The sequence below is a fragment of the Acidisoma sp. genome, assembly GCF_035492295.1.
Lineage (GTDB): Bacteria > Pseudomonadota > Alphaproteobacteria > Acetobacterales > Acetobacteraceae > Acidisoma.
In genome coordinates this window covers 1-45,886 of record NZ_DATJJK010000009.1, presented here as the reverse complement: position 1 = coordinate 45,886, position 45,886 = coordinate 1, and the positions used below count along the sequence as shown (strand labels likewise).

The following is a 45,886-nucleotide window of genomic DNA, read 5'->3' as shown; positions in this document are numbered from 1 at the left end:
GCGCCCGGGGCTGACGTCTCCCGACAGTCTCGGCGCCTATCTCACGCTCGGCCCGCGGCTCGGCTGCACGGATGCGGACCGCAACTGCATCTCCAATATCCGGCCCGAAGGCATGGATCTGACGGAGGCGGCGCGCCGCATCCTCTGGCTCACGGACCAGGCGATGACGCGGGGCCTCAGCGGCGTCTTGCTCAAGGATGACAGTGATCGGTTGCTGGCAGGAGAAACCAGCAGGGCGGCGCTTGCTGGAGGATAGGATTGTGGTTGGTGAAATTCCCCAGTATGTGCGGCAGCAGTTGGGCGAAAGTGACGGCCCTGGAGTAACGAATCTCTGCCGCATGCGGTAACTGTGCATGAAAGCGTGCGATCCTGCTGCGCGTGTGGTCCACCACACGCAGCAGGATCAGAAATCAACCTAGGATGCTCCGACCATGAAACATGCACTCGTGACAGGTGTCACCGGCCAGGACGGGGCCTATCTGTCTCAACTGCTTCTGGAAAAGGGATACGAAGTCTACGGTCTTCTGCGGCGCTCCGCATCCGCTGATGTTGTCGATAGCCGGCTGCGCTGGCTCGGTATCGCGGGGCAAGTCCGCGTGATTGATGGAGACATTCTCGATCTCGCGTCGGTTTTGCGCATCATGCGTGATGTCAAGCCGGACGAGGTCTATAATCTCGGTGCCCAGAGCTTTGTCAAAACATCCTGGAATCAACCGCTTTTGACAGGACAGGTGACAGCCCTTGGCGTTGGCGTGATGCTGGAGGCCGTCAGACTGGAAAATCCGGAATGCAGGTTTTACCAGGCAAGCTCGTCCGAGATGTATGGGTTGATCCAGGAGCCGGTGCAGAGCGAGAAAACGCCATTCTATCCACGCTCTCCTTATGCGGTGGCCAAGCTATACGGCCATTGGATGACGGTGAACTATCGGGAGAGCTTCGGGATGCACGCGAGCTCAGGCATCCTATTCAATCACGAAAGTCCCCTGCGTGGGATCGAGTTCGTCACCCGAAAGGTGACCGATGGGGCCGCGCGCATCAAGCTCGGGCTCGCCACCGAACTGCGCATGGGCAACTTGGATGCTAAGCGTGACTGGGGCCACGCGCGCGATTACGTCAAGGCGATGCATCTGATGCTGCAACAGGAGACGGCGGATGATTATGTCGTCGCTACTGGCCGCACAACCTCGATACGGGACATGTGTTCGATCGCTTTCCGGCATGTTGGGCTGAATTACGAGGATTACATCAAGATCGACCCCACTTATCTTCGGCCTGCCGAAGTTGACGTTCTCCACGGCAATCCGGCCAAGGCGATGACCAAGCTTGGCTGGAAAGCCGAAACGACCCTTGAGGAGATGATATCGGAAATGGTCGAAGCCGATCTCGCCAGACATCGCGCCGGTCTTGCCTCCGCATGAGAACTCACAGTCGCCTGCTGGTCACGGGCGCTGACGGATTTGTTGGACGGCATCTGGTGCCGTTGCTGCGGAAGACCTTCCCAACGGCAACCCTGATTGCGGCAACGCGACAAGCGGATCCCGCACCTCGCGATCTCGCGGTGGATGCGTTTCTGCCGTTTGATTTGCTGCAACCAGATCAATGCAAGGCGATGATTGCAACAGCTCGGCCAGACGGGTTGGTCCATCTGGCCGCGCAAGCATCGGTTGCTTCCTCATTCAACGATCCTCTCGCCAGTTGGCGGGCAAATCTCGTCGGCACCCTTGCTTTGGCCGAGGCGGTGCTGTCGGAGGCACCGCAGTGTCGTTTTGTCCTGGCGTCGTCGGCGGAGGTCTATGGGCTGAGCTTCCGCGCCGCTGAACCGTTGGACGAAGGGGCGTTGCTGCGCCCGGCCAATCCCTATGCCGCCTCGAAGGCCGCGTGCGATATTGCGGTGGGCGAAATGGCGCTGCGCGGGCTTGATGCGATCCGGCTGCGTGCCTTCAACCACACGGGTGCAGGGCAGTCCGAGAATTTCGTCATTGCTGCCTTCGCCCGCCAGCTTGCCCGGATCGAGGCCGGCGTTCAGGACCCCGTCATGCATGTCGGCGCTCTCACGCGCTGGCGCGACTTCCTGGATGTCTCCGATGTTTGCGCAGCCTATGCTGCGGCGCTGGGCAGGGAGCTTCAGCCGGGTGCGGTTTACAACATCGCCTCAGAGACGCCTCGCTCGATCGGTGATATATTGGACACGATGATTGCGCAAAGCGTCGTGAAGCCACGTGTCGAAGTGGAAGCGGGCCGGCTCCGCCCCACCGATGTGGAGCGTGTCGTGGGCAGCTCGGCCTTGGCGCGTCGGGAACTGCACTGGGCGCCGCAGATCCCGTGGAATCAGACGGTTGCGGCCGTTTTGGAGGATTGGCGGGTTCGGATCAGGGCCTGATCAGGCTTCGGGTTACGGCGGGCAGTCCCTTGGATTTTATCGCTAGTCTATGGCTTCGCTCGGTTGCGGGCCAGAGCGCAGAGGCGCAATGAATTCGCATCCAAGTTAGAGATGACCGTTAGGCATGGCGACACACGATGCAGGCCGTAATACTTCAGCGTGGCATCGTCCGTCGTCGCCGCTGCGGGGTAGTATTCCAGGCCCCATAGCGGCCCTTTGGCAGTCCGAATGGCGGCCTCTGCTTGGTGATTGAGTTCTGTCTTCTGCCCGGGCGCGAGCAGGTTGCTGTTTGCACCCACGAAGCGGACATCCGGCGGTTCGAAGGCAGCAACATACGCCATCGGACTGCTGTCAAGCAAAATGACGAGAGAACCTGCCGGCAAGCGTGGAACCTGGACGTTGACCGCCTTGGGTCCTTGTGAAGCCCTGCCCCAATCGGGATACTTGGTCAGGCTGAGGCAAAGACCTGCCAATAGTGCTGTACCAATCCAGGGAATCCATCTCTTCGATCCCTGGGGTTGGAAGGCACGCCAGGCGACCAGAATGGTCGTTCCAGTGAGCATTTCCAGTGGCGCGAGATAGCGGAAGATCGAGAATGCCTTCTCCCAGGCGACATAGGAGACCAGGAAGAAGGCAAGCACCATCGCGACGGCAGCACGGTCCCGACCACGCGCGATGATCGTTGCAAAGGTGGCGCTTCCGAGGAGGACGACGGACGCCGCGAAGCGCGGGTCTCGCATCGGTATTTCGGTCACCTTTGGCGTGCTGCTCATCAACCAATAGAATGGGTAGAAGAGCGCTTGTAAGACGCTGTGCGGCTGGAACCGATTGTCGGTGATACTCTGAGAGAAGTAGTCCGGCGAGTGAAAAATCTGATTAAAGAAAGGGAATAACGGGCTTTGGAACTTAGTGTAGAGCATTATCCACCACGGCGCCGCGATCAGAGTGACGCTCAGAACGCCCATGGCTCCAAAGAGCAGAAATCCGCACCATTTGGCTCGCGCTGGGGCAACAGGAGTAACGAGGACGGCCGCCGCTCCTCCCAGACAAAAGGGAATGTTTGTGAGCTTAAGCCCGGTCGAAATGCCGAGCAGGAGCGCCGCAAGCGCGAGACGAAGGGCAGGACGCTGCGCCTCATGGGCGGTGAGAATGGCCAGCAGCCCCGCCAGGACGAGACTGCCGGGGATGCTTTCAGACATCGACGTCGAGAGGGTCGGCAGGCCAGCCGCACCCGTGGCACCAATCAAAGTGATAATAACCGCCAGGGGAACACGCCCTGCCATGCCTTGCGGGAGAAAACGGCAGGAGATGAGAAATGCGAGAAACGCTTCCAAAGCAGTCGGCAGGCTCATCACTGCGTTGAGCAGAGCCGGGTGCGCATTGAGGAAGTGCAGGGCTACGTAGCCGATCAGGTCGAGTTGAGGCGCTAGGTAAGTCTGAATTTGAGCGGGTGCGATATCATAGCTTAATTTGCCGTGAAGCAGCGCAAAGGGAGCATAAAGATGATAATTTCGGAGGTCCCAGTTCGCGTCAGGACCGAGCTGAGCGGCGTAGACAGCAAAGCCAATTGCTAAGATGAGGAAGACGCTCACGCTGGCTCGGCGGGAAACTGCTTTTTGCATCATGTCCGGGGTGTCTCGATCACTCATTGGCACGAGGCTAGAGGCTGAACCCACGACCTGCGCGTTCTTGCGAAGGACCAACGCTTAGCGTAAGGATTTGGTGGCATCAACCCGCGTCATTCAGCATGCGACCTAGCCAGATAATCCTGGAAATGTCTCTCCCAAGGCATTAGGCGCGGCATGTTTCATCGAGTAGTTCGAGATCACCATGGTAACTCATACCGCCGTCCTGATTCCATGTTACAATGAAGAGACAACAATCGGGAAAGTCATCAGTGACTTCCGCGCAGCGCTGCCGGATGCTGTTATTTATGTCTATGACAACAATTCGAGCGACCGCACGGTTGAGACCGCGCGTGCAGCGGGTGCTATCGTGCGGATGGAGACCCTGCAGGGCAAGGGCCACGTAGTGCGCCGCATGTTCGCCGATGTCGAGGCTGAAGTCTATGTCCTCGTCGATGGCGACGACACTTACGACGCTGCCGCCGCGCCGGCGATGGTTCTTCAGCTGATTGAGCAGCAACATGACATGGTCACGGGCACGCGCGTGACCGAAGTGAAGGAAGCTTATCGCTTCGGACACAGGTTCGGAAACAAGATGCTGACCGGAATGGTAAGGTCAGTCTTCGGAAATCGAATCACGGATATGCTTTCAGGTTACCGTGTGTTCAGCCGCCGCTTTGTCAAATCATTCCCTGCGCTTTCCGCTGGATTCGAAACCGAGACAGAGTTCACTGTCCATGCGCTCGAACTCAACATGCCAGTGAGCGAGATTGAAACCCGCTACAAAGATCGCCCGCCGGAGTCAAAGTCAAAGCTACGAACAGTGTCAGATGGCTTTCGTATCCTGGGTATGATCATTTTACTCGTAAAGGAAGAGAAGCCGCTGGCCTTCTTCAGCGTAGCGGCGGCTGTCATTGCTTTGCTTGGCACCGGCCTGTCGATTCCAGTGGTAATCGACTATGTACGCACTGGTTTGGTGCCGCGCCTGCCAACGGCTGTGCTGTCCGCGAGCTTGCTCGAGGCTGCGTTCCTCTCCCTCGTTTGTGGCCTCATTCTGGACACGGTTTCGCGGGGCAGGAAGGAAGCAAAGCGGCTCGCCTATTTATTCACGGGGGCCCCCCGCTGAGGCAGAAGATGGAAGAGCGCATCCCCTGCAGCATCTTCTGCTAAGCCAGGATTTTCCTCACACATGCCTCAAAAACCTCTGGCCCATATTCGACACGAGCACGTGTCTGTGAGGCTGTCTGCATCGCGGACCAGGTGACCTCGTCGTTATACAAGGCGATGCAGGCACGGGCGAAATCCGCAGCCGTGTCGGCGGCCCCGATCTCGATCTCCGGCTGCCAGAGGAGTTGTCTTGCCATCAGATGGGTGCCAACAACCGGCAGGCCGGCCGCAGCAGCCTCGATCACCTTCAGTGGCACACCTGCGGAGAAGTGTACGGGGGCAACGAAGACGCGCGACGCGTCGTAAAGCGGTCCAAGGTCCGAGACCGGACCCTGCAGACGCACTCCGGGTGCGTCCAGGGCGTCATGTTCCGGATGCAGCCGGCCCAAGACTGTAAGTGTGGCATTTGGCACGGATTTTCGGATCGTCGGCCAAACCTCGCGGATGAACCAGGCAATTCCCAGCCAATTGGGAGAATCGCGCTCCATCAGACGCCCGATGAAGAGGAAGCCGGCGCGGTCCCGCCAGGGGGGCGGGCTGCCGGCGCTTTCAATTGCGTGAGTTAGCACATGCACGGGCACGCCTCGGCTGCGAAAGGCCTCCGCCTCCGCCTCATTCACGCAGACGATGGCATCAACATCATTGGCAAGGGCCAGTTCTTCAGCAATCATCGCGCCAGCTTGAGCATCGGAAACAGGCACACCGTAAAATTTTGCCTTGGCAATCTCCCGGGTCGCAGCGAGAGCCTCGGAATCATAGATGATTCGGGCACCATCGAATAGATCCGGATGGTTGGCCAGAAACCCTCGGATCAACATCATGTTGTCAGGCCGGCTGATCATGATGACATCATAATAGCCCCGTCGTTCCTGCATATATTCGATGAAACGAGGCGCCGAATATTGATTGACGATCTCGACTTCCATCGCGATTTCAGCCCGGACGGTCTTCCATTCGATCTCTGATGTATAAAGTGGAAAGAGTGTGACCGACCAGCCAGCGCGCACAGCCGCCCCAAGCAGTTCGCGGGCGCGGGGATAGCCTGCGCCTCCCGCGCCCAGCGGCACTTCGTTGTCGATGACAAGCAGGCGCGGTCTTGGATAGGATGCGGCTGTCCGCGCGCTCAGGATATGGTCCTCATGAGGAGGCAGGTGCTTGCGCTGAAGAACCGCCTCATGCCGAGACTTGAACAGCGCCTGATTACGGACCATGGCGGCGGTACTCTCGCCGCTTTTGGCCTCGCTGCCAAATTCGAAGTGATCGACCACGGCCGCCGGCTCGTAGATGATCCGATAACCAGCTTCCTGCATACGCATGCAGAAATCGGTCTCTTCGTAATAGGCCGGGGCGAATGCCTCCTCCAGCCCGCCAAGCTTCGTCCATAATGCGCGTGGCGTGAGCAGGAAGGCGCCCGAGCAGTAGTCTACCTCGCGTCGGAACATGCCTTCGAAAGCCTCGGCCTCCGCCCCCCGCGCATAGCCGAGACAGCTGCCGTCTGACCAAATGATACTTCCTGCCTCCTGCAGCCGGCCAGAAGGCAGCAAAAGCCGCGCGCCAACCGCACCTATGTCGGGCGCGGATTCCAGTGTGTTCAAAGCGACAGCCAAAGTATCCGGGCGGACAAATGCATCGCTGTTGAGAAGGAGAATGGCGCGGCCGGTAGCAAGTTCCGCACCCCGATTGGAGCCTAGCAGGAAGCCCAAATTGTCTTTGGAGCGGATAACGCGGATACCGTCTGTGCGGTCGAGCAGCGCGCCGGTCTCATCGCTCGAGCCATTGTCGAAAATGATAATCTCGAGGCTCGGACCCTCTGCGGCTTGCAAGGCACGCAGACAGCGCAGCGTGAGGTGGGCCGAATTCCAGACTACGATGACGGCTGAGATATCCGGCTGCTCCACAACAGGGAACGACAGACGCTCGTCGGAGGCGAGGAAGGCCGCCAGATCGGCACGGGCTGCGGCGGTGAACTGCTCCTTGGCATCCGGAGGGGACGCCGCCTCGCGCCCGGCCTGTATGATTTCCCTGCGCTGGCGGAGCCGCTTCGCAAGCTGCAACGTAACGCTCCACCACAGAAGCTTGGCACTTCGTAGGAGGAAACGGCGGAGCCCGGGCTGCGCGGCCAGCCGCCGGCGCCAGGGGTCGGTACGCTTCCAGAACGCGGAGGTGAGGATGGTGTCAAGTTCCCGGCGAAGCTGGTCACGCTCACTGCGCAGGGCAGGAACGAGAACGGCTTGCCCCTCGAGATGGGCAATGCGCCCGTCAGTCACCCGCCGTTCGCCCTGCAGAGCGACGAGATGGCTGGCGATCTCGTCGCTGACGGCCTGTGCCTGCTGCAGGCGCCCGGCCAATTCCTGTTCCCGCGCTACAAGCATCTGCTCCTGATCGGCGAGTGCTTGCCGAAGCTCGGCTTCCTGCTGGCGAGCCGTTTCCTCGACTGTCCTCGTTGCTTGCTCGAGATCGGCGAGCGCGGTGCTCTTGAGGGCAAGGTCGTCTTCCAGATGGCGGACATACTGCGCGACTTCGTCGGCAGCTTGAGTGGCCAGATGGAGGTCCGCCTGCTTTTTGCCGCAGTCGAACTGAAGTGATGTGGCACGCCCCAACCGCGCATAGGCCTGCTGGATCGCCGCTCGCTCCGTCTCTGTCGCGTAAACCAGCGGGCGCAGTCCTTCCGGCACTTCTGGCCCGACCGCGAGCACACCAAGTCCATGACCATGCAAGAATTCAAAGGACGGATATCGGCTTTTGAGCCTGTCCCAAAGGCGCCAAACTCCGAACTCCCGCTCTCTCACATTTGTGTCATGAAACAACACGACGCCACGATCAGACAGCTTGGGCTGCCAGCTCTCGAAATCCTCGACAACATCCTCATAGCCGTGGCGCCCGTCGATATGCAGCAGATCAAGGCTGTTATCAGGGAAGTAGGGCAGGGCGTCGGAGAAGAAGCTCTTCATCAGGGTCGAGATGCCGCTGTAATGCGCCTCGTTGATCGCGGATACGCTTTGGAAGACCTCGCTGCCGTAAAAGCCAGCATGATCGTCTCCCTCCCAGCTATCCACGGCATAACAGGCGGTCGCGAGACCGAGGCGCTGCACAGTCTGGCAGACGCAGAAATAGGAAAATCCGTTATGGGTGCCGAGTTCGACGAAGTTCCGAGGCCGGATTTGGTCAATCAGCCAAAAGGCAAAGGGTCCGTGTTCATGCCACGCTGATTCGACGATATGCGCTGGCGACCAGAAAGAAGCTTGGCTCAGGCAGAGACTGTCGGCGGCGGCACCATCGCCCCGTGCCATTTCATGGCGATCGGAAAAACTGTCGTTCACGCTCATTCAGGCCCCAGCAGTTGTTGCTTGCCGTCTGGGAGGCTCTTCCGCATGGGCGGTGCGGTTGCCTCCGCCAATCGGCAAGCATCACAATGACCCTTCCCCGATTGGCGGGGTTGGGTCAAGCGTGACGCCTGCGGAGCGCGGTTGGTTAGTTGCCGGTATCAGGCTTCAGCTTGATCGAGACGCTTTGCAGGTATTCAAGACGCACGCGGTCGCCGGCCTTCAGCTTGCCGGCGAAATGCTGAAAAGCAGGGTCTCGGACCGCCATCGTCCGCTTCTCGCCGGCGGCATTGGTGAAGGTCACTGTATGAGCACGGCGGTCGATCGCGTCGATCTGGACTTCGACCGACACCGCGACGAAGCCGGCTCCGGCCGGCATTTGGCCTCGCGCGGCAAGGCGCGCCCCCGTCATGCCGGTGGGCTGTGCCAGGGGCTTGTCCGTGGGAGCCAGCGCCACCGCGATCGCCTTGCGGTAGGTAAGGTAAAGCCGGTCCCCGGACTTGATCTGGTCGAAATTCTGCATGTTTGGGCCGGCGATCAGGGTGAGCAGGCCGCCATTCGGTCCGCTCAGCAGGATCTGGCGCGTGGTCGGATCGACCGATTCGACGACGGCCACGGCCTTCGTGGTCTCGGCGACGATGGTGGGCATCGGCGCGGCGGCGTGTGCGGGCATGGCCGCGACGGCGGAAAGCCCGATGACCAGGGCGCCGACGGCGGCGAGGAGGGATTGGCGGAAAAGCATGATATCACTCGCTTCTGCTGTGTCTGAGGAATACTGCAGAAACGCAATGTTTTCCAAAAGCCCTCTTGCCGCAAGCCAAAGGTGAGCGGCCGGGCAGCGTCAGCCGGCCGGAGCTGTCACATGGCAGGCGGCGGCATGGCCCGCGGCCAGTTCGGCGAGCGGTGGCGTGACCTCCGCGCAGCGGGCGATGGCGAGCGGACAACGCTGCCGGAAACGGCAGCCTTCGCCGGGGTCGACGACGCGCGGCGGCTCTCCAGTATCGGCGGCCGAAAGGGTGATCGGTGCACGCGGATCGGGCACGGCCGAGAGCAGCAAGCGGGTATAGGGATGCGCCGGTTCCCGCAGCACGGCCTCGGTTGGTCCGGTCTCAACCGCTCGGCCGGCATACATGACGAGGATGCGATGGGCGACATAGCGCGCGCTCGCGATGTCATGAGTGATGTAGAGGAAGGAGATGCCCTCCTCGGCGCAAAGCTGCGCCATCAGGTTCAGCACACCGATGCGAATCGACACGTCGAGCATGGAGACCGGCTCGTCCGCGAGTACAAGGCTGGGCTTGTAGGAGAGTGCCTGGGCGAATCCGATGCGCTGGCGTTGCCCGCCGCTCATCTCATGTGGGTATTTCGCCAGCACCTGCCGGGCCGGAGAGAGCCCGACCGCCTCCAGCACGCGGACCGCTTCCGCCTCCCGCTCGGCAGCCGTCAAACCGGGCTGATGGAGAATGAGGCCGCGTTCCAGCACATAGCCGATGGTATGAACCGGGTTGAGCGAGGCGAAGGGGTCCTGCAGCACCATCGGTACCGCGCCGCGATAGGCGAGCAGATCGCGGCGCGCGCGGATGCTGCTGACGGGTCGGCCGCGGAACCGGATCTGCCCCGCGGTGGGTTCGTAGACTTTGGCCAGGAGCCGGGCGATCGTGCTTTTGCCACTGCCGCTTTCGCCGACCACAGCGAGGATTTCGCGCGGGCGGATGGCAAGATCGAGGTCGTCCACCGCATGCAGCTTGCGCTGGCTGAAAAGCCCGCCGATGCGAAAATGCCGGGTGAGACCGGCGGTTTCCAGAAGGGGTGCGTCCTGCGTCATGCTCATGCCGCCCTCCGGTCGAAGAGCAGGCAGCGCGATCGGGTCTCGCCGCTCGGGTAAAGGTCCGGCTCGATCTCGGCGCAGCGCGGCATGACCGCCGAGCAGCGCGGGCGGAAGCGGCAACCGCTCGGCATGGCGGTCAGGTCAGGCGGTGCGCCGGGAATGCCGCTGAGCGCGACCTTCGGCCCGTGGATGGAAGGAAAACTGTCCAATAGCCCGCGCGTATAGGGGTGCTGGGGGGCAGCGAAGAGCGGGCGCGTCGGGCCCATCTCCACGATCTTGCCGGCATACATCACGGCAAGCCGATCCGAGAAATGACCCACGAGCGACATGTCATGCGTCACGAAGATGATGGCAAAACCAAGTTTCCGCTGCAGTTCCTTGATCTGCACCATGAGCGAGCGCTGGGCGACGACGTCAAGCGCCGAGGTTGGCTCGTCCATGACGATGAGATCGGGGGAAAGGAGCAGCGCCATGGCGATCATCACACGTTGGCGCATGCCGCCCGAAAGCTGGTGCGGAAAGCTTCTGAGATGAACGGCGTCGATGCTGACCAGCGCCATGACTTCGCGGGAGCGGGCGCGAATGGCCGCACGGTCCTTCTGGCCGTGGGCACGCATCGCGTCCTCGAACTGGGCGGCCACGGTCTTGACCGGATTGAGCGCGTTCATGGCACTTTGCATGACGACCGAATAATCCCGCCAGCGGAGCGCGCGGAGCGCGGAACCGCTCAACTCCACCATGTTCCGCCCCTTGAAGATAACCGATCCACTTACGAGCTGGGCCGGCGGGCTGAGCAGCTGGGCGATGGCGAACAGCATGGTGGATTTGCCGCAGCCTGATTCGCCGACGATGCCGAGGAATTCGCCGCGCGCGAGGCTGAAGCTCACATGGTCGACCGCTCGCGCCGGTTCGGTCGATGTCGTGTATTCGACAACGAGATCGGAGACCTCGAGGATGGTCTCGCTCATGGTGCCTTTCCCTGCGCCGTAAGGCGTGCCTTCCGACGGCGGACAGGCTTCAGCACGGGATTGCTGATCTCGTCGAAGGCGTAGTTGAGGAGTGCAAAGGCGCCGCCAAGCCCGGCGATGCCGAGGCCGGGGACGACCGCCCAAAGAGGAATGCCGGATTGCAGCGCTTCGTTGTTCTGCGCCCAGTAGAGCATGGTACCCCAGCTGTTAGTATTGACGTTGCCGAGGCCGACGAACTGCAATCCGGCTGCCGTCAGGATCGCATAGACCGAGGCGCCAAGGAAATTCGCCACGAGAAGGGAGACCATATTGGGCAGAATCTCATGGGTGATGATGCGCCAGTTGCGCTCGCCACGCAGTTTCGCGGCGGTGAGGAATTCGCGATGGCGCAGCGACAGCACCTGGGCGCGCAACTGGCGCGCGCCGTAGGACCAGCCGGTGAGCACCAGCACCGCGATGATCATGAGGTTGCCACCGCCTTTTGAATAGGCGGCCAGCACGATGACGAGCGGAAAAGCGGGGATGACCAGGAAAACATCCGTGAGCATGGAGAGAAGTCCGTCCGCCATTCCGCCGAGATAGCCGGCGGTGACGCCGATCAGCGCTGAGAGCAGGGTCGAGAACAGGCCCGCGACCACGGCGATGATGAGGGATTGCCTAGCCCCCCAGACGAATTGCGCAAAAATGTCCTGGCCGTAGGAGGTGGTGCCGAGCCAGTTCTGCGCGGAAGGTCCCTGGCCCGGCATGAAGACTTCGGCATTGGGGTCGCCCGGCGCGATGAGCCCTGGGATCGCCGCCATGACGACGCAGATCGCGAGCAGGATCGCACCGACCATCGCCTTCCGGTTGCCGAGGATCGCCCGGCCGAGGCTGCGCAGCGCGCGCAGGCCGGCAGGGCTGCGGCGCGGCCGGTCGCTGGTCACGGCGCTCATGTCCGCCCCCGCGTGCGCGGGTCGAGCAGAACCGTTACCCCGTCCACCACGAGAATGGCGAGCAGGACAGCGAGGGTGAGGAAGAGAAAAAGCGCCTGCATGAGCGGGAAATCCTCATTCAGCACCGCCTGCAGCATCATGTAGCCGACGCCGGGATAGGAGAAGACGTATTCGACCAGAATGGCGCCGCTGACGACGAGACCCAGCGACATGCCGAATCCCGAGAGATTCGGCAGAATCGCGTTGCGGCCGGCATAGTCGAACATGATGCGGGCTGAGGAGACGCCCTTGGCGCGGGCCATGCGCACGTAATCCTCGTTCAGTGTCATGATCATGTTGTTACGCATGGTCAGGATCCAGCCGCCGATCGAGGTGACGACGATGGTGGCCGCGGGCAGGACGGCATGGCGGATCACGTCCCAGGCGAAACCCCAGCTCAGTGAGGCGACCGTGCCGTTGGTATAGCCGAAGCCGGTCGGCAGCCAGCCGAGCGAAATTGAAAAGATCAGGATGCTCAGCAGGCCGATCCAAAAATAGGGGAAGGCGGAAAGAATGATGAACAGTGGCGGCAGGATGCTGTCGAACAGGCCGCCGCGCCGCCAGCCGCCCACCATGCCGATCAGCGTGCCGAGAATGAAGGCGATGATGGTTGTGACGCCCACAAGGCCCAGCGTCCAGGGCAGCGCCGAGAAAACGACATGAGAGACCGTTTGCGGAAAGAAGGTCAGGGAGCGTCCGAACTGGCCGGTGAAGCTGTTGCCGAGATAGGAGAAATACTGCGCGATCAGGCTTTCGCCGGAATTAACCCCGAAGGCGACTTCCATTGCATGCAGCGAGTCGCCGTTGAGACGGCCATGGAAGCGCGCCATCATGGCCATGGCGGGATTGCCGGGCATGAGTCGTGGCAGGAAGAAATTCACCGTCATCGCCGCCCAGAGGGTGACGAGGAAGAAGCCCAATCGTCGCAGGATATAGCGCATTTACGCGTGTCTCATTTGGCCTGGGCGGATTGATGCCGGGTCAATCCGCTGTGCTGCGGCAGCAAGTTGGCGTGCAGGCGGGGCGGATCCGAGCCGCCTGCACGCCGTCAGATCACTTCTTGTGCAGGCGAAGCACGGTCATTTCCCAATCGGGGAAGGAATAGCCGGCGAAAGGCTGGGCGTACGGATCTTCCGGCGTCGGCCAGCCGGCGAATTCCTTCGTCGAATACTGGTCCCAATCGACCTGTTCGACCACGGGGATCAGCGGCACCTCATCCAGCAACACCTTCTGCAGCTTGGCGATGATGGCGTGCTGCTCCTTGTCATCCGTCGAGCTGGCGTAGTTGTCGATCAGCGTGTCGGTGTCCTTGTTGATGTAGCGCTCCCAGTTGGTGGTCGCGGCTTTGCCGATCGGCGCGGAGGAGGGGCCGTACAGCCACTGGCGGAACTCGTAATAGGGCGTCGGGCCGCCGGCCTCGTAGGCATAGGCGAGGTCGTAATCGCCATTGTAGAGTTTCGCGAAATAATCGGTGCCCGCGAGGTTGGAGATGGTCAGCTTGATGCCGACCGCCTTGAAGAGCTGGGCGACCACCTGCAGGGAAGCAACCCAGTCCGTATAGGCGCTCTGGTTGATGATGGTGAAGGAGAGTGGCTTGCCGTCAGGCGAGGCGAAGATGCCGTCCGAACCGCGCTTGTAGCCGGCCTTTTCCAGAATCGCGATCGCCTTCTTCGGATCGTAGCTGTAGCCGGCGGCGGCAAGCTGGTCCTTGTCCAGCCAGGACTCGAAGGTCGGCGTCACGATGCCGGCTTGGTTTGCCGGCGGCTCATAGCCGTATTCGCCGATCATGGAGACACGCTTTTTGTCCAGCGCGTAGACCATCGCCTTGCGGACGGCGATATCCTTGAGCAGCGGATTGGCTTGGTTGATGAACATCGCGACATTCACCACCGGCGGGAACCAGATGTGATTGTCCGGGCTCTTCGAGAGATACTGCGCCTTGATATTGGGAATGAACTGCGCGCCCCACTGCGCTTGCCCCGTGGACAGCGCCTCGTTTGCCGGCGGGTTGGTCGTATAGGCCGGATATTCGATACGCGCGATTTTGGGCAGGCCGGGCTGCCAGTAATGCTCGTTGCGCGCGTAGCTGATGTCCTGCGGCGTGCAATGGGCGATGGTGAATGGGCCGGTGCCGACGGGATTGGCATCCTGATAGGTCATCGGGTCCGCGACCTTGGACCAGACGTGTTCCGGCACGATACCGACCTGATCCGCGACGTAATAGAAATAGGGGACGGACGGAGCCTTGAAGGTGAAGACGACCTTGTCGTCACCCTCCTGCGCGACGCTGGACAGCGCCGACCACACCGTATTGAGATCGAGGCCGGGATATTTTTTCAGCATGTTGAAGGTGAAGACAACGTCGGCGGCGGTGAAGTCCGTGCCGTCGGTCCATTTCACGCCTTTCCGGATCGTGAAGGTCAGGACCTTGTTGTCGTCGCTCCAGGCGTAGTCAGTCGCGAGCCAGGGCGTCACCTTGCCGCTCTGCATCGTGTTGACGAAGGCGAGGGTCTCGTAGATCGGCCCGACGGCAAGGAAGTTGGAGGAGGAATTGTAAGGGCTGAAGCCGCAGGTCCAGAGGAACTGGGCGTCGGAAATGGTGAGCGTGCCACCGTCATCCGCCGCGCGCGCCGCCTGCGGCAGCGCACCGAGCCCGGCGCCCAACCCGACGCTGGCCATCAAGGCCATCAACCAATGTTTCTTCGCCATGTTATTCTCCAGAGTGACAACACTGCAGCCAGAATACGAAAGCCAGAATACGAAACGGGTCTCACCACCCGCGGGCAGGCACGATCTCAGGTCATGTAAACACCGCCGGTCACGTTGACGGCCTGGCCGGTCATGAAACGCGCGCCGTCAGAAAGCAGGAAGGTCACGACGCTTGCTACATCTTCGGGATCTTCGATCCGGCCGAGCGGGGTAAGGGAGACATATTCGTCGAAGACCTGCTGCGGCGTCATGCCGCGCAGCTCCGCCTCCCAAACGATTTCGCGGGACTGCATGCCGGTACGCACGAATCCTGGGCAGACGGCGTTGACCCGAATGGCATGCTTGGCCATTTCGCGCGCCAGCGCCTGGGTCCAGCCGACGACCGCGAACTTGCTCGCCGAGTAATGGGCGAGCAGCGGCGCGCCTACTTTCGCGGCAAGCGAGGCGGTGTTGCAGATGGCGCCCTTGGTGCCGCACTCAAGAAAATGGCGGCAGGCGGCTTGATTCGTGAGAAAGACGCCGCGGGTATTGACGTTGAAGTTGAAGTCCCAGTCGGCATCCGTCAGATCGAGCGCGGGTTTCATATTGGACACGCCAGCATTGGCGACGAGACGGTCGATCCGCCCCAGAAGAGCGACGGCTTCGGCAAATCCGGCATCGACGCTCTCCCGCGTTGTCACATCCATCTCAATCGCAACGGCACTCAGCGCGATCTCCTTGGCTGTTTTCCGGGCGGTGTCGAGATCGATATCTGCGATAGCAATCCGCATGCCATGGGCGGCGAGGGCGGTCGCGATCGCCCGGCCGATGCCTGTGGCGCCGCCGGTGATGAGTGCGGTCTTGCCGGCAAGGTCGCTGCCGATCTGGTCCATAAGTCCCTCACTCATCTCTCAAGCTCGTGATGTCATGGGACCTTAACAGCCCGACAGGGACAGTCAAACAAATTCCAACAAAAAAGATGATCGAATATGTTTGTTTGTGTTGTATGCCCTCGAATCGCCCGCTAGGATCGCGCTTATGACGAAAAGGACCAGCCTGGGCGCCCTCTCTTCCGCGCCCACCGAACCCGCCATTCCGGCCGCCCCCGCGGGGGCCCGTCGTGCCGCCCTCCATCGCCTCATCATGGATCAAGGATTCGTCTCCGTGGCAGACGTGGCGCGGGATGTCGGCATTTCCGAGATGACGGTCCGGCGCGATTTGGAGGCATTGGAGCGGGAAGGACTCGTCGAGCGCTCTCATGGCGGGGCGATCCCCGCGGCCGCCGCGAGCAGCGTCATCCCGATTGAGCCGACCTATGCCGCACGGCGGGAGCTCAACCGCGATGCCAAGCTCCTGATCGCTGCCCGCGCCGCCGCGCTGGTATCGGACGAACAGGCGGTGGGGCTCGATACCGGCTCAACCGTCTCCTATCTGGCAGCCGAACTCGCGGGGCGGGAGCCGCTCAAGATCGTCACCAACAGTCTGCAGACCGTGCTCGCCATGCCGCAGCCAATTCTGCCGGAGGTTTTTCTGCTCGGCGGCCGGCTGCGTCCGCGCGAAGGGTCGCTTTGCGGTGGCATCACCCACCAGCAGTTGTCGAGTCATTGGATGGACCGCTTTTTTCTCGGAATCTGTGGCATCGACGAGGACGGCGTCTATGACTATTCGCCCGAAGACAGTGAGGTCAAATTCGTCTTCATGCAGCAGTCGAGGGCTGTCACAGCGCTTTGTGACAGCAGCAAGTTCGGCCGCCGCTCCTTCGTTCGCGTCTGCGGTTTTGAGCGGCTCGACAGTATCGTGACCGATGCGCCGCTGCCCCCCGGTATCGCGAAACAGGCGATCGCCGCCGGCGTGCACCTCATCGTCGCCCACCAGGATTAATCCATACAGGGCGAGCGCTCTCGCCCGCCATCATTCATCGTCTTGAGGAGACAAATTCCATGTTCGATTTCTTTGACGGCAAGAAGAAAGTCGTCATCGGCATGGTCCATATCGGTGCCCTGCCCGGGACTCCGCTCTATGACGAGCGCGGCGGCATGGCCAAGCTGATCGAGAATGCCGCCGCCGATCTCGAGCATCTGCAGGCGGGTGGCGTGGACGCCGTGATGTTCGGAAACGAGAATGACCGCCCCTATTCGCTGAAGGCGCCGATCGCCTCCGTCGCCGCCATGAGCGCGGTCATCTCCACGCTGCGCCACAAGATCACCGTGCCTTTCGGCGTCAACTATCTCTGGGATCCGGTGGCGAGCGTGGCGCTGGCGGCAGCCACCGGCGCGCGCTTCGTGCGCGAGATCTTCACCGGCGTCTATGCCTCGGACATGGGGCTTTGGGTTCCTGCCTGTGACGAGGCGCTGAAGGCGCGCCGCAATCTCGATGTGCGCGACCTCAAACTGCTTTTCAACATCAACGCGGAATTTGCCGCCTCCCTCGACACAAGGCCGCTGCCGCTGCGCGCCAAAAGCGCGGTCTTCTCCGCGCTGGCCGATGCCATCCTTGTCTCCGGCCCGATCACCGGCCAGGCGACCGACCAGTCCGAACTGAGTGCGGTCTGTGCCGCAGTGAAGGATGTGCCAGTTCTTGCCAATACCGGTGTCAACCTCGGCAATATCGTCGATATTTTCAGCGTCGCCGACGGCTGTGTCGTCGGCACGCATTTCAAGGTCGACGGACATACCTGGAACGCCGTCGATCCGGCGCGCGTGAAGGCCTTCATGGCGAAGGTCGAGACCCTGCGCTGAGGGCAGGGCCATGGCCGCCGTCATCGGTATCGACATCGGCACGACGTCGACCATCGGCATTCTGATCGACCTGCCGGACCGCATCGTCGCGGTGGTTTCGAGACCGACCGATCTCGTCTCGCTTCATCCCGGCTGGGCGGAGGAGGATCCCGAGCAGTGGTGGCGCAACACCTGCGCCGTCACGCGCGACTTGCTCGCGGCCGAGCCGGCGCTCGCCGCCTCGCTTGTCGGCATTGGTGTCGCCGGCATGGTGCCGGCCGTGGTGCTGCTGGATGGCCAGGGAAATCTCCTTCGGCGCAGCATCCAGCAGAGCGATGGGCGGGCGACGGAGGAGGTGACGGCCATGCTGGGTGCCGTTGACGGCGGGACCTTCCTGCGCCGTACCGGCAACGGCATCACGCAGCAGATCGTCGCCACCAAACTGCGCTGGCTGGAGCGGCACGAGCCTGACGTCTTCCGCCGTATCGGGACCGTTTTCGGGTCCTATGATTTCATCAACTGGAAGCTCACCGGGGAAAAGAGGCTTGAGCATAACTGGGCGCTGGAGGCAGGTGTCGTCGATCTGGCGGACGGGCAGATTGCGCCCGATCTCGTCGCACTCGGCGGCGTCGCGCTCTCTGCCCTGCCGCCGATCGCTGAAAGCGAGGCCGTTATCGGTCATGTGACGGCCCGGGCGGCGGCCGAGAGCGGTCTGCCGGAAGGCCTGGCCGTGGTCGCCGGCGCGGCCGACCATGTCGCTTCCGCCTATGCCGCTGGGGTCGTCGGGCATGGGGATGTGCTGCTCAAATTCGGCGGGGCAGGGGACATTCTCATCGCCGTCGACCACGCAATTCCCGATCGCCGGATCTTCCTGGATCGTCACGTCATTCCCGGCCGCTTCATGCCGAATGGCTGCATGGCGGCGACCGGCGCCATGCTCAACTGGATTGTCTCCGGTTTCGCTGCCGGGCTCGTGGCCGGGCAGGCTCATCCTCATGCCCATCTCGACGCTCTGGCGGACACTATTCCAGCGGGCAGCGAGGGTGTCTTCGTGCTGCCCTATCTGCTTGGCGAGAAAAGCCCGATCCAGGACCCGCTGGCGCGGGGCACCATCTCGGGCCTCAGCCTCAACCATGGCCCGGCCCATCTCTGGCGTGCGGCGCTGGAGGGGGTGGGTTATGGCTTTCGCCATCATCTCGAGGTTTTCCGGGAACTGGGCTATCCTGTGCGGCGCTTACTCGTCTCCGACGGCGGGTCGCGCAGCGGCGTCTGGATGCAGATCGTGGCGGATATCCTGCAGATGCCTTTGCAACGGCTGGAGGGGCATCCCGGCTCCTGCCTGGGTGCCGCCTGGGTCGCGGCCATTGGTGTGGGCGCAAGCGAGGATTGGGGCGGTGCCGCGGCCATGCTGCGGCGAGGCGAGGTTATCCAGCCTAACCCGATCCACGCCGAGGTCTATGAGGCAGGCTATCACCGCTTCCGCGCGCTCTACGAGCGTCTGGCCCCCTGGTTCGCGGAGGCGGGCGAGGGTTGATCTCCCGTTGACCCCCATGCGACGCTGATCGTTGACGGAGCGTCGCGAAAGGGGCCGGCATGGCGGGTAGGATCGAGGAGGCGGATGTTCTGGTTCTGGGTGCCGGCATCGTCGGTGTTTCCATCGCAACTCACTTGCAGATGCGCGGCCGCCAGACGATCCTGGTGGATCGCGGCGGGCCGGGCGAGGGAACCTCCTTCGGCAATGCCGGTCTTATCCAGCGCGAGGCGGTTTTCCCCCATCTCTTTCCGCGCGATCTTGGCGAGCTTCTGCGCTACGCCCTCAATCTCAAGACCGAAGCCCATTATAGCGCGACGATGCTGCCGCACTTGCTCGGCCCTTTCCTTCGTTACTGGTATCATTCCGAGACCGGACGCTACCTGGCGATATCGCGCGATTATGCGCGGCTGATCGCCCATTGCGTGGAGGATCATCTGGCGCTCGCCAAGCTTGCCGGGGCAGAAGACATTCTCCGTCCCGGCGGTTGGACCATGGCGCATCGAGACCAGCGGAGCTTCGCCCGTACGCTAAAGGAGGCCGAAGCCGCGCGCCGCGAATTCGGCGTCGATTATGATGTCTGGTGCGGCAACGAACTCGCGGCCGCCGAACCGCATCTGGCGCCGGGCCTGGCCGGCGGCCTGCACTGGACCCAGCCCGTGGCGGTGCTGGATCCCCATGCCCTAACCCTCGCCTATACCGCCTACTTCAAAAGCTTGGGCGGCCGCATCGAGCGGGGGGATGCGCGGCGGTTGCAGCGCGGCGGCCCCGGCTGGGAGGTGGCGGATGAGACTGCCATGTTCCGCGGCAGGGACGCGGTCGTCGCACTCGGCGCCTGGTCCACGGAGGTGACCAAGCCTCTCGGCTATGATCCGCCGATGTTCGTCAAGCGCGGCTATCACATGCATTACCGGCCGGACGGCAATGCGGGGCTCAACCATCCCGTTTTCGATGTTTCCCATGGTTATATGCTCGCCCCCATGCGGCGCGGCATCCGCCTGACGACCGGGGCCGAGTTCGCCCATCGCGATGCGCCGCCGACGCCGGTGCAACTCGCGAGGGTAGAGCCGCTGGCCCGTGGTCTCATGCCGGACCTTGGCCGGCGACTAGACCCCGAACCCTGGTTGGGCTCGCGCCCTTGCACGCCGGATATGCTGCCCATCATCGGGCCGGCTCCGGGGCAAGGCGGCCTCTGGTTCGGCTTCGGCCATGGGCATCAGGGCCTCACCCTCGGTCCCACCACGGGCCGCATGCTCGCCGCCATGATGACGGGCGAGGAGCCCTTCACGGACCCCGCTGCCTTCCGCCCGGACCGTTTTTGATCGCTGGGCCGCCGGTTGGCCCGTCTCCTGCAAGGCTCAGGTTGGAGCTCCAGAATGCAGAGGAAACGACGATGACGCATGCCGATCTTGCCTATCTCGAACTCACCGAGGTCTCGAAACGAATCCAGTCGGGCAGCATGACCTCTCGCGCGATCACCGAGGCGATGCTGGAGCGCATCAGCGCGCTCGATGGCAAGCTTTCGAGCTACGCCCTGGTTACGGAGGAGATCGCACTGGCCCAGGCAGACAAGGCGGACCAGGAGATCGCAGCCGGCCAGATCCGGGGGCCACTGCATGGCGCCCCGATAGCGGTCAAGGATTTGTGCTGGATGAAAGGCGTGCCAACCACCGGCGGCATGACGATCTATGCCGATTTCCGGCCTGATGAGGATGCGACGGTCGTCGCCCGGTTGCAGGCGGCAGGGGCCGTCATCCTCGGCAAGCTGCAGCTCACCGAAAGCGCCTATGCCGATCATCATCCGAAAATCACGCCGCCCAAGAACCCCTGGAACGCTGATTATTGGCCGGGCGCCTCCTCCTCCGGCTCCGGTGTCGCGACCGCCGCCGGGCTCTGCTACGGCTCGCTCGGCTCGGATACCGGCGGTTCCATTCGATTTCCCTCCGCAGCGCAAGGGTTGACCGGCCTCAAGCCGAGCTGGGGCCGTGTCAGCCGCTATGGCGTCTTCGAATTGGCAGCAACCCTCGACCATATCGGCCCAATGACGCGCAGCGCGCGCGATGCGGCGGCCATGCTGGCGGCGATCGCCGGGGCTGATCCGCAGGACCCGACGGCCCTGCAGACCCCCGTGCCCGACTATCTCGGCATGTTGGAGGACGGCATTCGCGGCCTGCGCATCGGCTATCCGGCGGCTTGGGTGGAGGCGGCGGCGGATGCGGAAACCAAGGCCGTGGTGGCCTCCGCCATCGATGTTCTGGCATCGCTCGGCGCCGATATCCGGGAGGTGAGCTTTCCGGACATCGGCCCGGCGATCCAGGACTGGTTCCCGCTTTGCGGCGTTGAAACCGCGGTCGCTCATGCCGGCACCTATCCACGCCTCAAATCCGAATATGGGCCCGCGCTCACAGGCCTCATCGAACTCGGCCGTGGCCTCTCCGGCATGGAGTATCAGCGCATCGTGCTCAACCGGGAGGATCTGCGCGGACGGGTGAATGCGCTGATGGCGGAGGTCGACCTGCTCATCCTCCCGGCCATGGGCTTCGCAGCGCCCAGCCTCGCGATGATGGGCACGCTCGGCACGGATGAGGAACTGATGAATAGCCTGCTCGGCTTCACCTGCCCCTTCGACATGACGGGTCACCCCACGATCACCCTGCCGGGTGGCTTCACGCCGGGCGGCCTGCCAATCGCCTTCCAACTTGCAGGCGCGCATGGGGCCGAGGATCTGCTTTGCCAAACGGGCCACGCCTTCCAGATGGTGACGGACTGGCATAAGCGACACCCCGACCTCGGCTGATCGCCGATGGGCGGCAGGGCTGCGCGAATTGCGCGGTCCTGCCGACGTGTTGCTTCATCAATATTTTGTTAGAATTTCTCGGTCCTGATTGCCCGGTAAGCCGAAGGGCGTACCCCCGCGCGTCCGCGCTTCGAGAGGCGATTTCCTTCGGGATGCGCCGGTCGCGCACGAGCGGCTGCAGATAGTCACATGGCAGGCAGTCATGCCTTTGGGAGCGGGGGCAGCCGTTTGCATGATCATACCATCAGTTCGGAGGACACGACAATCGCGGGCGGGCGGACCTAGCATCAAGTTCATAGAATTACGGACCGGGTCTGCCCTTGGGGCCCCCCGAACTTGATAGAGGCTTACGTGCTCGATTCACTCATTCTTGGTGCTGGCCCTTACGGGCTTTCCCTTGGCGCGCATCTTCGGGCGCGGCGGACGGAATTCCGGCTTGCCGGGGCCGTCATGGGGGCCTGGATCAACAATATGCCCGAAGGAATGTATCTGAAGTCGGAAGGTTTTGCTCTCGATTTGTTTGAGCCGAGCGGGCGCTTCACCCTTGGTGCCTTTTGCCAGCGGCAGGGTATTCCGTATGCCGATACTGGCGTGCCGATCAGCAAAGATACCTTCATCGCCTATGGGCGCGCATTTCAGAAGCTGTTTGTCCCCCAGGCGGAGGAGCGGCGGGCCGTCTCCGTCACGCGCATCGGCGCGGGCTTCAGGACCCTATTCGAGGACGGTATCGAGATCACCTCCCGTCGGCTCGTCGTCGCGGCCGGTGTCGGCAGCTACGCGCGCATCCCACAGGCCCTGCAGGCCCTGCCTCCGGAACATTGCAGCCATAGTTCCCATCATGGTGACTTCGCTGGCTTCGAGGGCAAGGCGATCGTGGTGGTGGGAGGCGGTTCCTCCGCAATGGATACGGCCGCAGCGCTGCATCGGCGTGGCGCCCGGGTCACCGTCATCGCCCGCCGTCGGGAGGTTTCCTTCCAGACCCCGCTGGGCGCGCGCAGCGCCTGGGACAGGGCTCGCGCGCCGATGACGACGCTCGGGCCAGGCTGGAAATCGGTCCTCTGCACGCAGGCGCCGTTGCTGTTTCATTGCATGCCGGACAAGTTCCGCACTGCGGTCGTCACGCGCTATCTGGGGCCGGCGCCCGGCTGGGTCATCAAGGACGAGGTCGAGGGGCACGTGCCGATCGTCAGCGGCACCACCGTTTCCGCGGCGAGGCTCGCGGGAGGGCGGGTAAACCTCACTCTCAATCATGAGAAGGGGCCGCAAACTACGCTTGTCGCCGATCACGTCGTCTGCGCAACCGGATTCAAGATTGAAGTTGGTAGGACAGGGTTTCTGGCGCCGGAGCTTGCTTCCCAGATCCGACATGTCGACGGCGCGCCCAAGCTTTCGAGCCGTTTCGAGAGTTCGGTTCCTGGCCTTTATTTCATTGGTCCGGTCTCGGCCAATGCTTTCGGCCCCATGCTGCGCTTCGCCTGTGGCGCCGGTTTCACCGCGCGCCGGCTTTCCCGTCATATCGCTGCGCTAGCCGGGCGGGTGCCGCAGGCTGTGGGGAACGAATCCTATGGTGGCCGCGCGATGGCCGTGGACGCCTAGATCATGGCGAGCTTGGTGCTGCTGGATGGCGGAGCGGCGACGCCGAAGAGCCCGCGCGTGCTTTTTGTGGCTCTCGTGGATTATCTCGGGATGGAGCGGGTGCCGGCCGCCATGGGCGCGCTCGGCGCCGATTGCGCGGTCCTGTCACCGCCCGGCTTTTGCGGTCTCAGCAGTCGCCACGTAAAGCAATGGTACCGGTTGCCGGCACATCGCGGCCTGTGGCTCGGCCTCGCCTTCCTCCGGCGGCGACTGGAGGAGGCGGTGGCAGGCTGGCAGCCCGATCTCGTCATCCCCTTGGATGACATTGCTGCCCAATATCTTCGGGTGCTGGCGAAATCGGCGCGACTGCCGGCATCGTTGCGCGATCTGCTGGAGCGATCCTTCGGAGATCCGGCGGGCTACGCGGCCGTCTGCAGCCGGCTCGCCACCATGCAGGCGGCACGCGCGGCCGGCATTCACACCCCTCACTTTTTTGCGTCCCGCAATCCGGTCGAGATCGTGGCCCATGCCGTCGGCTGGGGCTTCCCCGTGGTGCTCAAGGGAGAAAACTCCTGCGGCGGCGATGGTGTCGCGATCGCGCGGGACGCCCGCGAGCTCCGATCGGCGCTGGCGCGCTACCATGGCGGACCTGCGTGGAAACAGTCCCGCCGGGCGGCGGTCCGGGTCTTCTGGAACGCCGCAGGCCTCTCCGAAACCGCAGGAGCGCCGGCCCTTCTCCAAAGCCTGGTGCCCGGCGTCCCGGCGATGCACACCGTTGCTGCCTGGCGCGGTGAGATCCTGGACGGCGTGAGCTTCGTCACAGAACAGGTGCATCCGGCACCGACAGGCCCCAGCACTATCGTGCGTCAGATCGAAAATGCGGAGATGGCCGAAGCCGTGCGTCGCTTCGTATTCAGCCAGAAGTGCTCAGGCCTCCTCAGCTTCGATTTCATGCTTGATGAGACAACGGGAGAGGCCGCGCTGATTGAGATCAACGCGCGGCCGATCGGCACCACCCATCTCGGGCGCCACTTCGGGCACGATCCTTTTGCGGCCCTGCTGGCTCGTCTCGGCCATCTACCCTTGCATCAGGTGCCGAGCATGGCTCCTGAGACACGATCCGTGGCTCTATTTCCGAAAGAGCTCATCCGCGCCCCCGAAAAGCCCGAACGGCTTTCCTTCCAGGGCGTGCTGCACGATGTACCCTATGATGATCCACCGATGTTCGCGATGCACCTCGCCCGGCTGCGGCGGCTGCATCCCGCGGCTTTTCCCCACATAGAACAGAGCCTGCGCGCAGAGCGCACCGAAGCGAAGCTGATGGAGACGATCGGCTTCGCGGAGCTGCGGCCGCGGGCCGATTGCCGCGTCACGGGGCGGCCCGTCATGGGCTGAAAGCGCGGCTCAGACCGGTCCTTCGCCGACCCATTCGCGCCACAGCAGAATGAGGGCGGCCATGATGGCGGGGCCCAGGAAAAGGCCGATGATCCCCCAGGTGCCGATGCCGCCCAGAATGCCGAGCAGCACCCAGAGAAAGGGCAGCTTGGTCGTGCCGCCGATGAGGACCGGCCGGATGAAATGGTCGGCGAGGAAGGTCACGACGAGCCCGATGCAAACGACGCCGATCGCCCAGCCGATCGCGCCCTGGGCCAGCAGCAGCAAACCTACCACGGCGAAGACCACGGAAGCGGCGAAGGGAATCATCGCGGCGATGGCGGTTACCATGCCGAAGACCGTCGCCTCCGGCACCCCGGCCACCCAATAGACAAGGCCGAGCAGGGCGCCCTCCACCAGGCCCACCAGCACCAGCCCGTTCACCGTGCCGTGGATCGAGGCGATAATCTGCAGGCCGATGCGCTCGCCGGTCGGGCCGAAGGCGCGGGTGGCGGCCTTCTCCATCTGGCGCGTCAAGCTCCGTCCATCTCGGAAAAGAAAGAATAGTGCGAGCAGGGTGAAGACGAAGGCAGTCAGGCGATGCACCAGCGCCTCACCCACGATCCGGCTGACGCGTGCGACATGGCCGCCCGTCGTGCGCTGCACCAGTTTCTGCGCGCCGCCGGGATTGCCGAGATTGTCCTGCCACCAGCGGTCGATCTGAGCATGGGCGAAGGGCAGATGCCCCAGCAACGCCGGCTCCTGGATGCCGTTGGCGCGCGCGTCGCGCAGCCAGTCGCTCGCGGACTGCGCCTGCTTCGCGAGCTCGATGGCGACGAGGCCGATCGGGGCTATGAATATAAGGGCGACGCCAAGTGTGAAAACTGTCGGCAGCAGAATGTTGTGCCGCCCGGTGCCGAACCGAGCGGTGGCGCGCTCATAGAGCGGCCACAACGCGATCGCGAAGATCGAGGCCCAGGCGAGGCCGCCCAGGAATTCCTTGAGCGTGAAAAGGCCGAGCAGCAGCAGGATCAGGGCAAGCGCGCCCATGGCGATGTGCTGGGCGCGGGTGCCCTCGTCGGGGGCAGTTCTCGGCGTGAGATCGTTCATCATGCGCGATGATAGACCCGAGCGCGACGGGTTTGGAAAGAGCTCGGTCGGGGCCGCAAACAAGAAAAAGGCGGCGGCGCTTCCCGCGCCGCCGCCTTCCTATCCTAACCTCGCCCTTCGGGGCAGAAGGTTACTCCGCGGCTGCCGCCGTGGTGGGGGCAGAGGATTCCTGCGGATGGGTGCGACGGATCGCTTCCTCCACGCCCTCAGCCCAGCTCGGGTCGGCCTGGCGGAAATGGCCGATCTGCCGGTCGATGATGTAGCGGGGCACGCCAAGCATCGCGGCCGCGATGTTGTTGAAGAACCGCTGCTTCTGCTCGGGCGAGAACATCCGGTAGAGATTGCCCGGTTGCGTGTAGTCGTCATTGCCGTCGCGGTGATTGTAGCGGTCGGCGTCGCCGCTGATGCGCAGCGGCGGCTCCTTCGCACTCGGGGCCTGCACCGGGCCGGAGAAGGAATTCGGCTCGTAGTAGGCGTCCGTTCCCTTCGGCGCGTCGAAGCGCATGGAGCCATCGGCATGGTAGGTGTGAACGGCGTTCTTCGGCCGGTTCACCGGCAGCGCCTCGTAATGCGTGCCGACGCGATAGCGATGCGCATCCGCGTAGGAGAAGATGCGGGCCTGCAGAACCTTGTCTGGCGAGAAGCCGATGCCCGGCACGATGTTCGACGGCGAGAAGGAAGCCTGCTCAATTTCCGCGAAGTAGTGGTCCGGATTGCGGTTCAGTTCGAAGACGCCGACGTCGATCAGCGGATAGTCCCCATGCGGCCAGACCTTGGTGAGGTCGAACGGATTGTACGGGGTCTTTTCCGCATCGGCCTCGGGCATGATCTGCACCTTGAAATCCCACTTCGGGAAATCGCCGCGTTCGATCGCCTCATAGAGGTCGCGCTGGGAGCTTTCGCGGTCATTGGCGATGACCTGGTTGGCTTCCTCATTGGTCCAATGCTTGTGGCCCTGGCGGTTCTTGAAGTGGAACTTCACCCAGTAGCGCTCGCCGGCATCGTTCCAGAAGCTGTAGGTATGGCTGCCGTAGCCGTTGATGTTGCGAAAGCCAACCGGCAGGCCGCGGTCGCTCATCAGGATCGCGACCTGATGCAGGCTCTCCGGGCTCAGGGACCAGTAGTCCCACATCGCGGTCGCGGAGCGCATGTTGGTGCGCGGATGGCGCTTCTGGGTATGGATGAAGTCCGGGAATTTCACGGGGTCGCGGATGAAGAAGACGGGCGTGTTGTTGCCCACCACGTCCCAGTTGCCCTCGTCCGTATAGAACTTCAGGGAGTAGCCGCGCACGTCGCGTTCGGCGTCGGCCGCGCCGCGCTCGCCGGCGACGGTCGAGAAGCGCAGCAGCAGGTCCGTCTGCTTGCCGATCTTCGAAAAGATCGAGGCCTTGGTGTATTTCGTAATGTCGTGAGTCACGGTAAAGGTGCCGAAGGCGCCGGAGCCCTTGGCATGCACCACGCGCTCGGGAATGCGCTCACGGTTCTGGTGGGCGAGCTTTTCCAGCAGAAGATAGTCCTGGAGCAGCAGCGGGCCGCGGGCGCCGGCAGAAATGCTGTTCTGATTGTCGGGCACCGGGGCACCGGCTGTACTCGTCAGTGTCGGGCGGGTCATGTCTTCGGCCATAAAAGCCTCCTTGTATCTAGCCACGAGGATTGTGATACGCCGAGCGATCACGATCGGTGAAATTGATTCTTCCTAAGATTTTGATAGGGTGAACCTATGAAAAAAGTGTCGGCTGTCCGCCATGGCTGAGCTCGGCCTGGCAGGACTTTCCCTGCGTGATCTGGAATATGCCTGCACTGTCGCGGAGCTGCGGCATTTCGGCCGTGCCGCCGCGCGTTGCGGCGTTAGCCAGCCGGCACTCAGCGAACAGATCCGCAAGCTGGAAGGCGTTTTGCGCCTCACCCTGTTCGAACGTTCGCGCAAAGGGGTCGAGATCACCCCCGAGGGAGCGGCCATCCTGGCGCAGGCGCGGGAGGTACTGGGCGCGGCGCGCAGCCTGCTGGAAATGGCCCATTCCCAAGGCGATCCCCTGGCGGGGCCGCTACGACTCGGTGTTATCCCGACACTGGGCCCCTATTATCTTCCTTCCGTGCTCCACGCCCTGCGGACGACCTTCCCCGAGCTCGGCCTGAGGCTGGAGGAAGGGAAAACCGAGGAGATTGCTACGCGGTTAGCCCAAGGCGCGCTGGATCTCGCACTCATCGCGTTGCCGGAACCCGGGCCGGGCTTTACCGCCATGGCGCTCTTTTTTGAGCCTTTCCAGCTCGTGGCTCCGCAAGGCCATGCCGTCGCCAGCCTTCCACGGCTGACCGTCGCGGACCTTCGGACGGAGGATTTCCTCCTGTTGGAGGAGGGGCACTGCCTGCGCGACCAGACGGTCGCGCTCTGCGGCGCGACGCCAGACCGCGAGGGGCGCTTCGCAAGCAGTTTGGAGATGCTGCGGCACATGATCGCGGCGGGGGAGGGGTTTTCCCTCCTTCCCCTGCTCTCGCTGCACGACCGTCGGGAGCTCGAAGGTCTCGCCATCATCCGCCCGGTGGAAGAAATATCCCTTGCCCGCCAGCAGGCCGCCGTGCCGGGGCGAACCATCGGCCTGCTCTGGCGGGCGCGGGATCCGCGCGCCGAGGCCTTCCACCGCCTCGGGCTTTTTTTGCGCCGGGAAGCACCGCGCGGTACCCGGCAGATCGCAGCGATCTGACGAATCTGTGAAGCAAATGCGCGGGGTGGCCATCTCCCGCGCTCGACGAGGCGACCCAAATAGGCTACCGCTGACCGATCGGTCAGCGGTTGTGGTTCACGGCGGTCTGTCGAACCGAGCGTGCTTTCCGGCCTGCTGTCGCACCGCCCTTAACCTTTGCCCCCCTTAGCCTGACGTCGTCGACGCTTCGAGGGCCCTGCCCTCCGCCAGCATGGAGATCAGCTCAGTCGTGAGTGGCAGTTCCGAGATTACGCCCGAGTCCCAGGCTGGGCGAACCGTTGTCGGCAGCGGGGGTACGCAGATCGTCTCTGGCGGCGATCCGGGCACGACCACGGTGCAGGCCGGTGGCACCCAGATCGTCTCCGGCGGCAGCCAATCCTCAGGCGGCGAGCAGAAGAAGCCGGATGGGGGGGACCGCAAGGAGAACGGCAAGGGTGGGAAGAAGAAGATCCTGCCTCGGGTTATCTTCATCCTGGTTCTGGTCGTCGTCGCAATCGGCGCCTTCTTCTATTGGTGGATGAACCGCAATCTGATCGGCACCGACGATGCCTATACCGATGGCCGCGCGGTTTCGATCGCGCCCCGGGTCTCCGGCCAGGTCACGGCGCTTTACGTGAACGACAACCAGTATCTGAAGAAGGGTCAGCCGATCATTCAGCTCGACCCGCGAACCTATCAGGCGGCGGTCGACAAGGCGGCGGGCCAGCTCGCCCAGGATCAGGGGCAGTTGCACGCGGCCGAAATCGCGCTCGACAAGGCGCGCGTCACCTATCCCGCGGATCTGCTTGAAGCGCAGGGTAATCTCGAGGTCGCCCAGTCCAATCTTCTGAACGCGCAGCAGAGCTATCGCCGCCAGCATGCCGTGCCGCGCGCCGCCACCACGCAGGAGCAGATCGACCAGGCCACTGCCGGTGTCGGCCAAGCCGAGGGCCAACTGAAGCAGGCCCAAGGCCAGGTGCAGACGGCGGGGCTGGTGCAGCAGAATATCGAAACCGCCGAGGCGCAGGTCGAGCAGCTCAAGGGATTGGTCCAGAACGCCCAGGCGCAGCTGGATCAGGCCAAGCTCAACCTGTCCTATACGACCGTGCGCGCGCCGCAGGACGGCTGGGTGACGAAGCGCAATGTCGAGGTCGGCTACTACCTTTCGGCCGGCCAATCGATCATGAGCGTCGTCGTGCCGGAAGTCTGGATCACGGCCAATTTCAAGGAGACACAGCTGTCCCGGATGCGGCCGGGCCAGGAGGTCGACATTTCCGTCGATGCCTATCCGAGCCTGCATCTCACGGGTCATGTCGGCAGCGTGCAGATGGGATCGGGAAGCCGCTTCAGCGCCTTTCCGGCCGAGAACGCGACTGGCAATTTCGTCAAGATCGTGCAGCGCGTGCCGGTGAAGATCATCATCGACCACGGCCTCGACCCGAAGATGCCGCTGCCGCTCGGTCTTTCCGTGGAGCCGAGCGTCGACGTCACCAAGTTCGTGCAGGACGGGAATGCGCCGGGCGTTGAGAACGAGGCGCCGCCGCAACCATGAGCGGGACGGCCGATGCGCATGATGCTGCGGACGCCGGCTGGCGTCCAAAGGCCAATCCATGGCTGATCGCGGTCGTCGTCACGCTGGCCGCCTTCATGGAGATCCTGGATACGACGATCGTCAACGTATCCCTGCCGCATATCGCAGGTTCGGTCTCGGCCAGCTATGACGACGCCACCTGGACGCTGACCTCCTACCTTGTCGCGAACGGGATCGTGTTGCCGATTTCGGGCTTCATCGGGCGCGTCATCGGTCGCAAGCGCTATTTCCTCATCTGTATCGCGGGTTTCGTTTTCTGTTCCTTCCTCTGCGGCACGGCGACTTCGCTGTCCGAGATGGTGATCTTCCGTCTGATGCAGGGGTTCTTCGGGGGTGGGCTGCAGCCCAACCAGCAGGCGATCATCCTTGACACCTTCGAGCCCGCGAAGCGCGGCGCGGCCTTCGGCGTCGTCGCCATCGCGGTGATTTTCGCGCCGGCCATCGGCCCGACCTTGGGCGGCATCCTGACGGACAGCTATTCCTGGCGGTGGATCTTTTGGATCAACATCCCCGTCGGTCTCTTTGCCTTTTTCGCGGTCGCGGCGCTGGTCGAGGATCCGCCCTGGGTGACGCGCCAGAAGGCCCGCTTCGTGGATACGGATTGGATCGGCCTCGGCCTCATCGCGCTCGGCGTCGGCTGCCTGCAGGTCTTCATGGACCGCGGTGAGGACGAGGATTGGTTCGGCTCGCATTTCATCGTGCTGATGGCGACGCTTGCCGCGGTGGGGATTTCCGGTGCCATCGTCTGGCTGCTGACCACGGAAAAGCCCGTCGTGAATCTCAGGGTTTTCCTCGACCGCAATTTCGCGGTTGGCGCGCTGATGATCTCGGGCGTGGGGGCGGTGCTTTATTCAGGCGCCGTGCTGGTGCCCCAGCTCGCCCAGCAGCAGCTCGGCTATACCGCGACCTGGGCCGGCCTGATCCTGTCGCCGGGGGCGATCGCCATCGTGGTGATGATTCCCTTCGTGACGAGATTCCTGATGCCCAATGTGCAGACGCGCCTCATCATCGCCTTCGGCTTCCTCCTGATCGGCTGTTCCTATTTTTATTCCAGCCTGATCGTCGTACCGACCGTCGCCTTCGACAATCTCGTTTTCGCGCGCATCTTTCAGGTTCTGGGACTGGGCTTTCTCTTCGTGCCCGTCAGCACCATTGCCTATACGACCCTGCCCCGGGCGCTCAACAACGACGCGAGTTCGCTCTTCGTCATGCTGCGCAACATCGCCGGCTCGATCGGGATTTCGCTGGCGACCGCCGGGGTCACGGAACGGACCCAGACGCACATGGCCTATCTGCAGCGCTATTTGACGCCGCTCTGGCAGCCCTATCAGGTGTTGGAGCAGCAGCTGCGCGGCACGCTGACCAGCCTCGGTTACGCGGCGAGCCAGATCCAGACCATGCTGCCGGCGCAGATCGACAAGATGTTCACGACCCAGGCGGCGATGCTCGCCTACCGGGACCTGTTCGTCTATTGCGGCATCGCTGCTTTCTGTGTGGTGCCGCTCGCCTTCCTCTTTTCGCCGAGCAAGGGTGGCGGCGGTGGGGGCGGGCATTGAGGCGCCCCGGCCCGCTGCCGCTTGACCGGGCGAGGAGGAGGGGACACACCTGCAAGCCCAATCACCGGACGACGAGGCTATGAGCGACGACCAGAAAACTCCTGCCATGCGTGCCGAGGCTCTCGCCCGCCAGCTGCGGGCCCAGGGCCATGATGACGAAGCCGCAAGGATCGAAGCGGCCATCGCCCGCGGGCCAGGCCCCGGCGGGCCGGAGGATCTGGGTCACGGCGTGCTTCATGCCCTGCGCGATGCTTGCCAGACGATCCTAACCGCGATCGAGGCAATCGATCCCGTCTCCATCACCGCGATCGACGAATTGCGGCTCGAGGTCGACAAGTATCTCATGCCACATGGCGAGCGGCACCCCGGCGATGGGCCTTCCGCCGAGAAAGCCTGACGGATCGTCCTTTAGGTCCAATCGGTCGAAAAGCGTCGCGGACGCGATTCACCTCAGCGGTGGCTCACCCTCTAGCAGGTTGACGCGTCCGGTTGGCAGCCCGGCGGCCAGGGCGGCGGCGTGTTGCCCGGCTGCTTCAGCATCTGTTCGATCGCCGCTCGCATAGGCAGGCTGGAGACCGTGAAAGGGCCCGAGAAGGGCGTGTAGAGGTCGATGATCACGAAGAGGGCGGAGCTGAGGGCGAGTGCACTCAGCGTCAGTGCCATCAGGTTGATTCGATTGAGCGGCGCGCTCAGCCCGAAGCAGAGATAGATCACGACGGTCCAAAACACGAGCACCGCGAAAAAGGGGCTCGACAGCGTTCCCTGCGATGCCTCGACGATCCGCCAGCGCTGGTCGATGGCGACGTTCATCAGACGTTGCGCGGCCGTTTGCCGGCGGGTCTCGGCGGGGGTCTTCGGTGCCAATGCCTCCAGCGCGGAATTCGTCCGCTCCAGCATCTGCCCGAGGACCGGGGCGGCCGTGCTCAGGCCCGGCGTATGGGAGGGCGGAATGTTGGGGTAGTAATTGCCCGGGGGCGCCGGCTGGTCCCGCCACACCGCGGCGGTTGCCGCGGCGGCATAGCGGACCAGGCTCTGCCGGATCGGCGCTGTTTGGGGGCCAATATCCTGCAGGCCATAGTCAAGCTGCACGAGCGTTGCCGAGAAGCTGCGGATATCGTTCTGCAGGTCGTCAAAATCGGATTTGGCCGAGGTGATGAGCAGGCCGAGCACGATGGCCGCGAAAGTCGCGAGCAGCATCACCGTGGTCTGCAGAAGTTCAATCGTCTCGCGGTTGGTGTGATGCTCAGGCCAACGCCTGCGAATCGCCGCGCCGCAAAACACCGCCAGCAACATGAGCCCGAGGGCGAGCAGCGACAGCCAGGGCGATTGCAGCGACATCGACGGAAGATCCCTCATCCAGCACGGCGAGGGACCACGTCCGTTCAGCGGGCGGCGGCGCTCGCCTCGCTGCGGGTGGCGCCCACCCGGGCGGCCAAGGCCGCCGCCATGAACGCGTCCAACTCGCCATCCAGCACAGCGGCCGGATTGCCCTTTTCTACGTTCGTTCTGAGGTCCTTGACCAGCTGGTACGGCGCCAGAACATAAGAGCGGATCTGGTGGCCCCAGCCGATATCGGTCTTGGAGGCGGCCGCCTCGTTCGCCGCGTCTTCCTGCTTCTTCAGTTCAAGTTCGTAGAGCTTGGCCTTCAGCATGGCCATGGCTGTCGCCCGGTTGCGATGCTGGCTGCGGTCCGTCTGGCAGGCGACAATGATGCCCGAGGGCACATGGGTGATGCGGATCGCGCTTTCGGTCTTATTGACGTGCTGGCCACCCGCGCCCGAAGCCCGGAAGGTATCGACCTTGAGATCGGCCGGATTGATTTCGATTTCGATCGTATCGTCGACCTCGGGATAGACATAGACGCTTGCAAAGCTCGTCTGGCGGCGCGCGGCCGAATCGAAAGGGCTGATGCGCACCAGACGGTGCACGCCCGCTTCCGTCTTCAGCCAGCCATAGGCGCTCGGACCGGTGACCTTGATGGTCACGGATTTGATGCCCGCCTGCTCCCCTTCCGAGGTTTCCATGATTTCGGTCTTGTAGCCGTGCTTTTCGGCCCAGCGCATGTACATGCGCTGCATCATCTCAGCCCAGTCCTGGGCCTCGGTGCCACCGGCGCCGGCATTGATGTCCATAAAGGCGTTGTTGCCGTCGGCTTCGCCCGAAAGCAGGCTTTCGATCTCTCGCAGCTTCACCTCTTCGGCGAGCCGGTTCAGCACCCCCACGGCATCCTGCACCATGCCAGCATCGCCTTCGGCCTCAGCCATCTCGACAAGGTCGAGCGTATCGGCGAGCTCGCTTTCGATGGCACGCACGCCATCGATGCCCGTTTGCAGGCGCGTGCGCTCGCGCATCATAGCTTGAGCGGCGGCGGCATCGTTCCAGAGATCGGGATCTTCGGCGCGCTGATTCAGTTCGTCGAGGCGCGTTGTGGCGACATCCCAGTCAAAGATGCCTCCTCAGCAGCGTGACGGACTGCTTGATCTGTTCGGAAAGGGCTTCGGTCTCGGCGGACATGGGCGGCCTAATACAATCCGCCCACGGAGTTGTCGATACCGGTTCCGGAACCCGTGCCCCCCGCGGAGGGCGGGGCAGGGACGGAAGCATTGCCGTCTCCGCCTGTGGCGCCGCCAGAAACCACACCTCCGGCACTCGCCGAAGGCTGATCGACATTGCCGCCGTTCGGCTCGCCGGTTTTGAAGGCCTCCATGACCCCGCCCGTATTGCGCATCTCGATGCCCGAGGGTTGCGCGAAGGGGATTTTCGGCTCGTCCTGGAGCGCGGCCGTCATCAGCCGGTTCCAGATCGGGCCTGCGACAGTCGCACCCTGCTCACCCTCGCCAAGGCTCTTCGGATTGTCGAAACCGACCCAGGCTGAGGTCACGCGCGTCGGCGTGAAGCCGGTGAACCAGGCATCCTGGAAATCCTCGGTCGTGCCGGTCTTGCCCGCGGGCGTCCAGGCCTGCAGCCCACGATCAGCGACCCGGCCGGTGCCGTTGGTCATCACGCCCTGCATCATCGTCACGAGCTGGAAGGTGCTTTGCGGGTCGGCCAGCTGCTTCCCATTATAGACCAGGGCAGGGGGCTTGCTCGGGTCGCCATTGGTGCAGTTGGTGCAGCTCACTTCTGGCGCGCGGTAAATGACATGGCCTTGCGGATCTTCCACCCGGTCGATGAAGGTCGGCGTTACCTGCCGGCCCAGCTGGCTGAAGCCGGCATAGGCGGAGGCGAGGCGCAGCATTGTCGTCTCGATGGCGCCGAGCACCGCTGGGTAGAGCAGCGGCATTTTGTCGACCACGCCGAAATCCTGCGCGGTCTGGGCGATGGCGGGCAGGCCGATGCGGGCCGCGAGATGCAGGGTGGCAAGGTTGATCGATTCCTCGAGCGCGTGATGCAGCGGGATAGGCCCGAGGAAGTTGGCCTCGTAATTGCCCGGACGGTATTGCGTGCCGTCGGACATGTTGATGACGAAGGGGGCATCCAGAACCGTCGCATCGGGCGGAATGTTCTGCTCCATGGCCGTCAGATAGACGATCGGCTTGAAGCCCGACCCGGGCTGGCGCTCGGCCTGGGTGACACGATTGAATTGGCTAAGGCCATAGCTCCAGCCGCCGGCCATGGCGAGAACGCGGCCTGTCGCAGGATCCAAGGTCACGTCGGCGCCTTGCACCTGCGGGATCTGGCAGAGTGTCACGCTGCGGCTGTCGCCGGTCTTCCCGTTGCTGTCGCCGGGCTCGACCATCACCACGTCACCGGCCGAGACGACATCCGTCATGGTGCGCGGAGCGGGGCCGAGATGGGTGCCGTAATCCCCGGCGCGGCGGGCCCAGCGCAGGCTCGCGAGGTCAAGCGTGCCGCTTTCCTCGGGCCCTGCTTTGCCGCGCATGCCGGGCGCGAGCCAAGCGACATTCGCGGTCTTCGCCGTCGTTCCGAGCACCACGGCCAGCCGCCACTGCGGCAGAATACCCTTCGGCGGGCCAATCTTCTGCAGTGCCGCCTGCCAGTTGCCGGCAGAGAGATCGATATGGGCGACGGCACCACGCCAGCCGTCATGGGCGCGGTCGTAGTCGACGAGACCACGGCGCAGCGAGGAATCGGCGACTGCTTGAAGCTTGGGGTCGAGGCTCGTGTAGACGACGAGACCGCCATCGGTCGCGCGCTTATCCCCGAAGAGCTGGACCAGCTGCTGACGCACCGCATCGGCGAAATAGCCGGCCCCCGCCACGGTGGCCGGGCGGCCGCTCATCTTGGTCAGCAGCGGCTCGGTCTTGGCGGCCTTCGCCTGATCCCGGGTGATGGCCCCGTCATCGGCCATGCGGTCGATCACCCAGTTGCGGCGGGCGAGGGCCGCGTCCGGGTGCCGGTAGGGATCGTAATTCGAGGGTGCCTTGGGGAGCGAAGCGAGCATCGCGTCCTGGGCAATGGTCAGCTTGTCGAGCGGCTCAGCGAAATAGGCGGAGGCCGCCGCCGTCACGCCATAGGCCTGCTCGCCGAGATAGATCTCGTTGAGATAGATCTCGAGCACCCGCTGCTTGCTCATGGCATGATCGATGCGGACGGCAAGCACCGCCTCCTGCACCTTGCGGGCGAAGTTGATGTGGTTCTGCAGCAGAATGTTCTTGGCCACCTGCTGCGTGATCGTCGAGGCGCCGATGGGCCGGCGGCCGGAGCCGATGAGCGAGATGTCGGTCACCCCCGCGCGCACGATGGCGAGGGGATCGATGCCTGGCTCATGCCAGAAATTCTGATCCTCGGCCGAGATGAACGCCTGGGCGAGGAGGGGCGGGATATCCTCGAAGGGCGTGTAAATGCGCCGCTCGGTCGCGAGTTCGGAGACCAGCTGCATGTCGCTCGCATAGACGCGGCTCATCACGGGAGGCTGGTAATTGCGCAGCCCGTCGATGCTCGGCAGGTCGGCCGTGTAATAGCGGTAGGCGGCATAGCCGCCGATGCCGCCGGCAACCACGAGCACGGCGCCAAGGGCGAAGAGGCTGGTGACGGCCCGAGCCGCGATAAAGCCCGCACCACCGCGGCGCCGGGCGCGCGTTTTGTCCTTCTTCGGCTTCGGATTCCGCCCGCCGCCCTTCGGTCCATTAGGCGGCTGGCCATTGCCGCCACCACCACTGCCGTTACCGCCGCCGCCGCGACCGCCCCCGGAGGGACGTGCCATGGGGTCGCCGGCTCTCAAGGGGCCGGGCATCCGCAATCATTCCTTGTCGTTGCTGGCGCCCAGTAGCCGCCAATCACGGCGGACATAGGGCGGGAAGGAGGGTTACGCTAGGGCCACTTTCGCTATCCCGCCATTCGCGCCGATTTCTGGGCGATGTACCAGGCGTCGACAGCGTTCTGCATGGCGAGCGTGATGCGCTGCCGGTGGGCGTATTGGCGCAGCGCCGATTCGTCCTTGTAATTGGACATGAATCCCATCTCGACCAGGACGCTCGGAATCTCCGCGGATTTGAGCACGACGAAGGCGGCGTGCCGGGCCGGGCGTGTCAGCAGGTCGGTCTGATTGGCGAGATGGTCGACCATGTCCTGCTGCAGTCGGGCCGAGCCGATGCGCGTCTCGCGCCCGACGAGGCTGGCGAGGATGCGGGCGATGGCCGGCGTCACGCCTTTGAAGCCCGGCCCGGCGAAGCGGTCCGAACTGTTTTCGCGCTGGGCGAGGATCGCGGTCTGCTTGTCCGATGCGTTGCTCGACAGCGTATAGACGCTCGCCCCGCGCACGGAATGATCGGGGATTGAATCGGCATGCATCGAGACGAAGAGATGCGCGCCGCGGTCCTGCGCGATAGAGACCCTGTCCTCCAGCGGAATGAAGAGATCCTTGGCCCGCGTCATGGAGACGCGATAGCGCCCGCTCGCCTCCAGCCGATTCTTGAGTTCGTGGGCCGCCATCAGCGCGATATGCTTCTCATAGGTGCCGGCGACGCCGATGGCTCCCGGGTCCTTCCCGCCGTGGCCGGGATCGAGCATGATCAGCGGCGCTTCGGCCGGGCGCGGCTTGGCGAGCAACCGATTCTGGTGCAGCTCGTGTTTGGAGGCGGCCCGGGCGATGGCCGGGCGCAGCCAGGCCGGGATCAGGACCGTCGCGCTGACGCCGAGGCTAAGCAGCAACCGCCGCTCGTTCATGCGGTCGTGGGGGTCGTGGGTCTCATCTGTCATGAGCGGAAGCTCCGATCGTCGGGACGGAAGACAGCGATGGGTTTCTTCATCTCACCTCTTCAAATATCAGTGCTTCCGTTTGAATTGAAATAAATTATGTGTCACGCGGCGATCACCCTTGGTCGTGAGGGCGGTGCTGCCCCCGCCGCCCTTGCATGTGCGGGGGCTTTGGGCCATTTTGCGATTCGAGATTTGAAATGGGCTGGGCCAGGACGTTGGCCCCCTTTTCGAGGCTCCACCGCATTCGTCTGACTGGTCGGCTTGCGACCATTCCCAAACCCGCCGGCGGCTTGATGCCGCCAGGACGGAAGGAGGGGCGGATGGCGGACGCTATCGTTTCAGCGATCGCCCGGCAGCAGGCCGGTATCGCTCTGCATTTATGAGTTAGGGACCCGTTCGACCTTCATGACCGCACTTCTCCCAACGGCGACGATTTCGCTGGCGAGAGCCCGGTCATCCCTCATGTCGATCATGGACCCGTCATATCCCCCACTTTTGAAAAGCCGCCCTCTGGCGGCCGCGCTTCCTTGCGAAGCGCGCCGGAGTCCAGTTTCTCATGACCAAGCGCATGCTTATCGACGCGACGCATCCGGAGGAGACCCGTGTCGTCGTCCTTGACGGCAACCGCCTAGAAGACTTTGACGTCGAAACTTCGACCAAGAAGCAGATCAAAGGGAACATCTATCTTGCTAAGGTGATCCGGGTCGAGCCGAGCCTTCAGGCCGCTTTCGTCGAATACGGCGGCAATCGCCACGGCTTCCTGGCCTTCAGCGAAATCCATCCCGACTATTACCAAATCCCGGTCGCCGATCGGCAGAAGCTGATCGAGGCGGAAGCCGCGGCCGCGCAGGCCGAAGCCGATGCCGAGGCCGCCGAGGAAGCGGCCGAGGAAGCGGCGGAAGCTCGCGCCACCACCAAAACCCATCCCATCACCTCCGAACTCGACGCGCTGGAACCGGCTTTTGAGGCCGCGGTCGCCGCCGAGGGTGAGGAGCGGGCAGCCGAGAACGTCATTGCCCAGCCTGCTGCCTCGGTGCGGGAAATCGTCATCGGCGAAGTTCCGCCCTCTGATGAGGGCGGCGAGACGCCGGCCGAACCGCGCGAGGATGTTTCTGACGAGGAGACGTCCGACGAGGGTGATGGCGAGCCCGAGGCGCCCGAGACCTTCGGCGGCAGCGACAATACCGAAGAAAATGGCGACCGCCGGCCGCCCTCGCGCTTCGTGCGCAACTACAAGATTCAGGAAGTCATCCACCGTCGCCAGATCCTGTTGATCCAGGTGGTGAAGGAGGAGCGCGGCACCAAAGGCGCGGCGCTGACCACCTATCTCTCCCTGGCCGGCCGCTATTGTGTGCTGATGCCGAATTCGCCGCGCGGCGGCGGCGTATCCCGCAAGATCACCTCGGTTGCCGACCGCAAGCGCCTTCGCGAGGTCATCAAGGAAGTGGACATGCCGGCAGGCATGGGCATGATCGTCCGTACCGCGGGTGCCAATCGGCCGAAGCCTGAAATCCGGCGCGACTGCGAATATCTGCTTCGCCTCTGGGACGATATCCGCGATCTCACGCTCAAATCCGTCGCGCCGGCGCTTGTCTATGAGGAAGCGAACCTCATCAAGCGCGCCATCCGCGATGGCTACACGCGCGATATCGAGGAAGTGCTGGTCGATGGCGAGGCCGCCTGGAAGGCGGCGCGCGACTTCATGCGCATGCTGACCCCGCAGCACGCCGCGAAGGTTCAGTTCTGGCGCGGGCATGACACATCGCTCTTCGCCAAGCATCAGGTCGAGATGCAGCTCGACGCCATGGTGAGCCCCACGGTTCAGCTGAAATCGGGCGGCTATCTGGTCATCAACCAGACCGAGGCACTCGTCGCCATCGACGTTAATTCCGGACGCGCGACGCGCGAGCGGAATATCGAGGAGACGGCGCTGCGCACCAATCTGGAAGCGGCCGACGAAGCGGCCCGCCAACTCCGGCTGCGCGATCTGGCCGGGCTCATCGTCATCGACTTCATCGACATGGAGAGCCGCAAGCATAATGGGATGGTCGAGCGCCGGATGAAGGAGGCGCTGAAGAACGACCGTGCCCGCATCCAGGTGGGCTCGATCAGCCATTTCGGTCTGCTTGAGATGAGCCGCCAGCGGCTGCGCCCGTCGATCACAGAAACGGCCTTCATCACCTGCCCGCACTGCCTCGGCACCGGCACCGTCCGCAGCGTTGAAAGTGCGGCGATCCATGTGCTGCGGGCGATTGAGGACGAGGCCGCACGCCGCCGCTCGGCCGAGATCAACGTGCATGTGGCGGGCGCCGTCGCCATGTACATCCTCAACTTCAAGCGCGACCGCCTGATGGCGATCGAGCGGACGCATGGGCTGCAGGTTGTGCTGCTGGCCGATGAGAAGCTGATCGCGCCGCAGATCCGCATCGAGAAGGTGCGGCCCTATATCGCGGCCGAGGCTCCAGCGGGTCCAGGCGCGCCGATCGCCATGGATTATGCGAGCCGGGAAGAGGGGACCGAAGAGGAGAGTGCGGGTTCTGTCCGCAACGCTGCGCTCGTGGCCGATGCGCCGGCTGCTGCTGCGCCGATCGCCGAGGCGCTGACGACAGGAACACCGGCCGCCGGGGCACCGGCTGCCGAGGGCGAGACGGGGCGGAGTGAAGAGGGCGGTGAGCGTCGCCGTCGTCGCCGCCGTCGTCGCCGTGGTCGCCGCGACGACAATGGCGTCCAGGTCGCGATGGGTGACGAGGGCACAGGCGACGAGGGCGAGGACGAAGACGAGATGGCAGCGGCGCCTGAGCTGGCGGCGCCAGAGCCGGGTCCCGCCCCGCAGGAGCCGGCGGTGCCGCCGGTGCCGCAGCCGGTCCCCGGGCCTGGCCCTTTCGAGCCGGGCCGTGGGCCTGAACTGCCGCCTCCGGGCGGACCGCAGCCGGAGGTTCCCGGTGTGCCGGGAGAGCCTGGGCCGGAGATCATGCCGCCCGCCGAACCGGTGCCGGAACAGCCTGGTCCCTCGGCGTCCGAAGATGGCGAAAGCCGTCGTGGCCGTCGCGGCCGCCGCGGCGGGCGTGGCCGGGCCGGGCGTGCGCCGGGCATGGCAGAGCCGATGGCGCCGGCGCCGGTCGAAAGCTATCGTGGCCCGACCCCGGCCGATCCCTTCTTCGGCCAGATCGACGCGCTTTTTGCGGCCTTCGAGCCTGAGGCGGATGTGGACTCCACGCCGGTGGCGCTGCCGGCCCGGACGGCGCCTGTGCCGCCCGCGCCGGCAGTCGCAGTAGAAGACGCCTCGGCGATGGCGGCGGCCCCGGCTGAGCCCGCGATGGCGGAGCCTGTGGCTGTAGAGCCCGTGGCGACCGCGCCTCAGCCGGCCGAGACGATCGCTACCGAGACCGTCGCGGCGACGGAGGAACCTGCCGCCGCTCCGGTCAAGAAGCCGCGCGCCAGCCGCGCGCGCAAGCCGAAGGCGGCTGAGGTTGCGGTGGAAACCGTGGCCGAAGCGGCCCCGGTTGCGGAGCCGGTGGCCGGGGAAGCTCCGGCCGAGGAGGCGCCTGCCAAGCCGGCGCGCCGTCGTCCGGCGCGTCGGGGGAAGGCCGAAGTCGTGGCGGAACCAGAGGCAGCCGAGGCCGCGCCTGAGCCGGCGGCGCCTGAGCCGGCCGCGCCTGAGCCGGTGCTGGAACTCGCCGAGGCAGAGGCAGGTCCGGTGATCAAGCCGATCGTGGTGGGCGTGGACACGCCGGCCGGCGCCAAGCGTCGCGGCTGGTGGAAGCGCTGACGCCTTCGGACAGCCGATGAGAGGGAACGGGCGGGGGAATCATCCTCCCGCCCGTTCTGCATCCGGCGCCCGCATCCTGCCAGAGTGCCGCGGACGCGCGGGCTAGCCCCGCCGCCATTGAGGCCATCGCGAAAATGTCACCCCGGTGCCCGGCCGGGCTGGCGGAGGCCTGTCCTTCTCAGTCCACACTGTGATTTTGCCAAATGGCGCGCAGCCGGTGACGATGCTGCGATGTGGCGGCATCGCCTCGCCGCCGGCAAAGCGCGCCCACCCGGCTTGCCTCCCGGGCGGAAGGGTAGGAAACCCTGACGGCTCAGACCTTCTGCGCCGGCCGAGCCCGGCGGGTGATCGTACCCGCGGCTTGCCCGGTGCCCGTCCCCAACCCCGAGACCCATGGGTGATGATGAGCAATAGCGCCACCAACAGACGATCCAAAATCTCCGCGGCGCGGTCGCTTTCCGATAGGCCGAGGCCAGTCCCTCAGCTCCGCCAGCTCCTCCTCCTCCTGGGCGTGTTCATCCTGGCGCTCGGCTTCGGTGCCGGTGCCGCGCGGGCACAGGTGCCGCAATCGGCACCCAAACCGGCAACGGTCGCGACGTCTCCCGCTTCTGCCCCCAGCACCTCGGATCTCCAAAATCTTGCCGACACGCTGCAGGACCCGGCGCGGCGCGCCGATCTGCTCGCCAAAATCCAGGCGCTCATCGCCGCCCAGCAGAGCCATCCGGCAGGGGGCGCTGCCGCGCCGGCCAAACCGGCGCCCTCGGCCAAGACCGGTTCAGGCCCCGGCGAGGCGTTGATCGGTGTGCTGTCCGGCGGCGCCAATTACGTCGGCGGGGCAATCGCCGCGACGGCGGCCTCGGCACCATTCACCGGCGTCGCCGTCTGGGGCGCGGATGTGGTCTCCCAGCCCGCCCGACGCATCGCGGTACTCCGCGGACTGGCGCTCGTGGTCGTAGTCGTCGCACTCGCGCTCGCTGCCCGCCAAGTTGTGCTGTTCCTGGTCTTCGGCCTGCGTCGGCGTTTCTTCCACTCGGCCCACGGTCCCATCTGGATCAAGCTATTCAAGGCAGTGATCCTGATCATTCTCGGCCTGCTGCCGATCGCGGCCTTCATGGCCCTGGGCTATGCCGCACTCTCGATTGGCGCCGCCTTGCCCGGCATGGCGCCTGAGGCGCGGCTGCTGACCCTCGATCTCCTCAACGCCATGGCGATCGTCCTGGCGATACAGGCCGTCGCCGCGGCGCTGCTGCGGCCGGCTGCCGACGGCACGCGGCTCATAGCGCTTGACGAGGCGAGCGCAGATTACTGGCTCATTTGGGTTTCCCGCCTCAGCCAGTTGCTTGTCTATGTCGGCTTTGCCGCGGAATTCGCACAGCAGATCGGCCTGCCACGGCCGCAATACGACATCATCATCCGGGTGCTCGGCCTCCTCTTCCTGAGTCTTGTGGTCATGCTGGTGCTGCAGAATCGCAGGCCGGTCGCGAGCCTGATCCGTGGCCACAGGGAGGGCAGCGCTTTCGGGCAAATGCGCGGACGTCTCGCGGAAATCTGGCACGTCCTCGCGATCCTGTATCTGATCGGCGTCTATGGAGTTTGGGCGGCGGGAGTGCCCGGCAGTTTCGACTTCCTGCTGCGGGCCTCCATTCTCACCATTGCGGCCTGCGTTGTCGCACGCTTCGTCATCATGGCCGGGACGACCCTTCTGGGCCGTTTTCTCGCAATCTCGCCGGCGCTGGGGGAACGCGTGCCGGGGCTGCAGAACCGGGTCAATCTCTATGCCCCGCTCATCATCAACATCGGTCGAGCGATTGTGGACATCATCGCGGTGATCTTCATCCTCGAGGCCTGGGGTCTCGGCACCATCGGCCTGGTAACGTCACCCGCCGGCCAATGGTTCATCGGCCGCACTTGCGCGACCCTAGTGACTGCCATCATCAGCGTGGTCGTCTGGGAAGCGGTGAGCCTTCTCATCGAGCTCTATCTTGCGCGGCCAAGCTTTGGTGCAAGCGGGCCGGACGTCGACACCGCGGTGGTCGCGCGCTCGGCCCGCATCCGCACCGTGCTGCCGCTGTTCCGCAAGGCCTTCGCCATCGTGCTCGGCATCATCGTCGTGCTCATCGCCCTGTCCGAATTCGGCGTGAACATCGCCCCCCTCCTGGCCGGCGCCGGTATCGTCGGCATCGCGGTCGGCTTCGGCGCGCAGAGCCTGGTGAAAGACGTCATCACCGGCGTCTTCGTACTGATGCAGGACGCAGTCTCGGTGGGTGACGTGGTCGATGTCGGCAACGGTCATTCCGGCTTCGTCGAACAGATCACCATCCGTTCCATCCGCCTGCGCGATCAGAGCGGCACCGTCCTCATCGTGCCCTTCAGCGAGGTCAGCACGGTCAAGAACATGACCAAGGACTTTGCTTTCGCGCTCTTCTCCATCGGCGTCGCCTATCGGGAGGACGTGGATTACGTGATGCAGGTGGTGATCCAGCTGTCCGAAGAACTGCGGCAGGAAGAGGATTTCGCGTGGCGTATCACGGACAAGATGGAGATGCTGGGCCTCGACAGTTTTGGCGACTCGGCCGTCGTCATCAAATGCCGCATCAAGACCCGGCCGATCCATCAGTGGACGGTGATGCGAGAGTTCAACCGCCGCATGAAGCGGCGCTTCGACGAACTCGGGATCGAAATCCCCTTTCCACATCAGACGATCTATTTCGGGGCGGACCGGGCGGGAAAAGCGCCGCCCGCTCATATCGCAATCGAGCAGCCCTCGGCGGAAATCCAACCGGGCTGAGAACGCAAGAAAGCAGGACCCGAAAGGGTTCTGCTTTCTTTTTGATCAGGAGATCGAAAATGGCGCCGATTTAGGCAAGTCACTGTCTGAATCGGCGATATTTGTCCAATTTCGCGACCATTTTTATTGGACGCATCGGACAAGAGATTTCATTATCCAGTCCAGACGAGGTTGATCCTCGTTCTGCCGTGTGACTGGCGTTTCCTCCCTAAACTTGGCCCGCAGCGCTTTAGCGCGCGGGCCTTTTCTTTATCTATGCAAGAACCGTCTGTCACGCATAAATATCGAAAAATAGAAATTTAGCGTTCTTGTTCAGGGATTTCTGAAATGGCGAAATCCTCTGCTTGTCCCGAAGAATAGATTTTGGGCGAGTTCAACAATCCGCGCGCCACCCTCGCTGATCTGACGGCCGTGCGTGCCTGCTTCGCGCTCTGGGTTTTCCTGTACCATACCAACCTGCACCTGCACTTCGTGGACCTCGATAGCGGCATCGCTCGCGGCTATCTCGGCGTGGACGGATTTTTCATCCTGTCGGGTCTCGTGCTCGCTCATCGCTATCCCCATGCCGTTCCGGAGCGCTCTGCCCTGGCCCGATTCTGGTGGCGGCGGCTGGTGCGGCTCTATCCGACCGCGCTCGCCATACTGTTGCTCCTGGCCGCTGCCTATCTTCTGGCGCGAGCGGGCGGCATCCATCCGCATCAGGCGCTGCGGGCGGACGGGCGGGAGTTTCTTCTGCAGCTCTTCCTGCTGAACGGGCTTGGCCTCAGCCGCGGCTGGACTTGGAACTACCCGTCCTGGTCGATCAGCACCGAATGGGTGGGCTATCTGCTGTTCCCGTTCCTCTCGCTTGGCGTCGCGGGCCTTGCGCCGCGGCGCGCCGCCCTCGGGGCGGTGCTATCCGGTCTCGCCCTGCTGGCGGTGACGCTGGTCTCCCCGGTCGGCCTCAATCTCAGCTACCAGGGTGCGCTGCCGCGTTTTTTACCGGAATTTTTCAGCGGCATCTGTCTCGCCCGCATGCTGCGTGGCAGCGTCCCGCTCCGCCCTGGCCTGGCTGCCGCCCTGGGGCTCCTGCTCGCGGCCGTTGGCATCTGGGCGCGGCCGCATATGATGGCGGGAGACGCCTTGGTCACCTTCGGTCTCTGGTTCCTCCTCTGGGCACTGGCGGCCGCAAAGCGCCCGTTTCTGGCGCGCATTCCAGGATTTCTGCCGCTCGGCCGGATCTCCTATCCCTTCTATATGGCCTATGCGCCCGTGGAGATTCTGTTCGCACGCCTGTGGCACCGCA

33 protein-coding genes are annotated in these 45,886 nt (G+C 63.9%); 18 read left to right on the top strand and 15 right to left on the bottom strand.

What is annotated here, in order from left to right; all coding sequences use genetic code 11:
• The 3 genes from VL752_RS00800 to VL752_RS00790 form a co-directional block, all read left to right on the top strand.
• The coding region (locus VL752_RS00800) for an ethanolamine ammonia-lyase light chain EutC (protein WP_325351825.1) at positions 1-256 on the top strand (256 nt) is incomplete at its 5' end.
• A 175-nt stretch (positions 257-431) separates the two neighbouring features.
• Entirely contained in the window at positions 432-1,418 is a 987-nt protein-coding gene (locus tag VL752_RS00795; RefSeq protein ID WP_325351824.1) for a GDP-mannose 4,6-dehydratase, read from the top strand.
• Complete coding sequence (locus VL752_RS00790; protein WP_325351823.1) at positions 1,415-2,380, top strand: GDP-mannose 4,6-dehydratase; 966 nt, start codon at positions 1,415-1,417, stop codon at positions 2,378-2,380. Before VL752_RS00795 ends, VL752_RS00790 begins: the two co-directional genes overlap by 4 nt.
• A 47-nt stretch (positions 2,381-2,427) precedes the next feature.
• Here the strand turns inward: VL752_RS00790 and VL752_RS00785 are convergent, their stop codons facing one another.
• Positions 2,428-4,005 (bottom strand): hypothetical protein, encoded by a 1,578-nt coding sequence (locus VL752_RS00785; protein WP_325351822.1) that lies wholly within the window; start codon positions 4,003-4,005, stop codon positions 2,428-2,430.
• 205 nt (positions 4,006-4,210) lie between these two features.
• On the opposite strand from VL752_RS00785, the gene VL752_RS00780 reads away from it, so the two are divergent.
• Positions 4,211-5,131 (top strand): glycosyltransferase family 2 protein, encoded by a 921-nt coding sequence (locus VL752_RS00780; protein WP_325351821.1) that lies wholly within the window; start codon positions 4,211-4,213, stop codon positions 5,129-5,131.
• 40 nt (positions 5,132-5,171) lie between these two features.
• Here the strand turns inward: VL752_RS00780 and VL752_RS00775 are convergent, their stop codons facing one another.
• From VL752_RS00775 to VL752_RS00740, 8 genes are all read right to left on the bottom strand, one after another.
• Positions 5,172-8,498, bottom strand: a complete 3,327-nt coding sequence (locus tag VL752_RS00775) for a class I SAM-dependent methyltransferase (RefSeq protein WP_325351820.1) — start codon at positions 8,496-8,498, stop codon at positions 5,172-5,174.
• Positions 8,499-8,643: 145 nt separating this feature from the next.
• Positions 8,644-9,237 carry a hypothetical protein gene (locus VL752_RS00770; protein WP_325351819.1) on the bottom strand — a complete coding sequence of 198 codons (594 nt, stop codon included), beginning with the start codon at positions 9,235-9,237 and terminating at the stop codon, positions 8,644-8,646.
• 99 nt (positions 9,238-9,336) lie between these two features.
• On the bottom strand, positions 9,337-10,326 hold the full coding sequence (locus tag VL752_RS00765) for an ABC transporter ATP-binding protein (RefSeq protein ID WP_325351818.1): 990 nt from the start codon (positions 10,324-10,326) through the stop codon (positions 9,337-9,339).
• Positions 10,323-11,291 (bottom strand): ABC transporter ATP-binding protein, encoded by a 969-nt coding sequence (locus tag VL752_RS00760; protein WP_325351817.1) that lies wholly within the window; start codon positions 11,289-11,291, stop codon positions 10,323-10,325. The genes VL752_RS00765 and VL752_RS00760 overlap by 4 nt, the downstream gene beginning before the upstream one ends.
• Positions 11,288-12,223 (bottom strand): ABC transporter permease, encoded by a 936-nt coding sequence (locus tag VL752_RS00755; protein WP_325351816.1) that lies wholly within the window; start codon positions 12,221-12,223, stop codon positions 11,288-11,290. Before VL752_RS00755 ends, VL752_RS00760 begins: the two co-directional genes overlap by 4 nt.
• Positions 12,220-13,203 carry an ABC transporter permease gene (locus tag VL752_RS00750; protein WP_325351815.1) on the bottom strand — a complete coding sequence of 328 codons (984 nt, stop codon included), beginning with the start codon at positions 13,201-13,203 and terminating at the stop codon, positions 12,220-12,222. Before VL752_RS00750 ends, VL752_RS00755 begins: the two co-directional genes overlap by 4 nt.
• 112 nt (positions 13,204-13,315) lie before the next feature.
• Positions 13,316-14,971, bottom strand: a complete 1,656-nt coding sequence (locus VL752_RS00745) for an ABC transporter substrate-binding protein (RefSeq protein ID WP_325351814.1) — start codon at positions 14,969-14,971, stop codon at positions 13,316-13,318.
• 86 nt (positions 14,972-15,057) lie between these two features.
• The gene (locus VL752_RS00740) at positions 15,058-15,858 is read right to left on the bottom strand and encodes an SDR family NAD(P)-dependent oxidoreductase (protein WP_325351813.1); all 801 of its coding nucleotides are present in this window, start codon (positions 15,856-15,858) and stop codon (positions 15,058-15,060) included.
• Between the two features lie 130 nt (positions 15,859-15,988).
• Here VL752_RS00740 and VL752_RS00735 point away from each other — a divergent pair, with 130 nt between their 5' ends.
• The 7 genes from VL752_RS00735 to VL752_RS00705 all read left to right on the top strand — a co-directional run bounded on the left by VL752_RS00735 (position 15,989) and on the right by VL752_RS00705 (position 24,965).
• A complete protein-coding gene (locus VL752_RS00735) occupies positions 15,989-16,831 on the top strand; it encodes a DeoR/GlpR family DNA-binding transcription regulator (RefSeq protein ID WP_325351812.1) in 843 nt (280 codons plus the stop codon).
• A 59-nt stretch (positions 16,832-16,890) separates the two neighbouring features.
• Positions 16,891-17,688 carry a BtpA/SgcQ family protein gene (locus VL752_RS00730; RefSeq protein WP_325351811.1) on the top strand — a complete coding sequence of 266 codons (798 nt, stop codon included), beginning with the start codon at positions 16,891-16,893 and terminating at the stop codon, positions 17,686-17,688.
• 10 nt (positions 17,689-17,698) lie between these two features.
• Positions 17,699-19,201: an FGGY-family carbohydrate kinase gene (locus VL752_RS00725; protein WP_325351810.1), complete on the top strand. Its 1,503-nt coding sequence runs from the start codon at positions 17,699-17,701 to the stop codon at positions 19,199-19,201.
• Between the two features lie 59 nt (positions 19,202-19,260).
• Positions 19,261-20,520, top strand: coding sequence for an NAD(P)/FAD-dependent oxidoreductase (locus VL752_RS00720; protein WP_325351809.1), 1,260 nt, complete (start codon positions 19,261-19,263; stop codon positions 20,518-20,520).
• A gap of 71 nt (positions 20,521-20,591) precedes the next feature.
• Positions 20,592-21,995, top strand: a complete 1,404-nt coding sequence (locus tag VL752_RS00715; protein WP_325351808.1) for an amidase — start codon at positions 20,592-20,594, stop codon at positions 21,993-21,995.
• A gap of 351 nt (positions 21,996-22,346) precedes the next feature.
• Positions 22,347-23,591 carry an NAD(P)-binding domain-containing protein gene (locus VL752_RS00710; RefSeq protein ID WP_325351807.1) on the top strand — a complete coding sequence of 415 codons (1,245 nt, stop codon included), beginning with the start codon at positions 22,347-22,349 and terminating at the stop codon, positions 23,589-23,591.
• Positions 23,592-23,594: 3 nt separating this feature from the next.
• Positions 23,595-24,965, top strand: coding sequence for a hypothetical protein (locus VL752_RS00705; RefSeq protein WP_325351806.1), 1,371 nt, complete (start codon positions 23,595-23,597; stop codon positions 24,963-24,965).
• A 9-nt stretch (positions 24,966-24,974) separates the two neighbouring features.
• On the opposite strand, the gene VL752_RS00700 is transcribed toward VL752_RS00705, so the two are convergent.
• A complete protein-coding gene (locus VL752_RS00700; RefSeq protein WP_325351805.1) occupies positions 24,975-26,057 on the bottom strand; it encodes an AI-2E family transporter in 1,083 nt (360 codons plus the stop codon).
• Positions 26,058-26,184: 127 nt separating this feature from the next.
• On the bottom strand, positions 26,185-27,678 hold the full coding sequence (locus tag VL752_RS00695; RefSeq protein WP_325351804.1) for a catalase: 1,494 nt from the start codon (positions 27,676-27,678) through the stop codon (positions 26,185-26,187).
• A gap of 121 nt (positions 27,679-27,799) precedes the next feature.
• Between VL752_RS00695 and VL752_RS00690 the strand changes: the two genes are divergently transcribed.
• The 4 genes from VL752_RS00690 to VL752_RS00675 all read left to right on the top strand — a co-directional run bounded on the left by VL752_RS00690 (position 27,800) and on the right by VL752_RS00675 (position 32,279).
• Positions 27,800-28,756, top strand: a complete 957-nt coding sequence (locus tag VL752_RS00690; protein WP_325351803.1) for a LysR substrate-binding domain-containing protein — start codon at positions 27,800-27,802, stop codon at positions 28,754-28,756.
• A 229-nt stretch (positions 28,757-28,985) separates the two neighbouring features.
• Positions 28,986-30,287 (top strand): efflux RND transporter periplasmic adaptor subunit, encoded by a 1,302-nt coding sequence (locus VL752_RS00685; RefSeq protein WP_325351802.1) that lies wholly within the window; start codon positions 28,986-28,988, stop codon positions 30,285-30,287.
• Positions 30,284-31,882, top strand: coding sequence for a DHA2 family efflux MFS transporter permease subunit (locus VL752_RS00680; RefSeq protein WP_325351801.1), 1,599 nt, complete (start codon positions 30,284-30,286; stop codon positions 31,880-31,882). The genes VL752_RS00685 and VL752_RS00680 overlap by 4 nt, the downstream gene beginning before the upstream one ends.
• A gap of 79 nt (positions 31,883-31,961) precedes the next feature.
• Complete coding sequence (locus VL752_RS00675) at positions 31,962-32,279, top strand: hypothetical protein (RefSeq protein ID WP_325351800.1); 318 nt, start codon at positions 31,962-31,964, stop codon at positions 32,277-32,279.
• 71 nt (positions 32,280-32,350) lie between these two features.
• Here VL752_RS00675 and VL752_RS00670 read toward each other — a convergent pair whose 3' ends face one another.
• The 4 genes from VL752_RS00670 to VL752_RS00655 all read right to left on the bottom strand — a co-directional run bounded on the left by VL752_RS00670 (position 32,351) and on the right by VL752_RS00655 (position 38,044).
• On the bottom strand, positions 32,351-33,220 hold the full coding sequence (locus tag VL752_RS00670) for a hypothetical protein (protein ID WP_325351799.1): 870 nt from the start codon (positions 33,218-33,220) through the stop codon (positions 32,351-32,353).
• Between the two features lie 44 nt (positions 33,221-33,264).
• Positions 33,265-34,396 (bottom strand): peptide chain release factor 2 gene (prfB, locus tag VL752_RS00665; RefSeq protein ID WP_325351798.1). Its coding sequence is split into 2 segments (ribosomal slippage): positions 33,265-34,326 and positions 34,328-34,396, totalling 1,131 coding nucleotides; the frame shifts between segments, so codons are not numbered across the junction.
• 7 nt (positions 34,397-34,403) lie between these two features.
• The gene (locus VL752_RS00660) at positions 34,404-37,049 is read right to left on the bottom strand and encodes a penicillin-binding protein 1A (protein ID WP_325351797.1); all 2,646 of its coding nucleotides are present in this window, start codon (positions 37,047-37,049) and stop codon (positions 34,404-34,406) included.
• A gap of 122 nt (positions 37,050-37,171) precedes the next feature.
• Entirely contained in the window at positions 37,172-38,044 is an 873-nt protein-coding gene (locus VL752_RS00655) for an N-acetylmuramoyl-L-alanine amidase family protein (protein WP_325351796.1), read from the bottom strand.
• 556 nt (positions 38,045-38,600) lie between these two features.
• Here VL752_RS00655 and VL752_RS00650 point away from each other — a divergent pair.
• The 3 genes from VL752_RS00650 to VL752_RS00640 form a co-directional block, all read left to right on the top strand.
• The gene (locus tag VL752_RS00650; protein WP_325351795.1) at positions 38,601-41,813 is read left to right on the top strand and encodes an Rne/Rng family ribonuclease; all 3,213 of its coding nucleotides are present in this window, start codon (positions 38,601-38,603) and stop codon (positions 41,811-41,813) included.
• Between the two features lie 400 nt (positions 41,814-42,213).
• Positions 42,214-44,601 (top strand): mechanosensitive ion channel domain-containing protein, encoded by a 2,388-nt coding sequence (locus tag VL752_RS00645; RefSeq protein ID WP_325351794.1) that lies wholly within the window; start codon positions 42,214-42,216, stop codon positions 44,599-44,601.
• A gap of 363 nt (positions 44,602-44,964) precedes the next feature.
• Positions 44,965-45,886 (top strand): acyltransferase family protein (locus VL752_RS00640; protein ID WP_325351793.1); only part of this gene is annotated, 922 nt, incomplete at its 3' end.

Coding starts and splice junctions, on each gene's coding strand:
- VL752_RS00780 (WP_325351821.1), top strand. CDS start 4,211: ATGGTAACTCATACCGCCGTCCTGATTCCATGTTACAATGAAGAGACA.
- VL752_RS00690 (WP_325351803.1), top strand. CDS start 27,800: ATGGCTGAGCTCGGCCTGGCAGGACTTTCCCTGCGTGATCTGGAATAT.
- VL752_RS00660 (WP_325351797.1), bottom strand. CDS start 37,049: ATGGCACGTCCCTCCGGGGGCGGTCGCGGCGGCGGCGGTAACGGCAGT.
- VL752_RS00695 (WP_325351804.1), bottom strand. CDS start 27,678: ATGGCCGAAGACATGACCCGCCCGACACTGACGAGTACAGCCGGTGCC.
- VL752_RS00740 (WP_325351813.1), bottom strand. CDS start 15,858: ATGAGTGAGGGACTTATGGACCAGATCGGCAGCGACCTTGCCGGCAAG.
- VL752_RS00705 (WP_325351806.1), top strand. CDS start 23,595: ATGGCGAGCTTGGTGCTGCTGGATGGCGGAGCGGCGACGCCGAAGAGC.
- VL752_RS00720 (WP_325351809.1), top strand. CDS start 19,261: ATGGCGGGTAGGATCGAGGAGGCGGATGTTCTGGTTCTGGGTGCCGGC.
- VL752_RS00755 (WP_325351816.1), bottom strand. CDS start 12,223: ATGAGCGCCGTGACCAGCGACCGGCCGCGCCGCAGCCCTGCCGGCCTG.
- VL752_RS00765 (WP_325351818.1), bottom strand. CDS start 10,326: ATGAGCATGACGCAGGACGCACCCCTTCTGGAAACCGCCGGTCTCACC.
- VL752_RS00760 (WP_325351817.1), bottom strand. CDS start 11,291: ATGAGCGAGACCATCCTCGAGGTCTCCGATCTCGTTGTCGAATACACG.
- VL752_RS00670 (WP_325351799.1), bottom strand. CDS start 33,220: ATGTCGCTGCAATCGCCCTGGCTGTCGCTGCTCGCCCTCGGGCTCATG.
- VL752_RS00735 (WP_325351812.1), top strand. CDS start 15,989: ATGACGAAAAGGACCAGCCTGGGCGCCCTCTCTTCCGCGCCCACCGAA.
- VL752_RS00770 (WP_325351819.1), bottom strand. CDS start 9,237: ATGCTTTTCCGCCAATCCCTCCTCGCCGCCGTCGGCGCCCTGGTCATC.
- VL752_RS00795 (WP_325351824.1), top strand. CDS start 432: ATGAAACATGCACTCGTGACAGGTGTCACCGGCCAGGACGGGGCCTAT.
- VL752_RS00775 (WP_325351820.1), bottom strand. CDS start 8,498: ATGAGCGTGAACGACAGTTTTTCCGATCGCCATGAAATGGCACGGGGC.
- VL752_RS00700 (WP_325351805.1), bottom strand. CDS start 26,057: ATGATGAACGATCTCACGCCGAGAACTGCCCCCGACGAGGGCACCCGC.
- VL752_RS00745 (WP_325351814.1), bottom strand. CDS start 14,971: ATGGCGAAGAAACATTGGTTGATGGCCTTGATGGCCAGCGTCGGGTTG.
- VL752_RS00655 (WP_325351796.1), bottom strand. CDS start 38,044: ATGACAGATGAGACCCACGACCCCCACGACCGCATGAACGAGCGGCGG.
- VL752_RS00645 (WP_325351794.1), top strand. CDS start 42,214: ATGATGAGCAATAGCGCCACCAACAGACGATCCAAAATCTCCGCGGCG.
- VL752_RS00730 (WP_325351811.1), top strand. CDS start 16,891: ATGTTCGATTTCTTTGACGGCAAGAAGAAAGTCGTCATCGGCATGGTC.
- VL752_RS00680 (WP_325351801.1), top strand. CDS start 30,284: ATGAGCGGGACGGCCGATGCGCATGATGCTGCGGACGCCGGCTGGCGT.
- VL752_RS00715 (WP_325351808.1), top strand. CDS start 20,592: ATGACGCATGCCGATCTTGCCTATCTCGAACTCACCGAGGTCTCGAAA.
- VL752_RS00785 (WP_325351822.1), bottom strand. CDS start 4,005: ATGATGCAAAAAGCAGTTTCCCGCCGAGCCAGCGTGAGCGTCTTCCTC.
- VL752_RS00790 (WP_325351823.1), top strand. CDS start 1,415: ATGAGAACTCACAGTCGCCTGCTGGTCACGGGCGCTGACGGATTTGTT.
- VL752_RS00750 (WP_325351815.1), bottom strand. CDS start 13,203: ATGCGCTATATCCTGCGACGATTGGGCTTCTTCCTCGTCACCCTCTGG.
- VL752_RS00675 (WP_325351800.1), top strand. CDS start 31,962: ATGAGCGACGACCAGAAAACTCCTGCCATGCGTGCCGAGGCTCTCGCC.
- VL752_RS00725 (WP_325351810.1), top strand. CDS start 17,699: ATGGCCGCCGTCATCGGTATCGACATCGGCACGACGTCGACCATCGGC.
- VL752_RS00650 (WP_325351795.1), top strand. CDS start 38,601: ATGACCAAGCGCATGCTTATCGACGCGACGCATCCGGAGGAGACCCGT.